Origin of the sequence: Streptomyces sp. NPDC052079 (assembly GCF_040680275.1) — a bacterium.
GTDB lineage: Bacteria > Actinomycetota > Actinomycetes > Streptomycetales > Streptomycetaceae > Streptomyces.
In genome coordinates this window covers 1-46,339 of sequence record NZ_JBFAWL010000033.1, presented here as the reverse complement: position 1 = coordinate 46,339, position 46,339 = coordinate 1, and the positions used below count along the sequence as shown (strand labels likewise).

The window sequence follows — 46,339 nt, the reverse complement described above, 5'->3', positions numbered from 1 at the left end:
CCGTTGAACTCGACCAGCTCTGCCTCGAAGTCCTCGCACACGGCCCGCATGATCTCCTCGCACCGCGTCAGGTGCCGGTCGGCGAAGACTTTGTGCTGGTATTTCGTCACGAAAACCAAGTGGACATGCATCCGGAAGACGCAGTGGCGGCCTGTACGAACGTTCTGATCGATACCCATAAACCAACTGCGTATCATGATCGGCGTGCAGCTTCGGTACAGCTTCCGCTTGTACCCGGGCGCCGGTCAGCGCAGCGCGTTGGCGAGGGCGTTCGGGTGTGCGCGGGTGGTCTACAACGACGCGCTGCGCGCTCGGGAGACCGCCCGCAGCGAGGGGCTGCCGTTCCCCAGGACCGGGGACCTGTCGAAGGCGCTCATCACCGAGGCGAAGAAACACCCCGGAGCGGGCCTGGCTCGGCGAGGTGTCGGCGGTCGTCCTCCAGCAGTCCCTGCGGGACCTGGACACCGCGTACCGGAACTTCTTCGACGGCCTGAAGGGCAAGCGCCCGCGTATGGGCGCGCCCCGGTGCAAGTCGAAGCGGGACACCCGGCAGGCGGTGCGGTTCACGGCGAATGCCCGCTGGTCGATCACGCCGGGTGGGAAGCTGCGTCTGCCGAAGATCGGTGACCTGAAGGTCAAGTGGTCCCGCAGCCTGCCCTCGACGCCGTCCACGGTGACCGTGGTCAAGGACAGTGCGGGCCGGTACTTCGCGAGCTTCGTCGTCGAGACCGGCCCCGAGGAACTGCTGCCGCAGACGACGCCCGAGGTGGGCATCGACCTCGGGCTGGGGCACTTTGCGGTCCTCTCGGACGGGACGAAGATCGGCAGCCCGCGCTTCCTGCGCCGGGCCGAGAAGCGCCTGAAGAAGGCGCAGCGCGCCCTCTCCCGCAAGGAGAAGGGCAGCAAGAACAGGGACAAGGCCAGGGTCCGCGTCGCACGGGCACACGCCCGGGTCGCGGACGCGCGCCGCGAGTTCCACCACCAGCTCTCCACCCGGCTGATCCGCGAGAACCAAGCGGTCGCCGTGGAGGACCTGGCGGTGAAGGGACTCGCCCGCACGCGCCTGGCCAAGTCCGTGCACGACGCCGGATGGTCGGCGTTCGTGACCATGCTGGAGTACAAGGCCGCCCGGTACGGGCGCACCTTCATCCGGATCGGCCGCTTCGAGCCCACGTCTCAGGTGTGCTCGCAGTGCGGTGTCAAGGACGGCCCCAAGCCCCTGCACGTCCGCGTGTGGACCTGCGGGGCCTGCGGGGCCGTCCTGGACCGGGACATCAACGCGGCGGTCAACATCGCCAAGGCGGCCGGACTGGCCGTGTCAGCCTGTGGAGCGCAGGTAAGACCGGGACTCGTCCCGGCACCGCGCGGCGAAGCAGGAACCCACTCGACACCGCAGCCTTCAACGGCGCGGTAGGCGGGAATCGCCGTCCTTCAGGGCGGCGAGGATGTCAAGCGATGTGGTCCTCTTCCATTTCCGCCATATGGCGCGCCTGGAAGCGTTCGGCGAGGGCCTTCAGGGCGCTCGGGCTCAGCGTGGTGCCGTAGGTGGCCTCGATGTTGTCGCCCAGGACACGGGGCGTGGGGTAACTGCCGTCTATCGACTGACGGAACACCTGGTAGTACGCCTCCTCGTCCGGGTCGGACGCGGGGGTGCCGCCGCCCTCACCGAGCTCGCGGGTGCGGCCGCCAGGGACGACGGGGATGGGGAAGCTGCCGGTCTCCTCGGGAGAGGGCTCCTGAAGCGGCGGTTCCTCCTGGTACTGGTCCTGATACTGCTCGGCCTGCTGCTGCTCCGCGTACCAGCGGGCGTACTCCTCGTCCGGGTCGTACGTGGGGTCATAGCCGCCGTGGTACTCGACGGACTGCGGGTCGCGGGCGTGGAGCCACGGGTTGCCGGCGGCGTCCTCCTGGGGGCCCGGGTTCTGGTTGCCCTCGAGCTCCAGGCGCTGCTCGCCGGGAGGCGTCGCCGCGCCGAAGGCACGACTGCCCGAAGCCACCTCGGGAGCCGGGGGGATCAGCGCGGGCTCTATGCCTGCCGCCGCCAGGCCCGCCGGAGCCGTATCGGCCAGCGGGACGCCGTACTTGGCGAGGCGGAGCGGCATCAGGGACTCGACCGGGGCCTTCCGGCGCCACGCGCGGCCGTAACGGGAGCGGAGGCGGGCCTGGTAGACCAGCCGCTCCTGCTCCAGCTTGATCACCTGCTCGTAGGAACGCAGCTCCCACAGCTTCATCCGTCGCCACAGCAGGAACGTCGGCCCCGGCGACAGCAGCCACCGGGTGAGACGGACGCCCTCCATGTGCTTGTCGGCGGTGATGTCCGCGATCCGCCCGATGGCGTGCCGGGCCGCCTCCACGGAGACCACGAACAGCACCGGGATCACGCCGTGCATCCCCACACCGAGCGGATCGGGCCACGCGGCCGCGCCGTTGAAGGCGATCGTCGCCGCCGTCAGCAGCCACGCGGTCTGCCGCAGCAGCGGGAACGGGATGCGGATCCAGGTCAGCAGCAGGTCCAGGGCGAGCAGGACACAGATACCGGCGTCGATGCCGATCGGGAAGACATAGCTGAAGTTGCCGAAGCCTTTTTGCAGGGCCAGTTCGCGGACAGCCGCGTACGAACCCGCGAATCCGATACCGGCGATGATCACGGCCCCGAAGACGACCACACCGATGAGAACCCGGTGCGTCCGTGTCAGCTGAAGTGGCGCGGCCACCCGTACTCCCCTCCCAGTGCGTGTTGTTGCGCGCAACAGAGTGGCACATGTGTGCGGGGAACGGGTGGCCGGTTCTGATTCAGCGGGCTCAGCTCTTGCCGGAGGACCGCTTCGAGGCCGACGACGACGGCTTGTCCGACGCCTTCCCCGACGCGGACCCGGACGGTGAACTGCCCGCCCCGCCCGTGCCGTTGGCCTTCGTCACCGAGGCCACCGCCTCCTTGGCCGCCTTCTTCGCGTCCTTCAGCAGCTCGCCGGCGTCCGGCGTCTTGTCACCGGCCAGCCCCGCACCGTTGTAGTCGAGCGTGACGACCACGTTCTCGACGCGGGCCACGACCGTGTGCTGCTTGAAGGTGCCTTCCTTCTTCTTCAGGTCGTACCGCACCACCGTCGCCTCGTCACCGGTCCCGGTGACCGGCTCGGCCTGCATGCCCTTCGCGCCCTCGGCCGCCTGGACGTCCCGCACCTGCTTGTCGTAGTACTCCTGGGCCAGCTTGTCGCCCGGGCCCCGGGTGGTGTCCGACTCGAAGCGCAGCAGCGACACATTCAGCCAGCGGAACTGCGAGCCCTTCACGCCATTGTTGTCCAGGCTGCTCCAGGAGCAGCTGGCGCGCGTCGAGACATCGTCCGAACTGCCCTCCTTGCCCGACTTCGCCTTCGGCGCCAGCTCGTCCAGGGTCTTCTCCGACAGCACCCCGCACGCCTCGGGCAGCTTCTTGTACGCCGCCGCCCGCACCGTCGGGGACGGGCTCGCGGACTTCGACGCGGAGGCGCTCGCACCCTTGTCCTTGCCGTCGTCGGAGCCGGAGTCCGAGGAGCAGCCGGCGGCGATCAGCATCACCGGGACGACGGCCGCGCAGACAAGAACGCGGGTAAGGCGCTTCGCTCGCTCGGGCTGCTCTCGCTGTGCTCGTCGCTGCATGGTTCCTTCACTCATGACGCTCGTGTTCCCTGCGGTTCGGATCGGGTCCGAGGGGTCACGGTACGCGGTGAGCCACCCGCGCGGTCCTGCTTCGTGCGCTTCGGGGGGACGACCGAAGGGGCTCTGCAGGGTGCTCAGCCGTTCAGCGAATCGGCCAACTCGGTGGCCAGTTCCCGTGCCCTGTCCTGCATTTCCTTGCTGTCGGGCACGGCGCCGACGGTCATCGGCTGCTCCGCGTACTCGATGGTCACGATCACGTTGGACGTGCGGAACGCCACAGTCACCGTGCGCTGCTGAGCGGTCGAACCGGAGCTGTTCAGCTCGTCGTCGAGGAAGGCCTGGTCGCCCAGCTCCTCCAGGAGGCGGGGCCGAAGGTCGGAGGGGGCGGGGGACGGCGAGCCGGTGGGAGACCCGGACGACGGAGACGAACTCGGCTTCCTGGAGGGCTCGGTGGAGGGGGTGCCGGACTCGGTGGTCGTGACCGTGGGCTTCGGTAGGTTCGCCGCCTCCTGCCGGGCCGCGAAGAGTTCCTGTGCCTTGGCGTCGTCGCTGACGGCGTTGTCGTAGGAGACGACCCGTTCGAAGTCGATCACCAGGCGGTCGGTCGCCTGCGCCGACTCCACCTTCCAACGGCAGCCCACCCTGCGGTCGGTGTCATAGGTGAGGGCCGCCTCGCCCGCGTACGCCTTCTCGCGCCGCTCCGCGTCGGGCAACTCCCGGATACCGGGCAGGAGTTCGTCGAGCGTCGCGCCCTCGACGGCGCCGCAGGGCTCCGGGAGCGTGGCGTACTTGCCGGGCTGGGCGGCCTGGGTCGCCGTACTGGCGCTTCCGGGGTTGGAGTTGTCCGACCGGCCGCCGCTGTCCGAGCTGCCGGTGCAGCCGGCCAGCACGGCCGCCAGGAGCGCGGCGACGCCGGATACGTACGCCTTCCGCTGCACGGTCGGGCTCCTCTCGATGGTGGGGGCGGGACGGCGCCCGCCGGGTCGTCCCAGTGTCCCCGCTGGTTAATCGCTTGCCGCAGGGGGGCGGTCTGCCCGGACAATGTGTATCGCACGCACTGCCGTGGACGCCGGTCCGTCATCCTTTTTCGTCGACCTTGGCGCCGGTTTTGCGGTTCAAGGCTTCTGTCTGGTTATCGGGGGAATGGGGACGTCATGTCGTACGTGGAAATACCGGGTGCGAAGGTACCGATCCGTATGTGGACGGACCCGGCGACGGTGGAGGAGGGCGCCCTCCAGCAGCTGCGGAACGTCACCACCCTGCCGTGGATCAAGGGTCTGGCCGTGATGCCGGACGTGCACTACGGCAAGGGTGCGACGGTCGGGTCGGTGATCGCGATGCGCGGTGCGGTGTGCCCGGCTTTCGCGTGGGTTACGGCGTAGATCATGACGAAGGCCACGATGTGGATGCCGAAGAGGAAGTAGCCGAGGTAGTACCAGACGTAGCGTTCGCGCTTCTTCTCCAGGGCCAGTCGGCGCTGTTCGGTGGTGTCGTGGGCCATCAGGGCTCCCGGTGAACCTTGGTGTTGGAGGCCTGGGCGCGCGGGCGGACCACCAACAGGTCGATGTTGACGTGCGGCGGGCGGGTCACCGCCCAGGTGATGGTGTCGGCCACGTCGTCGGCGGTCAGGGGCTCGGCGACGCCCTCGTACACCTTGGCGGCCTTCTCGGTGTCGCCGCCGAAACGGGTCAGCGCGAACTCCTCCGTCCTGACCATGCCGGGCGCGATCTCGATGACGCGCACCGGGCGGCCGACGATCTCCAGGCGCAGGGTCTCGGCGAGGACGTGGGCGCCGTGCTTGGCGGCGACGTAGCCCGCGCCGCCCTCGTAGGTGGCGTGCCCGGCGGTGGAGGTGACGACCACGACCGTGCCGTCGCCGCTCGCGTCCAGCTTGGGGAGCAGGGCCTGGGTGAGGTTGAGAGTGCCGAGGACGTTGGTCTCGTACATGGTGCGCCACTGCTCCGGGTCGCCGGTGGCGACCGGGTCGGCGCCGAGTGCGCCGCCCGCGTTGTTGACGAGGACGCCGATGGTCCGGAAGGCGGTGGCGAACTCGTCGACGGCCGCGCGGTCGGTGACGTCCAGCGGGTAGGCCGTGGCCGCGTGGCCGGCGGCGTTGATCTCCTCGGCGAGCGCCTCGATGCGGTCCTTGCGGCGGGCGGTCAGGACGACGCGGTACCCGGCCTCGGCGAGCCGGCGCGCCGTGGCGGCGCCGATTCCGCTGCTCGCGCCCGTGACGACGGCGATGCGGGACGCGGCGGGCGGTGCGGCGGGGGCCATGGGGACTGCTCCTCGGCGATCGGGCGGGTCGGACGGATCGGTGCGGGGGGCGCGGACCGGACAGGGTGCGCGGGTCTGGCCGTGTCCGGCCAGGATATGCGGGGCCGGTCGGGTGACGGCGGGAACGGTCGCCGGGGGGCGTCAGCTGTTGCGCGGGGCGTACATGATCAGGGCCATGCCGGCGAGGCAGACCAGTGCGCCGGTGATGTCCCAGCGGTCGGGGCGGTAGCCGTCGGCGACCACGCCCCAGAGGATCGAGCCGGCGACGAAGATGCCGCCGTACGCGGCGAGGACGCGGCCGAAGTGCGCGTCGGGCTGGAAGGTGGCGACGAAGCCGTAGGCGCCGAGCGCGAGGACACCGCCGGCCGCCCACATCCAGCCGCGGTGCTCGCGCACGCCCTGCCAGACCAGCCAGGCGCCGCCGATCTCCAGGACTGCGGCGAGGACGAACAGGGCGGCGGAGCGGAGGATCAGCATGCCCGCAGCTTCGCATGCGGGCGCGGGCCGGCCCCTGTCACCTGTTGGAGGGCGCCTGCCGCGGTCCGCACGGGGGATACATGCGGGTACGTAGAAGGGACTGGGAGGTGCGGGATGCCGGGGAACGCGCGGCCGCGGCTGATGGAGGAGCTGGCCGTGGTGTCCCGGCGTCATATGGCGTCGTACGCCCTCCTCAACCAGGCCCTCGCCGATCATCTGGGGCTGCATCCCACCGATCTGCAGTGTCTGAACCTGCTGACGCTGGAGGGCGGCCCGGTGACGACCGGACGGATCGCGGAGCTGACGGGGCTGACGACCGGCTCGGCGACGCGGCTGGTGGATCGGCTGGAGCGGGCGGGCTATGTGACGCGGGAGCGGGACGCGGGGGACCGGCGGCTGGTGCTGGTGGCGCCGGTGCCGGAGAAGGCGGCGGAGTTCGGGCGGGTGTGGGAGCGGGTCGGCGGCGGCTTGGTGAAGCTGTTCGAGGATCTGGACGACGCCGAACTGGTGCTGTTCATCGACCACATGAGGCGCGCGACGGACTTCGGCACCGAGCAGGCCGCCCGGCTGCGGTCGGGGGCTGTCTAGGGCCATGGGCCGTCTCGGCGTCGTAGCGCTCGCGGGCCATCCGGGCTGGGGGAATAGGCAGGGTGGGGAAGTCGTTTGCCCGTATAGTTGAACCGTCAACGACCGGAGGGTGAGCCGCCATGCAGTTCGGGATCTTCAGCGTCGGGGATGTCACCCCCGACCCGACCACGGGGCGTACGCCGACCGAACGCGAGCGGATCAAGGCCATGGTCGCCATCGCGCTGAAGGCCGAAGAGGTGGGCCTGGACGTCTTCGCGACCGGCGAGCACCACAATCCGCCCTTCGTGCCGTCCTCGCCGACCACCATGCTCGGCTACATCGCGGCACGCACCGAGCGGCTGGTCCTCTCCACCGCGACCACCCTGATCACCACCAACGACCCGGTGAAGATCGCCGAGGATTTCGCGATGCTCCAGCACCTGGCCGACGGCCGGGTGGACCTGATGATGGGCCGCGGCAACACCGGACCGGTCTATCCCTGGTTCGGCCAGGACATCCGCCAGGGCATCAACCTCGCCATCGAGAACTACGCCCTGCTCCACCGGCTGTGGCGCGAGGACGTCGTCGACTGGGAGGGACGCTTCCGCACGCCGCTGCAGGGCTTCACCGCCACGCCCCGCCCGCTGGACGGCGTACCGCCGTTCGTCTGGCACGGCTCGATCCGCTCGCCGGAGATCGCCGAACAGGCCGCGTACTACGGCGACGGCTTCTTCCACAACAACATCTTCTGGCCGGCCGACCACACCAAGCGCATGGTCGAGCTGTACCGGAACCGGTACGCCCACTACGGGCACGGCACGCCCGAGCAGGCGATCGTCGGCCTGGGCGGTCAGGTGTTCATGCGGAAGAACTCGCAGGACGCGGTGCGCGAGTTCCGCCCCTACTTCGACGTCGCGCCGGTCTACGGGCACGGGCCCTCGCTGGAGGAGTTCACCGAGCAGACCCCGCTCACCGTGGGGTCCCCGCAGCAGGTCATCGAGAAGACGCTGTCGTTCCGTGACTACGCCGGTGACTACCAGCGCCAGCTGTTCCTGATGGACCACGCGGGCCTGCCGCTGAAGACCGTGCTGGAGCAGCTCGACCTGCTCGGCGAGGAGGTCGTGCCGGTGCTGCGCAAGGAGTTCGCCAGGAACCGCCCGGCCGGGGTGCCGGAGGCGCCGACCCACAGTTCGCTGCTGGCCGCCGCCAGGAAGCAGGAAGGAGCGCGGGCATGAGGCTCGTCGTCGTATCGGCCGGACTGAGCGTGCCGTCGTCCACGCGGCTGCTCGCCGACCGGCTGGCCGCGGTCGCCGCCCCGGCCGCGACCGCCCCGGAGCCCGGTCCCGCGGACGTCCGGGTGATCGAGCTGCGCGACCTCGCGGTCGAGATCGCGCACACCTTCACCAACGGCTTCCCCGGCCGGGCGCTGTCCGAGGCGTTCGACACGGTGTCCGGGGCCGACGGGCTGATCGTCGTCACCCCGGTGTTCTCGGGGTCGTACAGCGGGCTGTTCAAGTCGTTCTTCGACGCGCTGAGCGTCACCGACCCCGATGCCCTCGCCGGGAAGCCGGTGCTGATCGCCGCGACCGGCGGTACGGCGCGGCACTCGCTGGTGCTGGACCACGCCTTGCGTCCGCTCTTCTCCTACCTCCGGGCCGTCGTCGTCCCGACCGGTGTCTACGCCGCCTCCGAGGACTGGGGCGCCGAGGGGCTCGAGGGGCGCGTCGAGCGCGCGGGGCGGGAGCTGGCGGCGCTGATGGCGGGGGTGTCCGGCACCCGCCCGGGGCCCCGGCGGGACTCCTTCGAGGAGGTCACCCCCTTCGAGGAGCGGCTGGCGGCGCTGCGGCCCGCCGGATGACATACCGGTAAGAAGCGTGCCCCGGAACCCTCCGCCGGATCCGGGGCACTCCGGCGGTTGGCACACTGGGCGCGTGCCGCACACCGTTCTGCTCGCCGAAGACGACCGCGCCATCCGCAACGCGCTGGAGCGCGCGCTGACCCTGGAGGGCTACCGGGTCACGGCCGTCGCCGACGGGGTCGAGGCCCTCGCGCAGGCCCACCGCAGGCGGCCCGATGTGCTGGTCCTCGACGTGATGATGCCCGGCATCGACGGCCTCCAGGTGTGCCGGGTGCTGCGCGCCGAGGGCGACCGCACACCGGTGCTGATGCTGACGGCGCTGGTGGAGACCGCCGACCGGATCGCGGGACTGGACGCGGGGGCCGACGACTATGTCGTCAAGCCGTTCGACGTCGAGGAGGTGTTCGCCCGGCTGCGTGCCCTGCTGCGCCGGGTGGCCCCCGCGACGCCGGCGCCGGACCCCGGGCCCATGGCGGAGCGGCAGCCGGAGCCCGCCGGGCGGTTCCTGGAGGCGGCCGGGCTGCGCATGGACCCGCAGGCGCGCCGGGCCTGGCGCGGCGGCCGGGAGCTGGAGCTGACCCGCACCGAGTTCGAACTCCTGGAGCTGCTGATCCGCAACACGGGCGTCGTCCTGGAGCACGCCACCATCTACGACCGCATCTGGGGCTACGACTTCGGCCCCGGTTCGAAGAACCTCGCCGTCTACGTCGGCTATCTGCGCCGCAAGCTCGACGAACCCGGCGCACCTCAGCTGATCCACACGGTGCGCGGGGTGGGTTACGTGCTGCGGGAGGGCTGAGTGGCCGCGGGCGGGGTGCAGGGGCCGTCGGTCCCGCGTCGGCGGCTGCGGCTGCTGTCGCTGGGGACCACGTTCGCGGTGGCGTTCGCCGCGGTCACGGCCACGGTCACCGTGCTGGTCGGCATCCTGTCGTACAACGCGGCGGCCCGGCTGGTGCGGGTGGACCAGCAGTCCGTGTTCGACGAGGTCGTCCAGGACCTGCGCGGCGAGGTCCGGGAGAACCGGATGACGCCGCACGACTTCTCGTCCGCCGCGCCCGGCCACGACCTGGTGCGGCCCGCCCGGACCGATGTGCAGGTGCTCGGGCCGGACGGCAGCGTCTTCGACCCGGGGGATCCCGGGCTGCCGGTGGTCGGCTCCGACCGCCGGATCGCGGGCGCGGTGACGGCAGGACGGGTGGTCGTGCACGCGGACGTCGACGTCGGCAACGACGTCTACCGGGTCGCGACCGTCTCGCTGGGCGGCGGCCGGGGCGCGGTGCAGGTCGCGCAGGAGTTCAGCAACACCGAGGACCTGCTGCGGGCCCTCCAGCGGCGCACGCTGATCCTGATGGCGGCGGTGGTGGTCGGGGCGGGGCTGTTCGGCTGGTGGCTGGCCCGCCGCATCACCCGCCGTCTGGTCGTCCTCACCCGCACCGCCGAGGCCGTCGCCCGCACCCGGCGGCTCGGCATCCCGGTGCCCGTCGCCGGCTACGACGAGGTGGGGCGCCTCGGCCGCGCCTTCGACCGCATGCTGGGCCGGCTCGCCCAGTCCGAGGAGGACCAGCGCCGGCTGGTCCAGGACGCCGGGCACGAGCTGCGTACGCCGCTCACCTCGCTGCGTACGAACATCTCGCTGCTGCGCCGCATCGACGAACTGCCGCCCGGCACGCGTGAGGAACTCGTCGCGGATCTCACCCAGGAGGCGCGCGAACTGACCGATCTCGTCAACGAGTTGGTCGACCTCGCCGCGGGGCAGTACGACACGGAGCCACCGCAACGGGTCGACCTCGCGGATATCGCCGAGGAGGTGGCGGGGGCGGCGCGGCGGCGCACGGGGCGGGAGATCCTCGTGAGCGCGAGCGGGGATACGACGGCCGAGGGGCGGCCGGGGATGCTGACGCGGGCGGTGTCCAATCTGGTCGAGAACGCGGTGAAGTTCGACCGGGACGGGGGCGGGGCCGTGGAGATCAGCGTGGCGGGGCCGGCGCGGCCGGGGGTGGCGCGGGTGGAGGTGCGGGACCGGGGGCCAGGTATCGCCGAGGACGACCTGACGCGGGTCTTCGACCGCTTCTACCGCGCCGCCGACGCGCGGTCGCTGCCGGGGTCGGGGCTGGGGCTGTCCATCGTGCGGGAGGTCGCGCTCGCGCATGGCGGCGCGCCGTATGCCTTCCGGCGGGAGGGCGGGGGGACGGTGACGGGGTTCACGGTGGGGGGTGCGGGGGGAGCGTAGGCAGCCCTGCGTTGGGGTGGCCGGGCGGGGTTTCAGCTGGCGGCGCTGAGCCGGTGCCGCCGCACCCACCCTCCCCCACTCTCGACTTCGCTCGAGCGGGGGGACCCCCATCGCCCTGGGGGTACCTCCCAGGCCCTTAAGGCACTGGGGGAGGCACGACTGCCCGCAGCTGGGTAGGGCGGGGTTTCAGCTGGACGGGGACCCAGGTGTTCGGCTACTGGCCGGCGGCTTCCCAGACGAAGCCGTCCGGGTCGGTGAACGGGCCGAGCGGGCTGGTGATCGTGAGCCGGTGCGAGCCGGTGCCGTCGGCGGGGACGCCCGCCACCTTCGCGAGGGCACGGCGCTTGTACAGCGACAGCTTGACGGTGTCCGGGCCGGTGGCGAACTCGACGTACTTGCCGCCGAAGCTCTTGCCGACGGTGAGGCCCCGCTCGACGTAGAACTGCTTGGTGGCCTTGACGTCCTCGACGCCCAGCAGCAGGACGATCTCGTCGACCTCCCGGGTGACCGGCCCGGTGTTCTTCTTCGACGAGGTGGCGAGCTGCCAGATCGTGCCGTCGGGCGCCCGGACCACGCCGCCGTAGCCCCACAGCGACTTCTCGGCGGGCTTGAGGGAGGTGGCGCCGGCGTCGAGGGCGGCGCGGTGGAGCGCGTCGACGTTGCCCGGCTGGGACACCACCAGCGAGAGGGTGAAACCGCGGAAGCCGCTCGTGGGCTCCTCCGAGCCCCGCACGCGCACCAGTGAGCGGTCCAGTCCGAAGGCGTCGGTGTAGAAGCGTGCGGCGGCCTCGGGGTCGGCCACCTCCAGGGTGACGGAGTCGATGGAGTTCATGCCTCCGACGGTAGGGGCGGTCCGGTCGCGTCCGCTTCTCGGAAACTGACCGGTTCCACCCCGCGTACTTGGTCCCTATGGCGTCGAGCGCGGTCACGGCGAGGCGTCCCGGATGTGGGCGGCGGACAGGTCGATGACGACCCTGTCGCGTGACCCGCGCCCGGGCGGCCCTGACGCGGCTGCTGGACGACTAGCGGGCGGCTCAGTGGTAGGCGTGTACGACGGCGTGGCCCTTGCCGCGGCCGATCATCCACTTGTTGACCGGCGTGGTGATCACGAAGGCCACGGCGAAGCCGCCGAGGAGCGCGTACCAGAACAGTGAGTCGGACAGCTCCGCGTCCATGGCCCCCGGGGTCAGCGCGATGATCGCGTTGTCGATCAGCTCCATCACCGCGATGGAGACGGTGTCGGCGGCCAGCGCGACCTTCACCGCGGCCTTCAGGGACACCCCGGCGCGCAGCACCGCGAAGAGGGTGAAGGAGTAGCCGAAGACGAAGGCCAGGGCGATGGCCAGCACCATCGTCGGCACATTGCCCCACAGCAGCGCGGTGCCGATGACCATGCCGAGGATCTCACCGATGGCGCACCCGGTGAGGCAGTGCAGCGTCGCCTTCATCGCCGTCGCCCACGTGGTGCCGTGCGCGTGACCGCCGTGGTCGTGCGCCTGACCGCCGTGGTCGTGCGCGGTGCCGGAGTGGTGCGTGCTGTGGTCCATGGATCTCTTCCCCGATCGACGTGCCGCAAGGACCGTGCGGTCCCACACCCACCATATACCCCCCTGGGGTATTTCGGACCCTGCCACGGGGCGGGCACCGCGGTGCCCGCCCCGTGCCGAAGTGAGGCGGTCAGTCCTTGCCGAGGAGTACCCGCATCCGCGCGATCTCCGCGCTCTGCGAGGCGATGATGTCGCCGGCCATCTTCTTGGCGGGTGCGTAGGCGCCGTCGGCCTGCTCGGTCCTCGCCATCTCCACCGCGCCCTCGTGGTGCTTGATCATCAGCTCCATGAAGGCGGTGTCGAACGCCCTGCCGGACGCGTTGCCGAGCTCGGTCATCTCCTCGCCCGTCATCATGCCGCCCATGCCCTCCATGGCGTCCGCGCCGTGCATGGAGTGGCCGTCGGCTCCCTCTGCGGGCACCTGCTCACCCCACGACGTGAGCCACCCGGAGAGCATCCTGATCTCCGGGGCCTGTGCCTTCTCGATGTCCGCGGCGAGCTTCTTCACCGCGGCCGACTGCGCCCGTCCGGGGGCGAGGCCGGCCATCTCGACGGCCTGACGGTGGTGGGGGATCATGCCCTTCGCGAAGGCCGTGTCGGCGGCGTTGTGCTGCCCCTGCGACGCCGAAGCGGACGCGGTGGCGGACGCGCCGGCGGTGTGGCCGCCGTGACCGGTGGCCGGGTTTCCGTCGTCCCCGCCGCACGCGGCCAGGGCGAGCGCGGCCGCACCCGAGGCGACGACGACGGCGCTACGGCGGACGAGTGAACGCTTGTGGATCATGGTGGTGCAACTCCTTGACGCGCGCCGTTCCCGACGCGCGGTTGGAATGGATGTGGGAGCACGCGAACGCGCGGCACCCGTCACCGGAAACACCGGTCCTGGGTGCCGGGCGGGGCGGCTCTATATCCGCAGGAGCTGCAGTTCGGACAGATCGGGCGGGGCCCGGCCGTCGTGAGGTGTCCCGAAGAACCCGGCGGCGGCCGACGAGGCCGGGGGAGCGGCCGACGGGGCACCGGTCAGTGCGGGGGGCGTGTACGCCGAACCGACGCCGGCGGCCGCACACGTCCCGTCGGCGTGCACGAGATGCCCCGGCCCGCCGTCATCGTGCGAGCAGCCCGCGCCGGCGTACGGAACACCGTCCGCCGGTGCCGCCGCCATGGCGTGACCGGCACCGCCCTGCGCCGCCGGCACCCCGCCGGGCGCGAGACCGTGCATCCCCAGCACACCGGCCAGCACCGCCATCACCAGCAGCCCGAGCACCCGCCCCGCAGGGCGACTGCATGATCGGCTGCTCCAGGTCACCGGCACATCGTCATCGTAGGGGTGCCATGAGGCACCTGGTGGCTGGGAACCCGGCGCCCAGCACACCACCACAGGCAGGAGCCACCGTGACCACCTCGATCACTCGCCAGGACCCCGCAGCGCTGGGCGGCGACGGCAGCATCCTGATGCGCCAGCGCAGGGACCACGCCGCGCTCGACACGATGATGAACCGCTGGCCGGCGGGCGGCGCGGACGACGAACGCGACGCCCTGTGGCAGGACATCGTCCAGTTGGTGTTCAGCCATGCCTTCGCGGAGGAGACCGTTCTGTGGCCGCTCCTGCGCCGTACGGCCCCCCACGGCGAGGAGCTGACCGGCGAAGTGGAAGAGGAGCACCAGGCGATCAACGACCTGGTGGCACAGGTCGAGAAGGCGCCCGACGACCCCCGGCGCCACGAGTGGATCCGGCAGGCGTTCAGCCTCATCCGCGAGGACATCCGGGACGAGGAGGACGAGCTGCTGCCCCACCTCCGGGAGGCGTTCGACGATCACCGTTTGCGGCGTATCGGTGCCACGTGGGAAGCCGTGCGGGCCACCGCTCCGACCCACCCCCACCCCGCTGTTCCGCGGCGTCCGCCGGGCAACGCCCTGCTCGGCGTCCCCCTCAGCCTCATCGACCGGCTCCGTGACCTCGCGCCGGTCGGCAGCCCCGCCGCCCGCCGTGCTTCCCTGACGGCCTTGGGTGCGGCGGGAGCCGGGGCCGTCGTCTTCCGTATGGTCCGTGCCGCCCGTCGCCCGGGACACCGCTGACGAGCTTTACGGGCCGGCGCCGGACCTACTTGCCCATGGCCTTGCGGACGGCGTCCCTGGTGCGGTCCATGACGGCGGCGACCGGGCCGAGTGCGATGTTCTTGGCCGCGGACTCGACGCCGGGGTGCGGCCGGGTGGGCGCCATGGCCTCGGCGGCCTTGATCGCCTTCGCCATCCCGGCAAGAACGGTGGCGTCGCTGCTGCGGCGGATATAGGTGAACTCGTAGCGTTCCTCCGCCCGCGCGTGCTCCTGGACCTCCTTGCGTAGCCTCATCAGCTGCGGCATGAACGTGGGGTCGTCGGTGTCCATCGCGTCGAGCGCGGCCAGTGTCTCCTTGGCCGCCCTTTCCTCGGCGAGCCGCTCCTGCACCACCTGCTCGCCCCCGGGGATAGCCCTCCGGGCGAAGGGATGGACGACCTCTTCCTCGGCGGTCTCGTGTACGGCCAGCAGGCGTACCAGCCGGCGGAAGGCGTCCCGGCGCTCCTCGCCCTCGGCCGCCTCGACCTCGTCGAAGAGATTGCGGATGTCACCGTGCTGGCGCATCAGCAATGCGACGGCGTCGTCGTCCCTGGCACGGTCGTCGCCAGCGGGCGGGGTCTTCAGGTCGGACATCTGGACTCCCTTACTTCTCTCGCTGCGCGGGGTCGGGGTGCTCGCCCTCGGTCTGGACGCGGTACTCGCGGCCGAACATCTCGTCGTGCTCGGTCATCACCCGGTCGCTCGGCGGTGCCTCACCGCCGTGGATCTGCTGCTGCAGCTGCTCGAACCGCTCGTGCGCCTCGCGGACGTAGCCGGATCCGAGCGTGGTCAAGTCGATCTGCGTGTCCAGCAGTTCGCGCAGATAGCCCTTGTTCGGCTCGAAGGTGAGCACGTTGGGCAGCTCGGGCGCGAGCACCGATGCCGGGTCGCGGCCGTCGTGGCGGCGCATGAGGTCGCAGGCCTCGTGCAGATGCTCCAGCTCCATGTTCAGGTGCAGCTCCCAGATCGCCTTGACCCTGGGGTCGCTCTCCTGCTCCATGAAGGAGTAGTAGAGGTAGCACTCGTTGTACTCGTGGTTGACCAGCCGCTCCCACCAGGTCTCACCCGGGTCGACCAGCGACTCGTAGTGGGTGACGTGCTCCTCCTCGATCAGCCCGATCTCCTGGTAGAGCTGGCGGGCGATCGGCTCCATGTAGGTGGGACCGGTGTTCATGTAGAAGTTCATGGTCTGCTGCTCCGCCGACAGGATCGTCAGCGCGTGCAGCTTGGACAGCGGGTCCGTCCGGTCCTTGTCATAGGGGTCCCGGACGTTGTCGACCGGATTGCGGTGGTGATACCTCGTGGGCCGGCCCGGCATGACCTCGGTCAGGTTGTCGACGATCGACTCCGCCTTGCGGTGCTCGATCATCTCGTACAGGTTGGCGTACCGGTACAGGTGGTCGAAGTCCTCCAGCACACCGAACTCGTACGCCTGCTTCAGATACGGGTCCGGCTCCATCCGCGCCACCCACGCCGTCAGGTCCACCGCGACCTGCTCGTAGGCGATCGTCGTCTCCAGCACCGACGACACACCGGGCAGCAGCCAGTTCACGACCTTCTGCTGCTGCGCCTCGATGTAGCGCGACCGCGCGAGCTGCCGCTTGATGTCCTGGTCCGCCGTGTGGCGGGCGAGATGGTGGCTGAACAGCATCGCCTCCACCTCGATCCCGTTCATCGTGATGATCCGGCACCGGGTGTACGGGTCGCAGCGGTCCGGGTCGATCGGGTCCACATTCAGCTCACTCCAGTTGCGCAGCTGGCGGTCCAGCGGGATGCCCCGCTGCTCCAGCGGATTGAACGTCATGGGTGTGCCTCCTGAGGACGAGGGATGCGCGCGCCGCTGGGGGTACCCCCGATTCAGGCGACGAGCTCAGACGTGGTCCTCAGTCTGTTCACGAGGGGCGCTTTCCAGCCACCGCTCGGACCCGCGGGCCGCCCGGTTCCCTCCGGCGGGTCAACCGAGCGTGCGGACAGCGCGCTCAGCGGCGAACCTGTCCCCGCGGTCCGGCATCAGCCGCGCAGGTCGAGCACGGCGGCCATGGCCGCCGACACACCGGACAGCCGGCAGACCGACGCCGGCGGATGCTGCGCAGCCCCGGAACCGCAGCTCGTACAGCTCGCCACACCCGCGGCGGCGGCCGACACAGCCACCGGGGAAGCACCGGCGGGCGGCTGCTGCGGCTCATGACCGGCGGCCGGGGGTCACTGGCGGTCGTCTCTGCTCGGCGATCGCCCCGGGGACGCCGAGAGCGGGTCGGAAGACTCGTCCCGGTCGAGCGGGCCCCAGCGCCCTGGCTGTTCGGTGACGATGCGGCAGGCGTCTGTGATCACCTCGTCGGCGATCCAGCCGAGGGGCTCGATGTCCGTCACCAGCGGTTCGTTGTCCGGTCCGCGGGCCGTCTCCGAGCCGTGCAGGACCCAGGGCCGGGTCCGGGCGTCCTTGACCTGCGGCAGGTGGGAGTAGTCGTACAGGCGACGGGCGACCCAGATGCGCACGGGGCGCTCGCCCCACCAGTCCTCGAGGTCCAGCGGGCTGGCCGACAGGCCCGGCAGCTCGACTCCGGTCAGATCGTCCGTGCTGCTCGTCCTCGGCAGGTCGCGTTGCGGCCCGCGGGACCAGCGCACGTAGAGGCCGCGGCGACGGGTGATGAGCCGGGTGAGCTCATCGAGGCTGCTGAACGTCGGCAGGTCGACGGTCCTGGTCATGGCGTGGCGGGGTATGCCAAGAGCATCGGGAGCCTCCCTCGTCACCAAGGCTCACATGGGTCGTACCCCGACCCGTGTGCCCAGGCCCCAGGCCCCGAATCCGGCGTGTTCCGCACCCGGTGGACCGGCCGGGGTTTTGCCTCCGGGCGGGCTTCCGTGGGACACCGCCGGGAGCGACCCACGTAGTCAGGAGGCTCACGGCCATCTTGGACATACGGAAGACGCCGGCCCGGAGACCGGCGCCGAGCCGAAACCGCCCTACCCCAAGCAGCGGCAGCAGCCCCGGGACTGAAGCGGAGCACGCGCCCACGGCCGCGCTGCGAGGCCCCGACTGACCACCCCGCCGACCCGGACGCACGGACGGCTCAAGGCCACACCAGGCAATAAGCCTGATGCCCCGCCTCATGCAGCCGGTGCGAGAAGTCCTGCCACTCGTGCAGCGACTGAACGCGGCGGTGCGCTGACCTGGCACTTCTGGGGAAAGTGTGCGTTGACCTGCGAAAACTGCCTTCGGTACTTCTCACGGGTCAACGCCGTTTCCCAGGCTCATGTGCCCTGGATGTGCCCTCGGGCTGGACCGGCTGGCCCGTGTGCTCGCCGCGGATCGAGGTCCCCGACGATCTTGTGGGGCTGGATGGCTGCGTCGACGGGATCCTGTTGCACCGGCTGCTGCGCCGACAGGACGTGCTGGCCGGCACGAACGCCGATCGGACCGCCTCCCGGCCGCCGGACAGGGAGAGGTCAGAGGGCGGCCAGGGCGTTGAGTGCGGCGTCGAGTCGGGCAGTGGCTTCGTCGGCGACGGGCTTGAGGGTGTCCAGACCGGTGAGGGTGACCATGGTGCCCGGGTCGAGAGCCTGGACGAGCATCTGGTCACCGTCGCGGCGTACGACGACGTTGCAGGGAAGCAGTAGGCCGATGGAGCGGTCGGCCTCCAGGGCCCGGTGCGCGAGCGGCGGGTTGCAGGCGCCCAGGATCAGGTAGTCCTCCATGTCGTGGCCGAGCTTCGCCTTGAGGGTGGCCGCCACGTCGATCTCAGTGAGGATCCCGAATCCCTGGTCGGCCAGGGCCTTGCGTACGGCAGTGACGGCGGTGTCGAAGTCGGTGGCGGCCAGGCGAACGGTGCGGTCGTAGGACACGGACACTCCCGGATAGTGCGGAACGATTGATTCCTCTATACCCCACCGGGTACCCGCAGGGCGCGAGGCGACGCCTTGAGCGGGGTGGTTTCCATGCATGGAATACCCCCCCAGGTATAGCTGTTATGGTGAGCGCCAGATACCCCCCGGGGTAAACCGTCCGAGAGGAGTCGTGAGCCGTGTTCTTCGTTGACACCCTTGAGTTCGAGGGTCTGGGCAACCGGAGCTATCTGGCCGGCGGGCCCCATGCCGCGGTGGTCGTCGACCCGCCGCGCGACATCGACCAGGTCATCGCCGCGGCGGCCCGCCGCGGGGTGCGTATCGCCTTCGTGGCCGAGACCCACGTACACAACGACTACGTCACCGGCGGCCTGGAGCTGGCCCGCGTCACCGGCGCCCAGTACCTGGTTCCGGCCGGGGCACAGGTGTCCTTCGACCGCACCCCTGTAGCCGACGGCGACACCGTGACGGTGGACGAGGGCTTGGTGCTGAGGGCGATCGCCACTCCCGGGCACACCCCGCACCACACCTCCTACGCCCTCGCGGAGGACGGACGCGGTGTGGCGGCGTTCACCGGAGGGTCGCTGCTCATCGGCACCGTCGGTCGCCCCGACCTGGTCGAGCCGCGACTGACCGAGCGACTGGCCCGAGCTCAGTACGCCTCCGCCCACCGCCTGGCCGACGAGCTGGACGACGAGGTGCCGGTGCTGCCCACCCACGGGTTCGGCAGCTTCTGTTCCTCATCCCAGGCCGAGGGGGACGCGACCACGATCGGCAAGGAGCGCGAGACCAACGACGCGCTGACCCTGGACGTGGACACCTTCGTCGCCCGGATGCTCGACGGCCTGGACGATGTGCCCGCCTACTACGCGCACATGGGCCCGGCCAACGCCGCGGGCCCCGCACCGGTCGACCTCACCCCGCCCGCGCGTGCGGACGCGGAGGAGATCGCCTCCAGGCTGGCCGCGGGTGAGTGGGTGGTGGATCTGCGCAGCCGTATGGCCTTCGCCGAGGGGCACGTGGCCGGGTCGTTCAACTTCGAGGGCGAGGGCAAGCTCGCCACCTACCTGGCCTGGCTGATCCCGTGGGGCAAGCCCGTCACCCTGCTGGCCGACACCCCGGAGCAGATCGCCGATGCGCAGCGGGAGCTTGCGCGGGTGGGTGTCGACCGTCCGGCCGCCGCCGCCACCGGCGACCCGGCCGGCTGGGTCCGTGAGGGTGAGCAGCTCGCTTCCTTTCCGCGTGCCCGTTTCGCCGATCTCGCCGAGGTCCGTGAGCGCGGCGACGAGGTGGTCGTGCTGGATGTGCGCCGGGACTCGGAACGTACGGGCGGCTACATCGAGGGCTCGGTCCACATCCCGATCCACGAGCTGCACGGCCGTATCGGCGAGGTGCCGGAGGGGACGGTGTGGGTGCACTGCGCCGGCGGGATGCGCGCGGCGATCGCCGCCTCCCTGCTGGATGCCGCCGGACGCGAGGTGGTCGCCGTCGACGACGGCTTCGACGCCGTGACGGATGCCGGTCTGTCCCTGGCCTCCGGCTGATTCCGACCGTTCCCCCGCAAGGAAGGAAGCGTGTGATGTTCCTCTTTCGCCGAAAAGGGCCCCGCGTCACGGTCGACGAGGCACGCAGTCGCACCAGCGGCGATCAGCCCGAGGCCGTCCTGCTGGATGTGCGTGAGAAGCCCGAATGGACCACGGGCCACGCTCCGGGCGCCGTGCACGTACCGCTGACGAAACTGGTCGCAGGCGCCACCCTGCCCGCCCAGGCGCAGGGGCGACCGCTGGTGGTGATCTGCCGCAGCGGGCACCGCTCCCAGCAGGCGGCCAAGCTCCTCGCCGAACGCGGAGCGCAGGCGGTGGACGTTGAAGGCGGCATGAACGCGTGGGCCGCTGCCGGGCACCCGGTCGTCGACGAACGCGGGAACAGCGGCCGGATAGCGTGACTGTACTTGTTCTCGCCCTCATTGCCGGGGCTGTCATCGGTCTCGCCCTCGGAGCCCTCGGCGGCGGTGGCAGCGTCCTTGCCGTACCGGCACTGATCTACCTGCTCGGCTTCACACCGGCCGCCGCCACCACCGCCAGCCTGATCATCGTCACCGCCACCTCCGTCACGGCCCTGTACGCCCACACCCGCGACGGGAACATGGCATGGAAGACGGGGGCGCTGTTCGCCGCGGCGGGCATCGTCCCCGCCTTCCTCGCGGGGGCCGTCGCCGGGAGCCTGCCCGAAGCGGTACTGACGTCGGCGTTCGCGGTCATCGCCGCGCTGGCGGCCCTGCGCATGCTGCGTCCGTCCGCGTCCGAGCCGCCGGGCCGGATCCGTCCCGGCAAGGCGGCCGGCGCCGGTGCCGGACTCGGTGCTGTGACGGGCTTCCTGGGAGTCGGCGGGGGATTCCTCGCCGTGCCCGCCCTGGTGAGCGTCCTGGGACTGGCCATGCGGCGGGCAGTGGGCACCAGCTTGCTCGTCATCACGGTCAACTCACTCGCCGCGCTCGCCGCTCGCACCGGCACCGGTGGCGGGCTCCACTGGGAGATCATCGGCCCCTTCACCGGAGCTGCGATCCTCGGAGCCTGGGACGGCAAACGGCTGGCGACGAAGATCTCCGGCACCACCCTTCAGAAAATCTTCGCCGGCGTACTGCTGGCGGTGGCGGCCTTCATGCTCGTCGACGTGATCGTCTGAACACGAAGGCCGTCAACAGCCCAGAAGCAGGGACCGGGAGAGCTTCTCCGGCCGACGCGCATCTCAGGACCGCCTGCTGCCCGGCTCCCGTCAGATCAAGTTCCACCACAACTTCCGCACCCGTAAGGACATCTGCCATGACCACACCCACGGCCCTCGCCACCGACGAGGCGCGCACCCGCCTGCACGAACTGACCGTCATCGACGTGCGTACCCCCGGCGAATACGCCGGCGGTCACCTCCCCGGCGCGCTCAACGTCCCCCTCGACCAGATCCAGCGCGCGCTGCCCGACATCCGGCACGCCGCCGAACGCGGTGACGTCCTGGTCGTCTGCGCCTCGGGCGCCCGCTCCGAGAACGCAGGCAGGATTCTCGCGGAGAACGGCGTCACGGCCGCCACCCTGTCGGGGGGCACCGGCGCCTGGGCGGCCGACGGCCACGAGCTGCACCGCCCGCAGGGCGCCTCACGTGCCACCTGGGGCATGGAACGGCAGGTGAGGCTCACTGCAGGAGTGATCGTGCTGCTCGGCCTGCTGCTCGGGCTCGTCATCCACCCGGCCTTCCAGTTGCTCTCCGCCGGCATCGCGGGTGGTCTGGTCTTCTCCGCCCTGACCAATACCTGCGGCATGGCCGCCCTGCTCGCCAAGTTGCCCCACAACCGTCCCCGCGCCGCCGACCTCGACAACACGCTTGCCGCACTGCGCAACCGTTGAGCCACGCGAAGGGAGGGGAGGGATCCTGAACCGGACCCCTCCCTTTTCGCCTGCCAGGCATGCGGCCAAGGCGCGCTACCCGTGCGCAGACGTCTCCTCTTCCGGTGACGGCTGCGGATCCCTCCTTCTCAACGTGCGAAGCAGCACCAGCAGTGCCGCCAGCGCCGCCACAGCGGCCGTGATCAGCACGGTCAGCCGGTCGGACACCGCTGCGCCGAGGTCGGACAAGCGCTCTTCCAGGGCGAACTCGGTATCGGTGCTCAACACCGACGGCAGCGCGGACGTGCCGTCGAAGGCGAGGAAAGCCGCACCGAGCGCGATGAACAGCACGCCGCCGACGACCGAGGTGCTGTGCAGGGCCACCGGACCCACCCGGAAGACCCGCCCTCGCAGCCAGCGCTTGCGGCCCAGATCGAAGCGGTCCCACAACAACGCCAGCACGAACATCGGAACCGCCATCCCCAAGGCGTAGACGGCGAGCAGTACCCCGCCGTGCAGAGGGTCGCCGTCCACGGCCGCCACGGTCAGGATGCCTCCGAGGATCGGCCCCGCACAGAACCCCGCCAGCCCGTACACCGCGCCCAGCGCGAACACCGACAGCACCGAGCGCCCGAACGGCGTCCGCCCGCGGCCTGCGCCATCCGGCGGGAGCCGAAGCCCAACCCGGCGATCTGGGCCACGCCCAGCGCAATGACCGTCCATCCGCCCGCTGTCACCAGGGTGTCCCGATGTCCATAGAAGAGCCGGCCGGCGAACGAGCCGGCCACGCCGAGCGGCACGAGTGTCGTGCACAGACCGAGGTAGAACAGGCCGGTGCGCGCCACCAGCCGGGTGCGACTGGTGAAGGAGTAGGCGAAGAAGGCAGGCAGCAACAGTGCGCTGCACGGGCTGAGCAGAGCGAGCAGACCGCCGAGGAACGCCACCGCCAGTCCGGCCTCGCTCATCGCCCGGCCGCCTTCGCCGCGGCCTCGACGGCTTCCTTGAAGGTGGCCGTGGGCTGAGCCCCCAGGATCGGCCGGCCGTTGACCAGAAACGCCGGAGTGCTGGTCACACCGAGGTTGTAGCCCTCCTCCTGGTCCTTCTGCACGGCGCTGCGAGCCTTGCCGGATGCCATGTCCGCCTGGAACCGCTCGATGTCGGTGATTCCGGCCTCACGGGCCATGTCGATGAGGTTCTCGGCGCTGAACTCACCGGCGTTGCGTTCACGCGGCTTGCTGTAGGCGACGTCGTGGAACTCCCAGAACTTCTTCTGCTGCCCGGCCGCCCAGCCGGCGAGCGCGGCCTGTTCCGACTCCTCGCCGAAGACGGGAAAGTTGCGCCATTCGATGCGCAGGACGCCCTTGTCGACGTACGAGCGCAGCAGTTCGGGCTCGGTCTTGCGGGCGAACCGGCCACAGAACGGGCATTGGAAGTCGGAGTACTCGATCATCACCACCGGGGCGTCCGCCCGTCCGACGGCCAGGGCATCGGAGGGATCGCGGCGAGCAAGAGCGAGCAGGGTCTCGTCGGCGGGCGCCGGGGCGGCGGACCCGCTGACGACGGCGGATTCGCCCGCTGCCTCGTTGCGGCCCCCGGAGCCGTCCAGCGTGAGGGCGAAGGCCCCGGCCACCGCGGCGGCGGCGAGGACCGCGGCGGCCGCGATGGCGCGCCTGCGGGTGCGGCGGGACGAAGACGGTGTGGATGCAGTCATGGAACACCTCAGATGTGAGGGAGAAGGGGCAGAACCGGGCCGCAGATCAGGCAGATGCCGTGACCGGGCACGCGGTCTGGGAGGACAGGCGGCGCAGCGCGGCTTCCGCCAGCAGTCCCGCCGACACGACAGCCAGCAGTGGCTGCAGGGGAGCCCAGTAGCTCAAGGCTCCGGAAGCTCCGAGGAGCAAGAGGACGAGCTTGTTGCAGACCGGGCAGCCGACGGCGAAGAAGGACAGCGCGCCGCCGACCACTCCCAGACGGCCGCCGTTGTGGGTCTTGGGCCCCGAGGGGGCAGCGGGTTGGCGCACATAGGTGGTCAGGACGATGCCTGCCAGTACGGCCGTGACGACGAGAGCCGGGTAGTTCCACCACTGCACGGGGACCGACCGGTCGAACAGCGGATTGGGCACCACGTCGGTGGGTGCGCCGACCAGGATCGCTGTGGCCAGGGCACCGAGGCCCGCCACAGTCCACTGCCGGGTCCGCCAACCACGCAGTGCTGCACCCGCCCGACTCCATGAGCGCGGGGAAGAAGGCATGCTGAAAAGCTCCGTTTCCAAGGATTCAGGGACACGACCAACAGGCCGGTCTAAATCCGCAGAACGGAGTGAAGTGTCGTTGGCGGCGGCGGAGCCGGGCCGCCCGACAGCATCCCGGAGAGCTGTGAATGGGACGGCGTAGAGGCAGTATGAAGGGCTGCGGGACCGGGGCACGAAGCCGTCGGCGCCACACTTTCTGCTCGCTGCGCGCTGTGATCGGTGAGCACCTTCTTGCCGCATGGCGCCGCCGTCCCGCCGGACCCCTCAGAGGCGGTAGGTGCATGGACATGCTGCGCGGCGGACGGGGGCGTGCCGGGCCCGCCACGCTCCGCGTGTCCAAAGACGCACAACAGCGCCACCACGGCTACAAGCAGAGCCAGCACACCGCGGAAGCCGACGTGTGTCGGCCTCTGTGCCACTGCTCGCTTCATCATCGATCCTGCGTCCGCTCGGAGACTCAGCCACCATAGGACACCCGTCGGCTCCGTACCCTCGGCAGGCCGGGTGGGCGGAGACTCAGGCGGGTGAGCCGGATGCCGGGGTACCCAAGCTCAGGCCAGAGAGAGGAACAGCTTCTCCAGTCGGGTACGCATCTGCTCCCGGTCGCCGGAAGCGGCCATGTCCGCGTCGGTCAGGCAGTGCTGCAGACCGGTGGCGATGATCGCGAAACCGGCCTTGTCCAGAGCCCGGGACGCCGCGGCGAGCTGGGTGACGACGTCCTCGCAGTCCCGTCCCTCCTCGATCATCTTGATCACACCGGCGATCTGGCCCTGTGCCCGGCGCAGCCGGTTGACCACCGTCTTCAGTTCCTCAGCCGCCATCGCCAGTTCCACAACCCACACTCCTTCCAGATACCCCCTTGGGTATCTTACAGAAGGGACAACCCCGACCGGGCAAGGAAAAATCCCTGCGGCACCCACTGCCGTCACTGCTGATCAGGCCAACGCCCGCCTGTACGGCTGCACCATCATCGAGGAGCGGCCTCGGCGAATACGCCGCCGGCCACCTGCCCGGCGCCCGCAACATTCCCCTCGGCCACCTGAACGACGCTGTGCTGGTCGTATCCGAGCTGGTGGGCAACGCCGTGCGACACACGACGGCCGGCCCTGACTGTCTGACCATCGAGATCGACGGGGATCAGGTCATCGTCGCGGTCCACGACTCGGAGCCTGACGACGGTCGTGTGCACCTGTCGGAGACGGCTGCCGATCCGCTGGCCGAGTCCGGCCGTGGGCTGTGGCTGGTGCAGACGCTGGCACGTCGATGGTACGTGTGGAGACCACCGCCGTCGGCAAGCCGGTCGTTGCCGTCCTGCGGCGCGGGGAAACGGCAGTCAGCCGAGCGGCAGGCTCTTGACGACGTTCCACCGATAGGCGCGGTCCTCGCGTCGCAGCTCCACCAACTGCACTTCCTGGACGTGCAGATCGACTGGTGCAGGCCCCGGAGTGGGGTGACGGCCTCGATGACCGGGGCAGCGGGGCGTGGCCGGTTGTTGTAGGCCAGGCTCAGGTGGGGGCGGAACAGCGCGGTCGGCTTGCGGGGCGCCAGCCCGAGCGAAGCCATGGACTCGCTGAGGGCCGAGTGCCGCGCCAGTACCGGGCCCCAAGGGGCGACCGTCAGGCGTACGGCTCCCCGAGAACCCGCGAGCGGGACCGCCCGCAGGCGGCAGGCCGCCGGGAGAAGCGGGGCCGCCGCGCTGATGACGTCATCGAGACGGCTCAGCGGCAGCGTTGCGGCGGAACCGACGCGTGTGAGCGTGATGTGCAACCCGTCGTCGGGGACCGGGTCCAGGCCGAGCCGCGCGAGGTGCTGCTGGCAGCGAAGAGCGAGGTCGGCCAACGCTGGGCTGCCGGGGAAGGTGAGCATCCAGTAGTACGCCCGGGTCTGTGCCGTCCAGCCGGGCCGATCCCAGTGATCGACCATGGTCTCCACGGCGTCGAAGGCGGCCTGGTCGTGTGCCGCGATCACCGCCGGGTCACTCAGGTCGGCCGGGGGGTGGGTAGGGAAGGCTGCGGGATCGGCGCTGAGCTGGACGTGCGGCCAAGACACCCGGCGAACTCCTCCGTGATCACCCCGCCTCAGCAGGCGGGAGCTGACAGCCCCGGACGCGGAGCTGTTCGCCATACTCGCGCACCGCCGACCGGGACCGCCAAGGGGCTGCTCGCTCGTACAGATCCCGAGAGCGTTGCCGCACCGAACTGATCGGCAGCGGGCTGGCCAGAGTGAGCGCCTGTTGCCCGAGGGACATGGCGTGCTCCACATCCGGTGCTCGCTGTTGAAGCACCGCGGTGGCCACGTCGAGGCGGACCAGCGAGCGGCTCCACGCGGAGTCGGACTTCTCGACCGGGTCGTCGAGGTCGTCGGCGTCCCGCAGCACGTGCCCGGTGTCCTGCAGAGCGACACGGGCGGTCAGCGCATTTGCCAGGGTGCGGGCCCGCCCATACGGCAAGAAGGAGATGCATGAGGTCAGGCCGACGGGCACATCATGCCAGTCGGAGAGCTCCAGCGCCCGTCCGATGGCCCGCTCGGCCTGGTTCCGGTCACCGAGCTTGCCGAGCGCCCGGGCCCGGCCGTTGACCAGCAGCCGGATGGCCTGCGGGTGGTCCGGCGCCCGGTCCACCGCGGCGGCGGCCCGCGCGTCGGCCTCGTCGTAACGGCCTGCGTAGTACGCCGCGAAGGACTGGGTGGCGCAGGCCCACATCTCGGTGTCGAGATCGCCGATCGCCCGGCTCAGTTCCAGCGCTTCGGCGCAGTACGCCTCAGCCAGGCGGAACGCGCCGGTGTTGACCGCCATGTAGCCGAGCAGTCCGCCGGCGCGTGCAGTGATCCGGAACAGTTCCCTGCGTGCGGATGGAGGTTGCTGACCCGCGAGCAGGGTGTACCCCATGCTGTGCAGGCTCTTTGTCTGTCCCCACAGGCCGTCCGGCCCGTCCTTCTCGTACCGCTCGGTGATCACCTCGATCCGGGAGGCGAGAAAGGACAGAGTGGTCTGGTCGACGTTGCCGCAGGCCAGCTGGCGGGCTCGGGCGACGATCTCTGCCGGGTCGTCATCGTGGGCCGGCGAACCGGCTTGGGTAGAAGCTGGAACGTCCGCAGGTAGTGGTTCTGGGGCGGTCGGCGGATAGGCCGAGGCCGAAGCGAACAGGTCGCGGGCGGCCCTTCCCAGCAGCTCCTCCGGAATGCGGCACGTGTCGGGGCGGGGAAGCTGCTTTAGTTCCCCTCCTCGACTGCTACGCCGTCACGGACACCGAGCTGCGCGACGATATCCTGGACTTGGTGCGTGCCGACAAGGAACAGCAGAAGCCCTGGTGGCGCAAGTACTCCACGGTTCTCACCCCGACCCGCTACGACGGTTACCTCGCCCTGGAGGCAGGTGCCGTCGGGCTGGCCAACTACCAGCCCCTGCTCGTTCCCGGCCTGCTTCAGACGGAGGACTACGCTCGCGCCGTCATTGCCCAAATGCGTCCTGATCTCAGTGCCGATCAGGTGGACGCTCTGGTCAAGGTACGCATGGAACGTCAGGAAAGCCGCTTGTCCGGTGAGCGCCCCGCCGAACTGCGGGCCGTCCTGGACGAAGCAGTCCTCCACCGCGTCATCGGCTCACCCACCGTGATGCGTCAGCAGTTCGCGCGCCTGGTCGAGGTCGGCGAACAACCGAACGTCACCATCCAGCTCCTCCCGTTCACCCTCGGTGCTCATCCGGGTCTGTACGGCCCCTTTGTCATCCTCACCTTCCCTGAGCACACAGCTCCGCTGGTCTGGCTGGAGAACCCCGATAATTCCGTGTATCTGGAGTCCCACAGCGATGTCCAGAACTACACGGACACCTTCGACCAGCTCAGGGCTTCTGCCCTCAGTCCGGCCGAGACCCTTACCCGCCTCATCCGCACTGCCGAGGAGCTCGAACCTTGAGCACGATTCCACCCCGCCGCCCCCGCACCGAGGAACTGCACAACGCGCACTGGCGCAGGAGCTCCTACAGCGGAGGCGCCAACGACTGCGTCGAGATTGCCGACCTCGGTGCGTACGCGGCGGTGCGCGATTCCAAGGCCCTCGACCTCTCACCTGTGATCCTCAGCCGTTCCGCTCTGGGTGATCTGCTGGACCAATACACCGACGGCGACACTTGCATCGGCTGAGGCACTGCCCGAGCCGCACATGCGTGCTGCCGTCCAGCGAGACCCGTACCCGCAAGGCGATCGGCCAAGCCTTCACCGGCGCGGAGCCGCCGGAAACCGGAGAGCCGTAGGGCACATCACCAGCCCCAGCAAAACCAAGCCAGCCCTGGCCGCCTGGCGGCCCCTCCCCGGCACGCAAAAGGGCGAGGCCCGAAGACCTCGCCCGACCCTCACGAAACCCCAGCTCAGGGCCACACCAGGCAATAAGCCTGATGCCCCGCCTCATGCAGCCGGTGGGAGAAGTCCTGCCACTCGTGCAGCAGTTGGTAGACGTTGAAGGCGTCCCGTGGGCCGCCCCGGTCCGGGACCGTGGACCAGATGAAGGCGGCCGCGCCGACCGCCTCCTCGCCTATGCCGCGCAGGGGGTCGACGACCGTCATGGGGAGCTTCACGACCGCGTAGTCGGGATGCAGGACGACCAGTTCCAGGGGCGGGACCTTGTGCAGGGGGACGCCCTCGATGCCCGTGAGGACCATCGCGGCCATCGTCTCCGGCTTGATCTTGGTGAACATGCCGTTCATGCCGAGCTCGTCGCCGCCGAGTTCCTCGGGGCGCATCGAGATCGGGACGCGGGCCGCGGTGGCGCCGTCCGGCGCGCCGAAGTACTTGTACGTCACCCCCACCCGACCACCATTCCTGCTCTCCGCCCCCCTCAGCGGGCCGGTCAGCCCCGGCTCACCATGGATCCGGCGCGTCTCGTCCGTCTCCTCCGCCTCGCGCCGGTGCCTTCCCCGCCGGGCACGTCGAGGACCCAGGTCGTCAGTCCCCTCGCCCAGTCCGCCACCGCGATGCATATCTCCACCCGACTGCTTTTCTAGGACGCGTGGCCCCCGCCGCGCAACCCGATCATCGTGTCAGTGACCTCCCCCACGGCCGCCCGCCGAAACGTGCGGTGAAACATCTTGTCCGCGGGACCTTCGCAGCCTCCGGCTGTCCGGCCGTGTGAGCTGTGTGTATCCGACCACAGTTTCGCAGATCACACCGGATCGGGGGCCGGATGTCGGAGGCCGCCCCTGGCCTACCCTGAGACACGTCACACGCACCCGCAGCCCGGCGAGAACCGGGACGTCGGAGAAGGTCGGAGAAGTCGCAGGTCATGAGCGAACTGCCATATGCATACGAAGCCCCAGTCTCGCAGGCGCTGTTCGATCGTGCCGCGGCCGTCACTCCCGGTGGTGTGAACTCACCGGTGCGTGCCTTCGGCGCCGTCGGCGGCACGCCGCGGTTCATGGTGTCCGGCGCCGGGCCCCGGCTCACCGACGCCGACGGCCGTGAGTACGTCGACCTCGTCTGCTCGTGGGGTCCGATGATCCTCGGGCACGCGCACCCCGAGGTGATCGCCGCCGTGCAGGAGGCCGTCGCGCGCGGCACCTCCTTCGGTGCGCCCGGTGAGGGCGAGGTCGCGCTCGCCGAGGAGATGGTCGCCCGGGTCGAGCCGCTGGAGCAGGTGCGGCTCGTCTCCAGCGGCACCGAGGCCACCATGTCGGCGATCCGCCTCGCGCGCGGCTTCACCCGGCGCACCAAGGTGATCAAGTTCGCCGGGTGCTACCACGGCCATGTCGACTCGCTGCTCGCCTCCGCGGGCTCCGGGCTGGCCACGTTCGCGCTGCCCGACACCCCGGGTGTCACGGGCGCCCAGGCCGGCGACACCATCGTGCTGCCGTACAACGACCTCGACGCCGTGCACGCCGCGTTCGCCGCGCACCCCGGTGAGATCGCCTGCGTGATCACCGAGGCCTCGCCCGGCAACATGGGCGTCGTACCGCCGCTGCCCGGTTTCAACCAGGGCCTCAAGGACGCGTGCGCCGCCAACGGGGCGCTGTACATCTCCGACGAGGTGATGACGGGGTTCAGGACCAGCCGCGCCGGGTGGTACGGCGTCGACGGCGTCCGCCCCGACCTGATGACCTTCGGCAAGGTGATGGGCGGCGGCTTCCCGGCCGCGGCCTTCGGCGGGCGCGCCGACGTCATGGCGCACCTCGCCCCCGCCGGCCCCGTCTACCAGGCCGGCACCCTCTCCGGGAACCCCGTCGCCACCGCCGCCGGGCTCGCCCAGCTGCGCCTGCTCGACGACGCCGCGTACGAGAAGGTGAACGCCGTCTCCGCGCAGATCCGGTCGCTCGTCACCGAGGCGCTGACCAAGGAGGGCGTGGCGCACACGCTTCAGAACGCCTCCAGCATGTTCTCGGTGTTCTTCACCGACCGCCCGGTGCGGAACTACGAGGAGGCGAAGGCGCAGGAGTCGTTCCGCTTCACCGCGTTCTTCCACTCCCTCCTCGAGAACGGCGTCTACCTGCCGCCGTCGTCCTTCGAGTCCTGGTTCGTGTCCACGGCCCATGACGAGCGGGCCCTCCAGCGCATCGCCGACGCCCTCCCGGCGGCGGCCCGAGCGGCAGCGGAGGCGACCGCGTGAGTACGCCGGAGAAGCACGCCGAGAACGAGGACGTCACCGTCGTCCATCTGATGCGGCACGGCGAGGTCGCCAACCCCGATGGGATCCTGTACGGCCGTCTCGCCGGCTACCACCTCTCCGAGCTGGGCCGCCGCATGGCCGACCGGGTCGCCGAGCACCTCGCGCCCCGCGACATCGTCCATGTCGGCGCCTCCCCGCTGGAGCGGGCACAGGAGACGGCCGAGCCCATCGCCAAGGCGCACGGCCTGGACATCGTCACCGACGAGCGGCTGATCGAGGCGGAGAACGTCTTCCAGGGCAAGACCTTCGGCATCGGGGACGGGGCGCTGCGCCGCCCGGCCAACTGGAAGCACGTGGTCAACCCGTTCAAGCCGTCCTGGGGCGAGCCGTACGTCGACCAGGTGGTCCGCATGATGGGCGCGCTGAACGCGGCCAAGGACGCGGCGCGCGGCCACGAGGCGGTGCTGGTCAGCCATCAGTTGCCGATCTGGATCGTGCGGTCCTACGTCGAGAAGCGGCGGCTGTGGCACGACCCGCGCAAGCGGCAGTGCACGCTCGCCTCGCTGACCACCTTCACCTACCGGGGGGACCGCATCGTCTCCGTCGGCTACAGCGAGCCGGCCCGTGACCTGGTGCCGGCGCATCTGCTGGCGGGCGCCAAGCCGGTGAAGGGGAAGGGCAAGGCCTTCGGGGCGTGATCACCGAGGCGCGGGCTCCGGCGGCGGGTCATGCCAAGCCGCCTCGCCCGCTGCGGACTTCGGGTTGTAACGCCCGTAAGCCGCATCCGGTGACGGCCGCGCGCCACTTCGTTGCGAAACCTTCGCAATTGAGGGGAACCTCCCGCTCCGTCATGTCCTCTGAATGAGTGACCACCAGAGGACGTGACGAAGGGGGACGCCATGCGTGCTCTCTCCCGCAGGGGAATGCTCGGGCTCGGCGCGGGTGCCGCTGCCGCCGTCTCACTGGCGGGCTGCGGCGGCGACACAGGCTCGGACGATTCGATACCCGGTGACGGTTCCCGTACGGGGGGCACGGACCGGCCCGGGAAGCCGAAGCCGACGAAGACGGCCCGCCCGATCGGTGACGGTTCGACTTCCTTCACCGGCAAGCAGCCCCACCAGCCGGAGCGGCCCGTGCCGCTGGAGCCGGGTCAGAAACCCCCGCAGTTCGTCGTCTTCTCCTGGGACGGTGCCGGTGAGGTGGGCAACGGGCTCTTCCCGCGCTTCCTGGACCTCGCCAAGGAGCACGGCGCGTCCATGACCTTCTTCCTCTCGGGGGTGTATCTGCTCCCCGAGTCGAAGAAGCGGCTCTACGACCCGCCGAACAACCCGCGCGGCGCGTCCGACATCGGCTACCTCACCGACGGGCACATCAAGGACACCCTGAAGAACCTCCGCCGGGCCTGGCTCGAGGGCCATGAGATCGGCACGCACTTCAACGGCCACTTCTGCGCCGGCTCCGGCAGCGTCGGCAACTGGACGCCGCGGCAGTGGCGCAGCGAGATCGAGCAGGCCAAGTCGTTCGTGAAGGAGTGGCGTACCAACTCCGGATGGACCGACCTGGAGTCCCTGCCGTTCGACTACGACAAGGAACTCGTCGGCGGCCGTACGCCCTGTCTGCTCGGCCAGGACAAACTGCTGCCCACCGCCCGGGAGCTCGGCTGGCGCTACGACGCCTCCTCGCCCGGCGGACGGCAGGTCTGGCCGAGGAAGAAGCAGGGCATATGGGACCTTCCGCTCCAGCAGATACCGTTCCCCGGGCGCTCCTTCGAAGTCCTGTCGATGGACTACAACATGCTCGCCAACCAGTCCCTCAATACGACCAAGGCGCCTGCCCACAACTACCCGGGCTGGCGTGAACAGGCCGCCGGTGCGTATATATCCGGTTTCAAGCGGGCGTACGAGACAAACCGGGCGCCGTTCTTCGTCGGCAACCACTTCGAGGAGTGGAACGGCGGCATCTACATGGGCGCCGTGGCGAAGGCGCTCGCGCACATCGCGCGGGAGAAGGAGAAGGGCGGAGACGTGAGGCTCGTCTCCTTCCGGCAGTTCACCGACTGGCTGGACGTGCAGAAACCCGAGGTCCTCGACGCGCTCCGCACCCTGGACGTCGGCCAGGAACCGGCCGGTGGCTGGAAGGCGTTGGCGAAGGACACCGGCGGCACCGCCGGAACGGAGACCGGCGACCCTGCCTGATATAGGGGTTTCCGCCCGCAACGGGAGTGCGCAGGGGGGTGCGCAAGATCCCCGGAACGGGCATGCGAAACTTTTCACATGAGTGCCGCCAGCCGCGCCCCCCAGCGCTCGAACCGAGCCCCGCAGAGCTCGCACCGCGCCACCCGCGTCCGCCGTCGCGCCACCCTGGCCGCCGGTGCCGTCGCGGCCGCACTGCTCGTCTCCGCGTGCGGCTCGGGCGGGACGTCCGGCGGGGGCGGCGACACCGGCTACGTCGCCGGAGCGGACGGCATCGCCACCGTCGAGAAGGGCAACCGTGCCGACGCCCCCGACCTGTCCGGCAAGACCGTCGACGGCGAGCAACTCGACGTCGACGACTACAAGGGCAAGGTCGTCGTCGTCAACGTGTGGGGTTCCTGGTGTCCGCCCTGCCGCGCCGAGGCCAAGAACTTCGAGGCGGTGCACCAGGACCTGAAGGACGAGGGCGTCCAGTTCGTCGGGATCAACACCCGTGACGCCACCGTCGGTCCGGCCCGCGCCTTCGAGGAGGAACAGGGCGTCACCTACCCGAGCCTCTTCGACCCGACCGGCAAGCTGATGCTCCGCTTCGAGAAGGGCACCCTCAACCCGCAGGCCGTCCCCTCCACTCTGGTCTTCGACCGGGACGGGAAGATCGCCGCGCGCTCGCTCCAGGCACTCAGCGAGGAGAAGCTGCGCAAGATGATCGACCCGGTCCTCGCGGAGAAGTGACGTGACCGGAGTGTCCATGCTGGCCGCGGACCCCGGCGAGACGGTGCGCAGCGGGGCGCTGCTGCTCGCCCTGCCCATCGCCGTGCTCGGCGGGCTCGTCTCCTTCTTCTCGCCCTGTGTGCTGCCACTGGTCCCCGGCTACCTCTCCTATGTCACCGGCGTCTCCGGCACCGACCTGGCCGAGGCCCGGCGCGGCCGGATGGTGGCCGGTGCCTCGCTGTTCGTCCTCGGCTTCACGGCCGTGTTCGTCTCGGGCGGCGCCTTCTTCGGCTACTTCGGACAGACCCTCCAGGAACAGTCGGACGTCCTGTCCAGGGTGCTCGGCGTCTTCATGATCCTCATGGGCGTCTTCTTCATGGGCCTGATGCCCTGGCTCACCCAGCGCGAGTTCCGCTTCCACAAGCGGCCGACGACCGGACTGGTCGGCGCCCCCGTCATCGGCGCCCTCTTCGGCATCGGCTGGACACCCTGCATCGGTCCGACGCTCGCCTCCGTCACGGCCCTGTCGTTCAACGAGGCCACCGCCGGACGCGGCGCCCTCCTCACGGTCGCGTACTGTCTCGGCCTCGGCGCGCCGTTCGTGCTCACCGCCGTCGCCTTCCGCAAGGCGCTCGGCGCCTTCGGCTGGGTCAAGCGCCACTACACCTGGGTGATGCGCATCGGCGGCATCATGATGATCGCGACCGGACTGCTGCTGCTCACCGGAGTGTGGGACATCATCGTGCAGCACATGCAGACCTGGTCCAACGGCTTCACTGTGGGGATCTGATCCGATGAGCAACACCACGACAGACAACGCCACGAAGGCCGGCGACGACCAGGACCTGGGCGCCGCCGGCTCCCAGCTGTCCACCGCGCCCCAGGAGGAGCAGCCCAACCTGCCGTCCCTGGGCGTCATCGGCTGGGCCCGCTGGTTCTGGCGGCAGCTCACCTCCATGCGGGTCGCCCTGCTGCTCCTGCTGCTGCTGTCGCTCGGCGCGATCCCCGGCTCCCTCATCCCGCAGACCGGCATCGACGCCACGAAGGTCGCCGACTTCCGCGAGAAGCACGACATCCTCGCGCCGGTCTACGACAAGCTCGGGCTCTTCAACGTCTACAGCTCGGTGTGGTTCTCCGCGATCTACATCCTGCTGTTCATCTCCCTCATCGGCTGCATCGTGCCCCGCACCTGGCAGTTCGTGGGCCAGCTGCGCGGCCGCCCGCCGGGCGCGCCCCGGCGGCTGACCCGGCTGCCCGCGCACACCGGCTGGCGCACCGAGGCGGAACCCGAGCAGGTCCGCGAGGCCGCCCTGGCGCTGCTGCGCAAGCGCCGCTTCCGCGCCCATGTCGTCGGGGACGCCGTCGCCGCCGAGAAGGGTTATCTGCGCGAGGTCGGCAACCTGGTCTTCCATGTCGCGCTGATCGTCATGCTGATCGCCTTCGCCTGGGGGCAGCTCTTCAAGTACGAGGGCAACAAGCTGATCGTCGAGGGCGGCGGCTTCGCCAACACGCTCACCCAGTACGACGACTTCCGCTCCGGGAACCTGTTCACCGAGGACGACCTGGACCCGTTCAGCTTCGACCTCGTGGACTTCAAGGGGACCTACGAGCCGACCGGGCCGAACCGGGGCACCCCCCGGACGTACGAGGCCGACCTCACCTACAGCGTCGGCGCGTACGGCGGGGAGCGGAAGACCACCGTCAAGGTCAACAAGCCCCTCGAGATCGACGGCTCGAAGGTGTACCTGGTCAGCCACGGCTACGCGCCCGTCCTCACCGTGAAGGACGCGAGCGGCAAGGTGGTCATGGACAAGGAGGCCGTCGCCCTGCTGCCGCTCGACGGCAACGTGACCTCCTCGGGCGCCGTCAAGGTCATGGACGGCTACCGCAACGCGAAGGGGGAGCGGGAGCAGCTCGGCTTCAACGCGTTCTTCCTGCCCACGCACGGGGGCGAGGGCAGCTCGATGCTCTCCGTCTTCCCGGCGCTGATCAACCCGATGCTCGCGCTCTCCGCCTACCACGGTGATCTCGGCGTCGACGCGGGCACCCCGCAGAGCATCTACCAGCTCGACAAGACCAACATGGAGGAGTTCAAGGACTCCGACGGGAAGCTGTTCAAGAAGCAGCTCGCCATCGGGGACACCATGACCCTCCCGAACGGCGCCGGCACCGTCACCTTCGACGGCGTCAAGGAGTGGGCCGGCTTCCAGATCGTCCAGGAGCCGGGCGGTGGCTGGGCGCTGGGCGGTGCGGTCGCCGCGATCGCCGGACTCGCCGGATCCCTGTTCATCCAGCGTCGCCGCGTGTGGGTGCGCGCGGTGCGCGGCGCCGACGGCGTCACCGTCGTCGAGATGGCCGGCCTCGGCCGCAGCGAGTCCGCGAAGGTCCCCGAGGAGCTCGGCGACCTCGCCGGACTCCTCTACGACAAGGCGCCGGGGGCGCCGGAACCCGACGACTCCGAGGAGTCCGGCAACTCCGATGACTCCGACGAGTCCGACGACTCCGGCACCCCGGACGAGACCGACCCGAAGACATCCGGACCCACCGACACCGAAGCCGTACCTGCCGAAGGGGCTGAGCAGGAGTGACTCTCGCCGCCGCGACCAACGAGAACCTCGCGGAGATCAGCAACGTACTGATCTACTCCGCGATGGCGATCTACACCCTCGCCTTCTTCGCGTACATCACGGAGTGGCTCTTCGGCAGCCGTAGCAAGGTCGGCCGTACGGCCGCCGCGCTCACGCCGAAGGCGGCCACGGTGAGGACGGCACCGGCCGTCACGGTCAACAAGGCCGGCGGCACCGCCGTACTGGACCGGCCGAAGGTCGTCGTACGGGCCGCGAGCGGCTCCCGTGACGTGCCGGACGGGCCCGGGGCGCACGGCGGGGACGAGAAGGGCGACCTCTACGGGCGTATCGCCGTGTCCTTCACCGTGCTCGCGTTCCTCCTCGCGTTCGGCGGGGTGCTCACGCGCGCGCTGTCCGTCGAGCGGGCGCCGTGGGGCAACATGTACGAGTTCAACATCACCTTCTCCACCACCGCGGTCGGCGTGTACCTGCTGCTGTTGGCGCTGAAGAAGAACGTGCGCTGGATCGGCCTGTTCCTGACCACCTCGGTCCTCCTCGATCTCGGTCTCGCCGTCACTGTCTTGTACACCGCCAGCGACCAGTTGGTTCCCGCCCTCCACTCGTACTGGCTGTACATCCACGTCTCCACGGCGATCCTGTGCGGCGCGGTCTTCTACGTCGGCGCGATCACCACGGTGATGTACCTGTTCAAGGACTCGTACGAGAACAAGCTCGCGGGCGGCGGCAAGCCCGGCAGCTTCGCGACCTCGTTCCTGGAGCGGCTGCCCGCCTCCTCCTCGCTGGACAAGTTCGCCTACCGCGTCAACGCCGCCGTGTTCCCGCTGTGGACGTTCACGATCATCGCGGGCGCCATCTGGGCCGGTGACGCCTGGGGCCGCTACTGGGGCTGGGACCCCAAGGAGACCTGGTCCTTCATCACCTGGGTGGCCTACGCCGGCTATCTGCACGCCCGCGCCACCGCCGGCTGGAAGGGCCGCAAGGCCGCGTACCTGGCGCTGGCCGCCTTCGGGTGCTGGCTGTTCAACTACTACGGCGTCAACATCTTCGTCTCCGGCAAGCACTCCTACGCCGACGTCGGCCTGGGCGTGCTGCAGTCGGCGGGCTTCTGACGCACCGGGCCCCCGCGAAGGCCGGTTCCCGCGACACGGGTCACGGGAACCGGCCTTCGGCTGTCACGCCCCGATGTCCTCGTTCCACAGCTGTGGACAACGTGCGACGAACTCCCGCATCATCGCGACGCACTCCGGATCGTCCAGCAGCACGATCTCCACCCCCTGCTCCGCCAGCCAGTCCTGCCCGCCGTGGAAGATGGCGGCCTCGCCGATCACCACCCGGGAGATGCCGAACTGCCGGACCAGGCCGGAGCAGTACCAGCACGGGGACAGCGTGGTCACCATCGTCGTACCGCGGTACGACCGCTGCCGTCCCGCCGCGCGGAAGGCGGCGGTCTCCGCGTGCACCGACGGATCCCCGTCCTGCACGGCGGTTGCGGCCCCGCCCGAGCAGGGAACCGTCGGCACCGTACAGCGCCGCACCGACGGGAATCCCGCCCTCCTCCAGCCCCGCGCGGGCCTCCGCCAGGGCCGTGGCGAGCCAGGCGCGGGCGGTCACCGCATCGATCGCGTCCATGCGCCCAGTGTCCCCCGCCGACGACCCCGTCGGGCGCGCCGCACCGCCTGGGTACGCTGACCCGATCACCGTCGCGCGGACGGCAGTTGGGCCTGGGAGGAACGACATGGGTGCTCCGGTACTGGAGGAGCTGCGGGAGGTCTGCCAGCCGCAGGCCAAGATGGAGAGCCGCAACGGCGAGCACTGGGCCGGCCGGCTCTACATGCGGAAGATCTCCCTGCGCACCACCCGCCACCTGGTGCGCACCCCGGTCACCCCCGACCAGCTCACCTGGACCATGGTGGTCTGCGGAGTCGCCTCGGGCGCCGCGCTGATGATCCCCGGCCTGACCGGCGCGGTCCTCGCCGTGATCCTGATGCAGCTGTTCCTGCTCTTCGACTGCGTGGACGGCGAAGTCGCCCGCTGGAAGGGCCAGAACAGCGCGGCCGGCATCTACGTCGACCGGCTCGGCGCCTATCTCGCCGACGCGGCGCTGATGGCGGGCGCCGGCTACCGCGCCGCCGAGTCGGGCGTCGGCGGCTGGCTGTCGGTCGGCGTGGCCACCGCCCTCGGCGTCGTCCTGCTGAAGGCCTCCACCGACCTGGTGGACGTCGCCCGCGCCCGCCGCGGCCTGACCGTCGCCGACGACGAGTCGACCCGCCCCCGCTCACAGGGCGTCGCCACGGTCCGCCGCATCGCCGCCGCGTTCAAGATCCACCGCGTGACCAACGGCATCGAGGCGTCCCTCGTCCTCCTCGCCGCGGCCGTCGCCGACGCACTGACCGACGGCATCGACCCCACCCGCTGGACCCTGGCCGCGCTCGCCGTCATCACCTGGGTGATGGTCCCGGCGCATCTGCTGTCGATCCTGTCGTCGTCCCGCCTGCGCTGACGCCGGCGGGGCCGGTCAGCCCCCGCTGCCGCGGTCGCCGTCCCCCGGCTTGTCGTCCTTGTCCTCGTCCAGGGACTTGAGGAAGTCGGGGTTGTCGTCCGGCGCCACCCACTGCTGACGGCCGCCCCGGCTCCAGGGGGAACCGATGGAGCCGCCCGCGCCCGCGGGGTGCCGCTTCTTGCCGGCGATCAGCCAGGAGATCGAGCCCACGAGCGGGAACAGCAGCACGAGGAGCGCCCAGAACGGCTTGGGCATATGACGGATGTCCTCGTCCGGCGTGCTGATGCAGTCGATGAACGCGTACACGCTCAGTGCCAGTGGCACGAGAAACATCAGCACCCGCAGCATGGGGCCTCTCCAGCGAAAGCGGTGGGCGGTACAGGGCCAGGGTAACCGCTCGGGGATACTTGACCGCATGGCTTACGACGATCTTCGCTCCCTGCTCAGGGCGCTGGAGCGCGAGGGCGACCTCAAGCGCATCAAGGCCGAGGTCGACCCGTATCTGGAGGTCGGTGAGATCGTCGACCGGGTGAACAAGGCCGGCGGTCCCGCCCTGCTCTTCGAGAACGTGCGCGGCTCCAGCATGCCCCTCGCGATGAACGTGTTCGGCACCGACCGCCGTCTGCTGAAGGCGCTGGGACTGAAGTCGTACGCGGACATCTCGGACAAGATCGGCGGGCTGCTCCGGCCCGAGCTGCCGCACGGCTTCGTCGGGGTGCGGGAGGCCTTCGGGAAGCTCGGCGCGATGACGCACGTGCCGCCCAAGAAGGTGAAGTCCCAGGACGCGCCCGTCCAGGAGGTCGTGCTCACCGGGGACGACGTGGACCTGGAGCGGCTTCCGGCGCTGTTCACCTGGCCCAAGGACGGCGGCTCCTTCTTCAATCTGGGGCTCACCCACACCAAGGACCCGGAGTCCGGCATCCGGAACCTGGGCCTGTACCGGCTCCAGCGCCACGACAAGCGCACCATCGGCATGCACTGGCAGATCCACAAGGACAGCCGCAACCACTACCAGGTCGCCGCCCGGCGTGGTGAGCGGCTGCCCGTCGCCATCGCCTTCGGCTGCCCGCCGGCCGTGACGTACGCGTCCACGGCGCCGCTGCCCGGGGACATCGACGAGTACCTGTTCGCCGGGTTCGTGCAGGGCAAGCGGATCGAGATGGTCGACTGCAGGACCGTGCCGCTCCAGGTGCCCGCGCAGGCCGAGGTCGTACTGGAAGGCTGGCTGGAGCCGGGCGAGATGCTGCCCGAGGGGCCGTTCGGCGACCACACCGGCTTCTACACCCCGCAGGAGCCCTTCCCCGCGCTCACCATCGACTGCGTGACGATGCGCAAGCGGCCGCTGCTCCAGTCGATCGTCGTCGGCCGGCCGCCCACCGAGGACGGGCCGCTGGGACGGGCGACCGAACGCTTCTTCCTGCCGCTGCTGAAGATCATCGTCCCTGACATCGTGGACTACCACCTCCCCGAGTCCGGCGGCTTCCACAACTGCGCGATCGTCTCGATCGACAAGAAGTACCCCAAACACGCCCAGAAGGTGATGCACGCCATCTGGGGCGCCCACATGATGTCGTTGACCAAGCTGATCGTGGTCGTCGACGCCGACTGCGACGTCCACGACCTGCACGAGGTCTCCTGGCGAGCCCTCGGCAACACCGACTACGCCCGCGACCTCACCGTCGTCGAAGGTCCCGTCGACCATCTCGACCACGCCTCCTACCAGCAGTTCTGGGGCGGCAAGGCGGGCATCGACGCGACGCGCAAGCTGCCCGAGGAGGGGTACACGCGCGACGGGGGCTGGCCCGACATGGTGGAGTCCGACCCCGAGACGGCGGCGAAGGTCGACCGCCGCTGGAAGGAGTACGGACTGTGAGTGCCCTTGCCGTCGGCGGTCCGGCGCTGTTCATCGGCACCGACACCGACTACGTGGCCCTGGTGCGCCCCGAGCTCGACCCGGGCGACCAGGGAGTGCGCCGCGCCGCCGAGGAGGCGGGCGTCACGCCGGAGGAACTCGCGGGCGCCGGTGACACCTGGGCCGTGCTCTTCGAGCACGGCGGCGAGGGCGACGGTTTCGAACTGCCGGGCGTGCGCGACGCGGAACCCGCCGACTTCGCGCGGCGGCTGCGCGCCGGACTGGCCGCCGACGACGGCCCGTTCACCGTCGACGGCGGCTCGGTGCTGCGGCTGGACGCCCGCCCGGACGCCGCCGGCACCTGCGCCTTCACCGCGTACGTCACCCCGCCCGACGACGCCGGCAAGCCGCTGACCGTGGAGACGGGCCCGCTGCCCGTGGCCGCGCTGCTCGCCGACCTCGACGCGTTCCTCGGGAGCCTCGCATGATGACCACAGCCGACGGGGTGGTGGAGCCGGGACCGGCCTCGCAACCCGGACGCACCAGGGCCTTTCTGCGCCTTGTCATGATCGAGCACTCGGTGTTCGCACTGCCCTTCGCCTACATCGCCGCGCTCACCGCGATGTACGAGTGGGACGGCAACATCCACTGGGGCCGGCTGCTGCTGGTCACCGTCGCCATGGTCGGCCTGCGGACCTTCGCCATGGCCGCCAACCGGATCATCGACCGGGAGATCGACGCCCGTAACCCGCGCACCGCGCACCGGGAGCTGGTCACCGGCGCGATGTCGGTCCGGCACGCCTGGACCGGCGCCCTGATCGCCCTGGCCGTGTTCCTCGGCGCGGCGGCCCTGCTCAACCCCCTCTGCCTCGCCCTCGCGCCCGTCGCCGTGATCCCGATGGTGGTGTATCCGTACGGCAAGCGGTTCACCGACTTCCCGCAGGCCATCCTCGGTCTCGCCCAGGCCATGGGACCGGTCGGCGGCTGGCTTGCCGTCACCGGTACCTGGTCCTGGGACGCGGTGGTCCTCGGTCTGGCGGTCGGCATCTGGATCGGCGGCTTCGACCTGATCTACGCCTGCCAGGACGTCGACTCCGACCGCGAGATCGGCGTGAAGTCCGTCCCGGCCCGCTTCGGCATCCCGGCCGCCGTATGGGGCGCCCGCGTCTGCCACGCCGTCACCACGGCCCTGTTCGTCTGGTACGCGGTGCTCACCGACGCCGGTGCCTTCTTCTGGCTGGGCCTGCTGATCGTCGCCGGCGCCTTCGTCTACGAGCACACCATCGTCCGCCCGACCGACCTGACCCGCCTCAACCGCGCCTTCTTCAGCGTCAACGGCTTCATCGGCATCGCCCTGTTCGTCTGCGCCCTGCTCGACCTGCTGGTGCGCGGGCTCACCGTGTGAGCGGGCGGGGTTGAAGGGCCGGCCCGTCGAGAAGAGACAGTTCCTCGGCGGTCAGGCGGAGGCGTCCGGCGGCGATGTTCTCCGTCAGGTGCGCCGGGTTCGCCGTGCCGGGGATGGCCAGCACGTGCGGCCCGCGGTGCAGGGTCCAGGCGATCCGCACCTGGGCCGGTGTCGCGGCGTGGGCGCGGGCGACGGACCGGACACGCGCGTCCCTTTCCCGTTCCGCGGCCGCCTCGCGCCGCCGGCCGGACACCGCGAAGAACGGGACGAAGGCGATGCCCAGCTCCGCGCACAGGTCCACCAGCCCGGTCTCGTCGGCCCGGCGCCAGTCCAGGCCGTAGGCGTTCTGCACGCAGACCACCGGTGCGATCGTCCGGGCCTCCGCCACGTGCTCCGGCCGCACGGCGGAGAGCCCGAGATGACGGATCAGGCCCGCCTCGCGCAGCTCGGCAAGGGCGCCGAAGTGTTCGGCGACCGAATCGGTGCCGAGGCCGCCGGCCCGTAGGTTCACCACGTCCAGGTGGTCCCGGCCGAGCTGCCGCGCGTTCTCCTCGACCTGGCCGCGCAGCTGGTCCGGGCGGACGCCGGCGATCCACTCGCCGGAGGCGTCGCGCGCCGGGCCGACCTTGGTCACGACGGTCACGTCACCGGGCCAGGTCGACAGGGCCCGGTTGATGAGCTCGTTCGCGGACCGCAGCGGCGAGAAGTAGAAGGCAGCCGTGTCGATGTGGTCGACGCCTTGTTCGAACGCGCTGTGCAGCAGGGCGACGGCGGCATCGCGGTCGATCGGCCCGCCGTCGGAGTTGCCGAGCATGCCGTTGCCCGTCAGCCGCATCGCGCCGTAGCCGATGCGGTTCACCTCCAGGTCCCCGAGCCTCCAGGTTCCTGCTGCCGCAGCGCTCATCGTGCCCCCTCCTCCGTCGACTCGTCAGGTCCCGAAGTATGGGCCGCCGGCGGGCGCCACGACAGGCCGACGGGCTGGGCGACATCTCACACGCCGATCAGGAACCGACAGCCGCCCCACAGCCGTTGGAGATGTCAAGAAGGCGTCGCGGCCTTCACGGGACCGGCTCCCGGGGTTCCGCCGGGCGGCGGCGGAGGAGGAAGGCCGCCGTTACCCCCGCCGCCAGGCCGATCAGATGACCCTGCCAGCTGATGCCGGACTGGGTGGGCGCGAGGCCCGCGAGGATCGAGCCGCCCCAGACCGCGGCCACCAGGACGCCCACCAGCACGCCCAGCGGACGGCGCTCCACGAAGCCGCTGACCACCAGGTAGCCGAACAGGCCGAAGATCAGGCCGGAGGCGCCCGCCGTGTTGGTGTGCGCCGGGGATATGAGCCATACCCCCAGACCGTCGGCCACGACGATCAGCGCGCAGACGGCGAGGAACCGGCGTATGCCCCCGAGCGCCGCCAGGAAGCCGAGCACCAGCAACGGCACGCTGTTCGCCGCCACATGGGCGAACCCGAAGTGCAGGAACGCGGCCGGGAGGATGTCGGCCAGCTCGGACGGGATGCGCGGCACGATGCCGTACTCGTCCAGGGCGTGCCCGGCGGCCACGTCGATCACTTCGAGCAGCCACAGCAGCGCCACCCAGCCCGCCATCAGCTTGGCCGCGGCCATGGCCCGGTCGCCCCGCGACCACTGCGGACACGTACCCGACATCTTCCACCCCCCGCCGTGGAGCCGTTCTCTCAGAGGAACGCCCGGCCCCCTCGGCCGGTTCCCGCCCTGTGACTCCCGATAGGCTCGGTGTTGTGAACCCAGTCAAGCCAGGACAGACGCGGCCTACGCCTTGGATCGTAGGGGTCTCCGGCGCCTCCGGCACCCCGTATGCCGCCTCGGTGCTGCGCGCCCTGCTCGCCGCCGGTGAGAGCGTCGACCTCGTCGTCAGCCGGGCCTCCCGGCTCACCCTCCTGGACGAGACCGGCATCGCCTTCCGTGACGCCCACTGGCGCGACGACCTGCGGGAATGGCTGTCCCGGGGCGCGGACGGAAAGCCGGACACCTTCACCGTCGACCTCGACGGAGTACGGCACTGGGCCGCCGGGGACCTCGCGGCCGGGCCGTCCTCGGGGTCGTACCCGAGCAAGGGCATGCTGATCGTGCCCGCCTCCACGGCCTGTGTGGCCGGGGTGGCGCTCGGGCTGTCCAAGGACCTGTTGCAGCGGGCGGCGAGCGTGACCCTGAAGGAGGGGCGCCGGCTGGTGGTGGCCGTACGGGAGACCCCGCTGAACGGCCAGACCCTGCGGCACCTGGTGACGCTGGACGACGCGGGCGCGACCGTGGTGCCCGCCTCACCGGCCTTCTACGCGGGGGCGACCCACATCCAGGACCTGGTGGACTTCGTCGCCGGACGCGTCCTCGACGCGGCGGGCGTCGAGCACCGCCTCTACCGCCGCTGGAAGGGCGAACTCGGCGGCGCTTCCCGCACCGACTGAGCACGTCGGCCCACGACACAGCACGACAGCACCACCCTTTTCAGACATTTTCGTACCTCTTCAGTGGAAGGCTCGATTCGAATGGACGCGGTGGACAGGCAGCTCATCCAGGCGCTGAGGGAGAACGGCCGCGCCTCCTACGCGGAGCTGGGGCGCCTCGTCGGCCTGTCGGGACCCAGCGTCACCGACCGCATCAACCGGCTGGAGGCGGCCGGAGTCATCACCGGCTACCGCGCCACCGTGGACGCCGCCTCGCTCGGCCTCGGGGTCACCGCCCTGATCGGCATCTCGCTCTCCGACGCCGCCGACCACGAGGACGTGGCACAGCGGCTGAAGGACCTCACCGAGATCGAGGACTGCTGGTTCATCGCCGGCGACGACTCCTTCATGCTCAAGGTGCGGGCGACCGACGTGGACGGACTGGAGAAGATCATCCGCAGGCTGTCCGGCACCAAGGGCGTCTCCCGTACTCGTACGACGATCGTGCTCTCCACCAAGTGGGAGAACCGCGTCGGTGAGCTGCCCGAAGAGGTGCAGTAGGCGGCGCGTACGGTGGGACGGGTCTGCCTGAAGAAGGCCGGAGAGGTCGAGGAAAAGAGGAGCGGCATGGACGTCGGGCTCAAGCGCGAGCTGGAGGAGAAGGTCCGGGCGGGCGAACGCCTGACCCGTGAGGACGGCATCGCGCTGTACGAGTCGGACGACCTGGCCTGGCTGGGCGGGCTGGCGCACGAGGTGCGGACGAGGCTGAACGGCGACGTCGTGCACTTCAACGTCAACCGCCACCTCAACATGACGAACGTGTGCACCGCCTCCTGCGCCTACTGCTCCTTCCAGCGCAAGCCGGGGGAGAAGGACGCGTACACGATGCGCATCGAGGAGGCGGTGAAGCTCGCCAAGGAGATGGAGCCGGAGAACCTGACCGAGCTGCACATCGTCAACGGGCTGCACCCCAATCTGCCGTGGCGTTACTACCCGCGTTCGCTGCGGGAGTTGAAGGCCGCGCTGCCGGACGTCTCGCTCAAGGCGTTCACCGCCACCGAGATCCACCACTTCGAGACCATCTCCGGGCTGTCCGCCTCCGAGATCCTCGACGAGCTGATCGACGCGGGGCTGGAGTCGCTGACCGGCGGCGGCGCGGAGATCTTCGACTGGGAGGTGCGGCAGCACATCGTCGACCACCGGACCCACTGGGAGGACTGGTCGAGGATCCACCGGCTGGCGCACGAGAAGGGGCTCAAGACCCCGTGCACCATGCTGTACGGGCACATCGAGGAGCCCCGCCACCGCGTGGACCACGTGCTGCGGCTGCGTGAACTCCAGGACGAGACCGGGGGTTTCCAGGTCTTCATCCCGCTGCGCTACCAGCACGACTTCGTGGACATGAAGGACGGCAAGGTACGCAACCGGCTCCAGGCGCGGACGCAGATGGCGACGGGGGCGGAGGCGCTGAAGACGTTCGCGGTGTCGCGGTTGCTGTTCGACAACGTGCCGCATGTCAAGGTGTTCTGGGTGATGCACGGGGTGCAGACGGCGCAACTCGCGCTGCAGCACGGGGCGGACGACATGGACGGGTCGGTCGTCGAGTACAAGATCACGCATGACGCGGACGGCTTCGGTACGCCGGAGAAGCTGACGCGTGAGGATCTGCTGGACCTGATCCGGGATGCCGGGTTCCGGCCGGTGGAGCGGAACACGCGGTACGAGGTCATCCGGGAGTACGACGGCCCCGACCCGGCACGCCGGGAGTCCCCGCAGCCGATGCGCGTGTAAAGGGGGGGCCGCCCCCCTTCATCCCCCGGGACCGGGGGATGCATCTGCTGGGCCGGGAGGCGACCCCGGAGACGCTGCTGTCCACCACGGACCAGCCGCTGCACCCGCTGGACGAGCAGGCGGTCACGGAGGTC

Annotated in this window: 51 protein-coding genes and 5 pseudogenes; 29 read left to right on the top strand and 27 right to left on the bottom strand. The window is 70.3% G+C overall.

From position 1 onward, the window contains the following. Positions 1 to 131: transposase (locus AB0L56_RS29670; RefSeq protein ID WP_365428709.1), on the bottom strand; the 131-nt coding region annotated here is incomplete at its 3' end. Between the two features lie 73 nt (positions 132 to 204). Here AB0L56_RS29670 and AB0L56_RS29665 point away from each other — a divergent pair. After that, positions 205 to 1,414, top strand: a pseudogene (locus AB0L56_RS29665) (RNA-guided endonuclease TnpB family protein). A gap of 34 nt (positions 1,415 to 1,448) precedes the next feature. Here AB0L56_RS29665 and AB0L56_RS29660 read toward each other — a convergent pair. The 3 genes from AB0L56_RS29660 to AB0L56_RS29650 all read right to left on the bottom strand — a co-directional run bounded on the left by AB0L56_RS29660 (position 1,449) and on the right by AB0L56_RS29650 (position 4,574). Beyond that, the gene (locus AB0L56_RS29660; protein ID WP_365428693.1) at positions 1,449 to 2,714 is read right to left on the bottom strand and encodes a DUF2637 domain-containing protein; all 1,266 of its coding nucleotides are present in this window, start codon (positions 2,712 to 2,714) and stop codon (positions 1,449 to 1,451) included. Between the two features lie 88 nt (positions 2,715 to 2,802). After that, positions 2,803 to 3,651 (bottom strand): DUF3558 family protein, encoded by an 849-nt coding sequence (locus AB0L56_RS29655; protein WP_365428690.1) that lies wholly within the window; start codon positions 3,649 to 3,651, stop codon positions 2,803 to 2,805. 119 nt (positions 3,652 to 3,770) lie between these two features. Beyond that, a complete protein-coding gene (locus AB0L56_RS29650) occupies positions 3,771 to 4,574 on the bottom strand; it encodes a DUF3558 domain-containing protein (RefSeq protein ID WP_365428687.1) in 804 nt (267 codons plus the stop codon). A 216-nt stretch (positions 4,575 to 4,790) separates the two neighbouring features. Between AB0L56_RS29650 and AB0L56_RS29645 the strand changes: the two are divergent. After that, positions 4,791 to 4,997: pseudogene (locus tag AB0L56_RS29645) on the top strand (RtcB family protein); the annotation flags it as partial. On the opposite strand, the gene AB0L56_RS29640 reads toward AB0L56_RS29645, so the two are convergent. From AB0L56_RS29640 to AB0L56_RS29630, 3 genes are all read right to left on the bottom strand, one after another. Further along, complete coding sequence (locus tag AB0L56_RS29640) at positions 4,937 to 5,137, bottom strand: hypothetical protein (RefSeq protein WP_365428684.1); 201 nt, start codon at positions 5,135 to 5,137, stop codon at positions 4,937 to 4,939. The pseudogene AB0L56_RS29645 and the gene AB0L56_RS29640 overlap by 61 nt on opposite strands. After that, positions 5,137 to 5,913 (bottom strand): SDR family NAD(P)-dependent oxidoreductase, encoded by a 777-nt coding sequence (locus tag AB0L56_RS29635; protein ID WP_361038065.1) that lies wholly within the window; start codon positions 5,911 to 5,913, stop codon positions 5,137 to 5,139. The genes AB0L56_RS29640 and AB0L56_RS29635 overlap by 1 nt, the downstream gene beginning before the upstream one ends. A gap of 141 nt (positions 5,914 to 6,054) precedes the next feature. Then, entirely contained in the window at positions 6,055 to 6,390 is a 336-nt protein-coding gene (locus tag AB0L56_RS29630; RefSeq protein ID WP_361038067.1) for a YnfA family protein, read from the bottom strand. 114 nt (positions 6,391 to 6,504) lie between these two features. Between AB0L56_RS29630 and AB0L56_RS29625 the strand changes: the two genes are divergently transcribed. From AB0L56_RS29625 to AB0L56_RS29605, 5 genes are all read left to right on the top strand, one after another. Continuing rightward, a complete protein-coding gene (locus tag AB0L56_RS29625; protein ID WP_361038069.1) occupies positions 6,505 to 6,978 on the top strand; it encodes a MarR family transcriptional regulator in 474 nt (157 codons plus the stop codon). Positions 6,979 to 7,097: 119 nt separating this feature from the next. Beyond that, positions 7,098 to 8,192: an LLM class flavin-dependent oxidoreductase gene (locus tag AB0L56_RS29620; protein WP_365428679.1), complete on the top strand. Its 1,095-nt coding sequence runs from the start codon at positions 7,098 to 7,100 to the stop codon at positions 8,190 to 8,192. Then, entirely contained in the window at positions 8,189 to 8,815 is a 627-nt protein-coding gene (locus AB0L56_RS29615; protein ID WP_365428676.1) for an FMN reductase, read from the top strand. Before AB0L56_RS29620 ends, AB0L56_RS29615 begins: the two co-directional genes overlap by 4 nt. A gap of 73 nt (positions 8,816 to 8,888) precedes the next feature. After that, positions 8,889 to 9,614 carry a response regulator transcription factor gene (locus AB0L56_RS29610; RefSeq protein WP_365428673.1) on the top strand — a complete coding sequence of 242 codons (726 nt, stop codon included), beginning with the start codon at positions 8,889 to 8,891 and terminating at the stop codon, positions 9,612 to 9,614. Then, positions 9,615 to 11,045, top strand: coding sequence for a HAMP domain-containing sensor histidine kinase (locus AB0L56_RS29605; protein ID WP_365428670.1), 1,431 nt, complete (start codon positions 9,615 to 9,617; stop codon positions 11,043 to 11,045). A gap of 214 nt (positions 11,046 to 11,259) precedes the next feature. On the opposite strand, the gene AB0L56_RS29600 is transcribed toward AB0L56_RS29605, so the two are convergent. The 4 genes from AB0L56_RS29600 to AB0L56_RS29585 form a co-directional block, all read right to left on the bottom strand. Further along, the gene (locus tag AB0L56_RS29600; RefSeq protein ID WP_365428667.1) at positions 11,260 to 11,877 is read right to left on the bottom strand and encodes a glyoxalase; all 618 of its coding nucleotides are present in this window, start codon (positions 11,875 to 11,877) and stop codon (positions 11,260 to 11,262) included. 202 nt (positions 11,878 to 12,079) lie between these two features. Next, positions 12,080 to 12,592 carry a DUF4396 domain-containing protein gene (locus AB0L56_RS29595; RefSeq protein ID WP_365428664.1) on the bottom strand — a complete coding sequence of 171 codons (513 nt, stop codon included), beginning with the start codon at positions 12,590 to 12,592 and terminating at the stop codon, positions 12,080 to 12,082. Positions 12,593 to 12,722: 130 nt separating this feature from the next. After that, positions 12,723 to 13,373 carry a DUF305 domain-containing protein gene (locus AB0L56_RS29590; protein WP_365428661.1) on the bottom strand — a complete coding sequence of 217 codons (651 nt, stop codon included), beginning with the start codon at positions 13,371 to 13,373 and terminating at the stop codon, positions 12,723 to 12,725. A gap of 120 nt (positions 13,374 to 13,493) precedes the next feature. Further along, positions 13,494 to 13,895 (bottom strand): DUF6153 family protein, encoded by a 402-nt coding sequence (locus AB0L56_RS29585; protein ID WP_365428658.1) that lies wholly within the window; start codon positions 13,893 to 13,895, stop codon positions 13,494 to 13,496. Positions 13,896 to 13,981: 86 nt separating this feature from the next. Between AB0L56_RS29585 and AB0L56_RS29580 the strand changes: the two genes are divergently transcribed. After that, positions 13,982 to 14,665 carry a hemerythrin domain-containing protein gene (locus tag AB0L56_RS29580; RefSeq protein WP_365428655.1) on the top strand — a complete coding sequence of 228 codons (684 nt, stop codon included), beginning with the start codon at positions 13,982 to 13,984 and terminating at the stop codon, positions 14,663 to 14,665. A gap of 25 nt (positions 14,666 to 14,690) precedes the next feature. On the opposite strand, the gene AB0L56_RS29575 is transcribed toward AB0L56_RS29580, so the two are convergent. From AB0L56_RS29575 to AB0L56_RS29560, 4 genes are all read right to left on the bottom strand, one after another. After that, positions 14,691 to 15,278, bottom strand: a complete 588-nt coding sequence (locus AB0L56_RS29575) for a hemerythrin domain-containing protein (RefSeq protein WP_365428652.1) — start codon at positions 15,276 to 15,278, stop codon at positions 14,691 to 14,693. A gap of 10 nt (positions 15,279 to 15,288) precedes the next feature. After that, positions 15,289 to 16,488, bottom strand: coding sequence for a hypothetical protein (locus tag AB0L56_RS29570; protein ID WP_361030923.1), 1,200 nt, complete (start codon positions 16,486 to 16,488; stop codon positions 15,289 to 15,291). Positions 16,489 to 16,886: 398 nt separating this feature from the next. After that, entirely contained in the window at positions 16,887 to 17,390 is a 504-nt protein-coding gene (locus AB0L56_RS29565) for a DUF6098 family protein (protein WP_365428649.1), read from the bottom strand. A gap of 741 nt (positions 17,391 to 18,131) precedes the next feature. After that, complete coding sequence (locus tag AB0L56_RS29560) at positions 18,132 to 18,527, bottom strand: DUF302 domain-containing protein (RefSeq protein ID WP_024883016.1); 396 nt, start codon at positions 18,525 to 18,527, stop codon at positions 18,132 to 18,134. 179 nt (positions 18,528 to 18,706) lie between these two features. Here AB0L56_RS29560 and AB0L56_RS29555 point away from each other — a divergent pair, with 179 nt between their 5' ends. The 4 genes from AB0L56_RS29555 to AB0L56_RS29540 all read left to right on the top strand — a co-directional run bounded on the left by AB0L56_RS29555 (position 18,707) and on the right by AB0L56_RS29540 (position 21,925). Next, positions 18,707 to 20,071, top strand: coding sequence for an MBL fold metallo-hydrolase (locus AB0L56_RS29555; protein ID WP_365428646.1), 1,365 nt, complete (start codon positions 18,707 to 18,709; stop codon positions 20,069 to 20,071). A 35-nt stretch (positions 20,072 to 20,106) separates the two neighbouring features. After that, positions 20,107 to 20,472 (top strand): rhodanese-like domain-containing protein, encoded by a 366-nt coding sequence (locus tag AB0L56_RS29550; RefSeq protein WP_365428643.1) that lies wholly within the window; start codon positions 20,107 to 20,109, stop codon positions 20,470 to 20,472. Then, positions 20,469 to 21,212 carry a sulfite exporter TauE/SafE family protein gene (locus tag AB0L56_RS29545; protein ID WP_365428640.1) on the top strand — a complete coding sequence of 248 codons (744 nt, stop codon included), beginning with the start codon at positions 20,469 to 20,471 and terminating at the stop codon, positions 21,210 to 21,212. Before AB0L56_RS29550 ends, AB0L56_RS29545 begins: the two co-directional genes overlap by 4 nt. 137 nt (positions 21,213 to 21,349) lie before the next feature. Continuing rightward, on the top strand, positions 21,350 to 21,925 hold the full coding sequence (locus AB0L56_RS29540; protein WP_361030938.1) for a rhodanese-like domain-containing protein: 576 nt from the start codon (positions 21,350 to 21,352) through the stop codon (positions 21,923 to 21,925). A gap of 75 nt (positions 21,926 to 22,000) precedes the next feature. On the opposite strand, the pseudogene AB0L56_RS29535 reads toward AB0L56_RS29540, so the two are convergent. From AB0L56_RS29535 to AB0L56_RS29515, 5 genes and pseudogenes are all read right to left on the bottom strand, one after another. After that, positions 22,001 to 22,869: pseudogene (locus tag AB0L56_RS29535) on the bottom strand (cytochrome c biogenesis CcdA family protein). Next, the gene (locus tag AB0L56_RS29530; protein WP_365428636.1) at positions 22,866 to 23,615 is read right to left on the bottom strand and encodes a thioredoxin domain-containing protein; all 750 of its coding nucleotides are present in this window, start codon (positions 23,613 to 23,615) and stop codon (positions 22,866 to 22,868) included. The pseudogene AB0L56_RS29535 and the gene AB0L56_RS29530 overlap by 4 nt, the downstream one beginning before the upstream one ends. A gap of 46 nt (positions 23,616 to 23,661) precedes the next feature. Beyond that, a complete protein-coding gene (locus tag AB0L56_RS29525; protein ID WP_365428633.1) occupies positions 23,662 to 24,156 on the bottom strand; it encodes a hypothetical protein in 495 nt (164 codons plus the stop codon). Positions 24,157 to 24,707: 551 nt separating this feature from the next. Next, positions 24,708 to 24,989: a metal-sensitive transcriptional regulator gene (locus tag AB0L56_RS29520; protein ID WP_010358257.1), complete on the bottom strand. Its 282-nt coding sequence runs from the start codon at positions 24,987 to 24,989 to the stop codon at positions 24,708 to 24,710. A gap of 134 nt (positions 24,990 to 25,123) precedes the next feature. Next, entirely contained in the window at positions 25,124 to 25,315 is a 192-nt protein-coding gene (locus AB0L56_RS29515) for a hypothetical protein (protein WP_365428629.1), read from the bottom strand. On the opposite strand from AB0L56_RS29515, the gene AB0L56_RS29510 reads away from it, so the two are divergent. Next, positions 25,229 to 25,654, top strand: coding sequence for an ATP-binding protein (locus AB0L56_RS29510; RefSeq protein WP_365428705.1), 426 nt, complete (start codon positions 25,229 to 25,231; stop codon positions 25,652 to 25,654). The genes AB0L56_RS29515 and AB0L56_RS29510 overlap by 87 nt on opposite strands. 14 nt (positions 25,655 to 25,668) lie before the next feature. Here the strand turns inward: AB0L56_RS29510 and AB0L56_RS29505 are convergent. Both AB0L56_RS29505 and AB0L56_RS29500 read right to left on the bottom strand, forming a co-directional pair. After that, positions 25,669 to 26,022 (bottom strand): annotated as a pseudogene (locus AB0L56_RS29505) (2'-5' RNA ligase family protein); the annotation flags it as partial. Between the two features lie 202 nt (positions 26,023 to 26,224). Further along, complete coding sequence (locus tag AB0L56_RS29500; RefSeq protein ID WP_365428626.1) at positions 26,225 to 27,112, bottom strand: hypothetical protein; 888 nt, start codon at positions 27,110 to 27,112, stop codon at positions 26,225 to 26,227. Positions 27,113 to 27,432: 320 nt separating this feature from the next. Between AB0L56_RS29500 and AB0L56_RS29495 the strand changes: the two genes are divergently transcribed. Then, the gene (locus tag AB0L56_RS29495) at positions 27,433 to 28,068 is read left to right on the top strand and encodes a DUF5753 domain-containing protein (protein WP_365428623.1); all 636 of its coding nucleotides are present in this window, start codon (positions 27,433 to 27,435) and stop codon (positions 28,066 to 28,068) included. Continuing rightward, a complete protein-coding gene (locus tag AB0L56_RS29490) occupies positions 28,065 to 28,295 on the top strand; it encodes a DUF397 domain-containing protein (RefSeq protein WP_365428620.1) in 231 nt (76 codons plus the stop codon). Before AB0L56_RS29495 ends, AB0L56_RS29490 begins: the two co-directional genes overlap by 4 nt. A gap of 224 nt (positions 28,296 to 28,519) precedes the next feature. Here AB0L56_RS29490 and AB0L56_RS29485 read toward each other — a convergent pair whose 3' ends face one another. Next, positions 28,520 to 29,128, bottom strand: a complete 609-nt coding sequence (locus AB0L56_RS29485; protein WP_361030948.1) for a hypothetical protein — start codon at positions 29,126 to 29,128, stop codon at positions 28,520 to 28,522. 302 nt (positions 29,129 to 29,430) lie between these two features. Here AB0L56_RS29485 and hemL point away from each other — a divergent pair, with 302 nt between their 5' ends. The 7 genes from hemL (at position 29,431) to ccsB (ending at position 37,347) form a co-directional block, all read left to right on the top strand. Beyond that, entirely contained in the window at positions 29,431 to 30,747 is a 1,317-nt protein-coding gene (gene hemL / locus AB0L56_RS29480) for a glutamate-1-semialdehyde 2,1-aminomutase (RefSeq protein WP_365428615.1), read from the top strand. A 50-nt stretch (positions 30,748 to 30,797) separates the two neighbouring features. Beyond that, the gene (locus AB0L56_RS29475) at positions 30,798 to 31,445 is read left to right on the top strand and encodes a histidine phosphatase family protein (protein ID WP_365428702.1); all 648 of its coding nucleotides are present in this window, start codon (positions 30,798 to 30,800) and stop codon (positions 31,443 to 31,445) included. Between the two features lie 225 nt (positions 31,446 to 31,670). Next, a complete protein-coding gene (locus AB0L56_RS29470) occupies positions 31,671 to 32,942 on the top strand; it encodes a hypothetical protein (protein WP_365428699.1) in 1,272 nt (423 codons plus the stop codon). Between the two features lie 78 nt (positions 32,943 to 33,020). Then, on the top strand, positions 33,021 to 33,671 hold the full coding sequence (locus AB0L56_RS29465) for a TlpA disulfide reductase family protein (protein ID WP_365428612.1): 651 nt from the start codon (positions 33,021 to 33,023) through the stop codon (positions 33,669 to 33,671). 16 nt (positions 33,672 to 33,687) lie between these two features. After that, entirely contained in the window at positions 33,688 to 34,440 is a 753-nt protein-coding gene (locus tag AB0L56_RS29460; RefSeq protein WP_365428696.1) for a cytochrome c biogenesis protein CcdA, read from the top strand. 4 nt (positions 34,441 to 34,444) lie between these two features. Continuing rightward, complete coding sequence (locus tag AB0L56_RS29455; RefSeq protein ID WP_365428609.1) at positions 34,445 to 36,238, top strand: cytochrome c biogenesis protein ResB; 1,794 nt, start codon at positions 34,445 to 34,447, stop codon at positions 36,236 to 36,238. Continuing rightward, the gene (gene ccsB, locus AB0L56_RS29450; protein WP_361030960.1) at positions 36,235 to 37,347 is read left to right on the top strand and encodes a c-type cytochrome biogenesis protein CcsB; all 1,113 of its coding nucleotides are present in this window, start codon (positions 36,235 to 36,237) and stop codon (positions 37,345 to 37,347) included. The genes AB0L56_RS29455 and ccsB overlap by 4 nt, the downstream gene beginning before the upstream one ends. Before the next feature lie 63 nt (positions 37,348 to 37,410). Here ccsB and AB0L56_RS29445 read toward each other — a convergent pair. Beyond that, positions 37,411 to 37,867: pseudogene (locus AB0L56_RS29445) on the bottom strand (nucleoside deaminase). A gap of 106 nt (positions 37,868 to 37,973) precedes the next feature. On the opposite strand from AB0L56_RS29445, the gene AB0L56_RS29440 reads away from it, so the two are divergent. Further along, the gene (locus AB0L56_RS29440) at positions 37,974 to 38,738 is read left to right on the top strand and encodes a CDP-alcohol phosphatidyltransferase family protein (RefSeq protein WP_365428605.1); all 765 of its coding nucleotides are present in this window, start codon (positions 37,974 to 37,976) and stop codon (positions 38,736 to 38,738) included. Between the two features lie 15 nt (positions 38,739 to 38,753). Here AB0L56_RS29440 and AB0L56_RS29435 read toward each other — a convergent pair whose 3' ends face one another. Beyond that, positions 38,754 to 39,086 carry a PLD nuclease N-terminal domain-containing protein gene (locus AB0L56_RS29435; protein WP_361030969.1) on the bottom strand — a complete coding sequence of 111 codons (333 nt, stop codon included), beginning with the start codon at positions 39,084 to 39,086 and terminating at the stop codon, positions 38,754 to 38,756. A gap of 67 nt (positions 39,087 to 39,153) precedes the next feature. Between AB0L56_RS29435 and AB0L56_RS29430 the strand changes: the two genes are divergently transcribed. The 3 genes from AB0L56_RS29430 to mqnP are packed head-to-tail and all read left to right on the top strand — an operon-like array spanning position 39,154 to position 41,995. Continuing rightward, positions 39,154 to 40,611 carry a menaquinone biosynthesis decarboxylase gene (locus tag AB0L56_RS29430; RefSeq protein ID WP_361030972.1) on the top strand — a complete coding sequence of 486 codons (1,458 nt, stop codon included), beginning with the start codon at positions 39,154 to 39,156 and terminating at the stop codon, positions 40,609 to 40,611. Beyond that, the gene (locus tag AB0L56_RS29425; protein WP_361030975.1) at positions 40,608 to 41,078 is read left to right on the top strand and encodes a hypothetical protein; all 471 of its coding nucleotides are present in this window, start codon (positions 40,608 to 40,610) and stop codon (positions 41,076 to 41,078) included. The genes AB0L56_RS29430 and AB0L56_RS29425 overlap by 4 nt, the downstream gene beginning before the upstream one ends. After that, the gene (mqnP, locus tag AB0L56_RS29420) at positions 41,075 to 41,995 is read left to right on the top strand and encodes a menaquinone biosynthesis prenyltransferase MqnP (RefSeq protein ID WP_365428600.1); all 921 of its coding nucleotides are present in this window, start codon (positions 41,075 to 41,077) and stop codon (positions 41,993 to 41,995) included. Before AB0L56_RS29425 ends, mqnP begins: the two co-directional genes overlap by 4 nt. Here the strand turns inward: mqnP and AB0L56_RS29415 are convergent. Next, positions 41,985 to 42,899: an aldo/keto reductase gene (locus AB0L56_RS29415; RefSeq protein WP_365428597.1), complete on the bottom strand. Its 915-nt coding sequence runs from the start codon at positions 42,897 to 42,899 to the stop codon at positions 41,985 to 41,987. The genes mqnP and AB0L56_RS29415 overlap by 11 nt on opposite strands. A gap of 154 nt (positions 42,900 to 43,053) precedes the next feature. Next, positions 43,054 to 43,659 (bottom strand): rhomboid family intramembrane serine protease, encoded by a 606-nt coding sequence (locus AB0L56_RS29410; protein ID WP_365428594.1) that lies wholly within the window; start codon positions 43,657 to 43,659, stop codon positions 43,054 to 43,056. A gap of 92 nt (positions 43,660 to 43,751) precedes the next feature. On the opposite strand from AB0L56_RS29410, the gene AB0L56_RS29405 reads away from it, so the two are divergent. The 3 genes from AB0L56_RS29405 to mqnE all read left to right on the top strand — a co-directional run bounded on the left by AB0L56_RS29405 (position 43,752) and on the right by mqnE (position 46,205). Beyond that, a complete protein-coding gene (locus tag AB0L56_RS29405) occupies positions 43,752 to 44,435 on the top strand; it encodes a UbiX family flavin prenyltransferase (protein ID WP_361030987.1) in 684 nt (227 codons plus the stop codon). An 81-nt stretch (positions 44,436 to 44,516) separates the two neighbouring features. Beyond that, positions 44,517 to 44,975 carry an Lrp/AsnC family transcriptional regulator gene (locus AB0L56_RS29400; RefSeq protein WP_361030990.1) on the top strand — a complete coding sequence of 153 codons (459 nt, stop codon included), beginning with the start codon at positions 44,517 to 44,519 and terminating at the stop codon, positions 44,973 to 44,975. Between the two features lie 66 nt (positions 44,976 to 45,041). Then, the gene (gene mqnE, locus AB0L56_RS29395; protein ID WP_361030993.1) at positions 45,042 to 46,205 is read left to right on the top strand and encodes an aminofutalosine synthase MqnE; all 1,164 of its coding nucleotides are present in this window, start codon (positions 45,042 to 45,044) and stop codon (positions 46,203 to 46,205) included. Positions 46,206 to 46,339: the final 134 nt, after the last annotated feature.

What these genes read in the sequence shown, in the direction of transcription:
- AB0L56_RS29655 (WP_365428690.1), bottom strand. Translation starts at nt 3,651, where the DNA reads ATGAGTGAAGGAACCATGCAGCGACGAGCACAGCGAGAGCAGCCCGAG.
- AB0L56_RS29640 (WP_365428684.1), bottom strand. Translation starts at nt 5,137, where the DNA reads ATGGCCCACGACACCACCGAACAGCGCCGACTGGCCCTGGAGAAGAAG.
- AB0L56_RS29635 (WP_361038065.1), bottom strand. Translation starts at nt 5,913, where the DNA reads ATGGCCCCCGCCGCACCGCCCGCCGCGTCCCGCATCGCCGTCGTCACG.
- AB0L56_RS29630 (WP_361038067.1), bottom strand. Translation starts at nt 6,390, where the DNA reads ATGCTGATCCTCCGCTCCGCCGCCCTGTTCGTCCTCGCCGCAGTCCTG.
- AB0L56_RS29625 (WP_361038069.1), top strand. Translation starts at nt 6,505, where the DNA reads ATGCCGGGGAACGCGCGGCCGCGGCTGATGGAGGAGCTGGCCGTGGTG.
- AB0L56_RS29620 (WP_365428679.1), top strand. Translation starts at nt 7,098, where the DNA reads ATGCAGTTCGGGATCTTCAGCGTCGGGGATGTCACCCCCGACCCGACC.
- AB0L56_RS29615 (WP_365428676.1), top strand. Translation starts at nt 8,189, where the DNA reads ATGAGGCTCGTCGTCGTATCGGCCGGACTGAGCGTGCCGTCGTCCACG.
- AB0L56_RS29600 (WP_365428667.1), bottom strand. Translation starts at nt 11,877, where the DNA reads ATGAACTCCATCGACTCCGTCACCCTGGAGGTGGCCGACCCCGAGGCC.
- AB0L56_RS29595 (WP_365428664.1), bottom strand. Translation starts at nt 12,592, where the DNA reads ATGGACCACAGCACGCACCACTCCGGCACCGCGCACGACCACGGCGGT.
- AB0L56_RS29590 (WP_365428661.1), bottom strand. Translation starts at nt 13,373, where the DNA reads ATGATCCACAAGCGTTCACTCGTCCGCCGTAGCGCCGTCGTCGTCGCC.
- AB0L56_RS29575 (WP_365428652.1), bottom strand. Translation starts at nt 15,278, where the DNA reads ATGTCCGACCTGAAGACCCCGCCCGCTGGCGACGACCGTGCCAGGGAC.
- AB0L56_RS29570 (WP_361030923.1), bottom strand. Translation starts at nt 16,488, where the DNA reads ATGACGTTCAATCCGCTGGAGCAGCGGGGCATCCCGCTGGACCGCCAG.
- AB0L56_RS29565 (WP_365428649.1), bottom strand. Translation starts at nt 17,390, where the DNA reads ATGACCAGGACCGTCGACCTGCCGACGTTCAGCAGCCTCGATGAGCTC.
- AB0L56_RS29550 (WP_365428643.1), top strand. Translation starts at nt 20,107, where the DNA reads ATGTTCCTCTTTCGCCGAAAAGGGCCCCGCGTCACGGTCGACGAGGCA.
- AB0L56_RS29540 (WP_361030938.1), top strand. Translation starts at nt 21,350, where the DNA reads ATGACCACACCCACGGCCCTCGCCACCGACGAGGCGCGCACCCGCCTG.
- AB0L56_RS29530 (WP_365428636.1), bottom strand. Translation starts at nt 23,615, where the DNA reads ATGACTGCATCCACACCGTCTTCGTCCCGCCGCACCCGCAGGCGCGCC.
- AB0L56_RS29525 (WP_365428633.1), bottom strand. Translation starts at nt 24,156, where the DNA reads ATGCCTTCTTCCCCGCGCTCATGGAGTCGGGCGGGTGCAGCACTGCGT.
- AB0L56_RS29485 (WP_361030948.1), bottom strand. Translation starts at nt 29,128, where the DNA reads ATGCATCGCGGTGGCGGACTGGGCGAGGGGACTGACGACCTGGGTCCT.
- hemL (WP_365428615.1), top strand. Translation starts at nt 29,431, where the DNA reads ATGAGCGAACTGCCATATGCATACGAAGCCCCAGTCTCGCAGGCGCTG.
- AB0L56_RS29475 (WP_365428702.1), top strand. Translation starts at nt 30,798, where the DNA reads ATGCGGCACGGCGAGGTCGCCAACCCCGATGGGATCCTGTACGGCCGT.
- AB0L56_RS29470 (WP_365428699.1), top strand. Translation starts at nt 31,671, where the DNA reads ATGCTCGGGCTCGGCGCGGGTGCCGCTGCCGCCGTCTCACTGGCGGGC.
- AB0L56_RS29465 (WP_365428612.1), top strand. Translation starts at nt 33,021, where the DNA reads ATGAGTGCCGCCAGCCGCGCCCCCCAGCGCTCGAACCGAGCCCCGCAG.
- AB0L56_RS29460 (WP_365428696.1), top strand. Translation starts at nt 33,688, where the DNA reads ATGCTGGCCGCGGACCCCGGCGAGACGGTGCGCAGCGGGGCGCTGCTG.
- AB0L56_RS29455 (WP_365428609.1), top strand. Translation starts at nt 34,445, where the DNA reads ATGAGCAACACCACGACAGACAACGCCACGAAGGCCGGCGACGACCAG.
- AB0L56_RS29440 (WP_365428605.1), top strand. Translation starts at nt 37,974, where the DNA reads ATGGGTGCTCCGGTACTGGAGGAGCTGCGGGAGGTCTGCCAGCCGCAG.
- AB0L56_RS29435 (WP_361030969.1), bottom strand. Translation starts at nt 39,086, where the DNA reads ATGCTGCGGGTGCTGATGTTTCTCGTGCCACTGGCACTGAGCGTGTAC.
- AB0L56_RS29430 (WP_361030972.1), top strand. Translation starts at nt 39,154, where the DNA reads ATGGCTTACGACGATCTTCGCTCCCTGCTCAGGGCGCTGGAGCGCGAG.
- mqnP (WP_365428600.1), top strand. Translation starts at nt 41,075, where the DNA reads ATGATGACCACAGCCGACGGGGTGGTGGAGCCGGGACCGGCCTCGCAA.
- AB0L56_RS29415 (WP_365428597.1), bottom strand. Translation starts at nt 42,899, where the DNA reads ATGAGCGCTGCGGCAGCAGGAACCTGGAGGCTCGGGGACCTGGAGGTG.
- AB0L56_RS29410 (WP_365428594.1), bottom strand. Translation starts at nt 43,659, where the DNA reads ATGTCGGGTACGTGTCCGCAGTGGTCGCGGGGCGACCGGGCCATGGCC.
- AB0L56_RS29400 (WP_361030990.1), top strand. Translation starts at nt 44,517, where the DNA reads ATGGACGCGGTGGACAGGCAGCTCATCCAGGCGCTGAGGGAGAACGGC.
- mqnE (WP_361030993.1), top strand. Translation starts at nt 45,042, where the DNA reads ATGGACGTCGGGCTCAAGCGCGAGCTGGAGGAGAAGGTCCGGGCGGGC.